37 protein-coding genes and 2 pseudogenes (1 of these 39 running past the window's edge) are annotated in these 43,087 nt (G+C 66.9%); 17 read left to right on the top strand and 22 right to left on the bottom strand.

Annotated elements, in window-relative coordinates:
* The 7 genes and pseudogenes from NNI01S_RS33415 to NNI01S_RS12250 all read right to left on the bottom strand — a co-directional run.
* Positions 1-1,677 (bottom strand): annotated as a pseudogene (locus tag NNI01S_RS33415) (type I polyketide synthase); the annotation flags it as partial.
* Between the two features lie 1,618 nt (positions 1,678-3,295).
* On the bottom strand, positions 3,296-4,135 hold the full coding sequence (locus NNI01S_RS34450) for a hypothetical protein (protein ID WP_157114722.1): 840 nt from the start codon (positions 4,133-4,135) through the stop codon (positions 3,296-3,298).
* A gap of 160 nt (positions 4,136-4,295) precedes the next feature.
* The gene (hemB, locus tag NNI01S_RS12270) at positions 4,296-5,273 is read right to left on the bottom strand and encodes a porphobilinogen synthase (protein ID WP_063020199.1); all 978 of its coding nucleotides are present in this window, start codon (positions 5,271-5,273) and stop codon (positions 4,296-4,298) included.
* A complete protein-coding gene (locus NNI01S_RS12265; RefSeq protein WP_063020198.1) occupies positions 5,270-6,061 on the bottom strand; it encodes an aspartate/glutamate racemase family protein in 792 nt (263 codons plus the stop codon). The genes hemB and NNI01S_RS12265 overlap by 4 nt, the downstream gene beginning before the upstream one ends.
* A gap of 1 nt (position 6,062) precedes the next feature.
* Entirely contained in the window at positions 6,063-7,208 is a 1,146-nt protein-coding gene (locus tag NNI01S_RS12260) for an FAD-dependent oxidoreductase (protein ID WP_063020197.1), read from the bottom strand.
* Complete coding sequence (locus tag NNI01S_RS12255) at positions 7,205-7,924, bottom strand: maleate cis-trans isomerase family protein (RefSeq protein WP_063020196.1); 720 nt, start codon at positions 7,922-7,924, stop codon at positions 7,205-7,207. Before NNI01S_RS12255 ends, NNI01S_RS12260 begins: the two co-directional genes overlap by 4 nt.
* Complete coding sequence (locus NNI01S_RS12250) at positions 7,921-8,220, bottom strand: glutamyl-tRNA reductase (RefSeq protein WP_157114720.1); 300 nt, start codon at positions 8,218-8,220, stop codon at positions 7,921-7,923. Before NNI01S_RS12250 ends, NNI01S_RS12255 begins: the two co-directional genes overlap by 4 nt.
* A gap of 616 nt (positions 8,221-8,836) precedes the next feature.
* Between NNI01S_RS12250 and NNI01S_RS12245 the strand changes: the two genes are divergently transcribed.
* Complete coding sequence (locus NNI01S_RS12245; RefSeq protein ID WP_084488743.1) at positions 8,837-11,779, top strand: helix-turn-helix transcriptional regulator; 2,943 nt, start codon at positions 8,837-8,839, stop codon at positions 11,777-11,779.
* Between the two features lie 91 nt (positions 11,780-11,870).
* Here NNI01S_RS12245 and NNI01S_RS12240 read toward each other — a convergent pair whose 3' ends face one another.
* Entirely contained in the window at positions 11,871-12,836 is a 966-nt protein-coding gene (locus tag NNI01S_RS12240) for a helix-turn-helix transcriptional regulator (RefSeq protein ID WP_063020193.1), read from the bottom strand.
* Between the two features lie 63 nt (positions 12,837-12,899).
* Between NNI01S_RS12240 and NNI01S_RS12235 the strand changes: the two genes are divergently transcribed.
* From NNI01S_RS12235 to NNI01S_RS12225, 3 genes are all read left to right on the top strand, one after another.
* Positions 12,900-13,685 (top strand): SDR family oxidoreductase, encoded by a 786-nt coding sequence (locus NNI01S_RS12235; RefSeq protein WP_218019185.1) that lies wholly within the window; start codon positions 12,900-12,902, stop codon positions 13,683-13,685.
* Positions 13,686-13,906: 221 nt separating this feature from the next.
* Positions 13,907-14,104: a hypothetical protein gene (locus tag NNI01S_RS12230; protein WP_063020192.1), complete on the top strand. Its 198-nt coding sequence runs from the start codon at positions 13,907-13,909 to the stop codon at positions 14,102-14,104.
* Complete coding sequence (locus NNI01S_RS12225) at positions 14,104-15,321, top strand: MFS transporter (RefSeq protein WP_063020191.1); 1,218 nt, start codon at positions 14,104-14,106, stop codon at positions 15,319-15,321. The genes NNI01S_RS12230 and NNI01S_RS12225 overlap by 1 nt, the downstream gene beginning before the upstream one ends.
* 72 nt (positions 15,322-15,393) lie before the next feature.
* Here the strand turns inward: NNI01S_RS12225 and NNI01S_RS12220 are convergent, their stop codons facing one another.
* The gene (locus NNI01S_RS12220; protein ID WP_157114719.1) at positions 15,394-15,831 is read right to left on the bottom strand and encodes a hypothetical protein; all 438 of its coding nucleotides are present in this window, start codon (positions 15,829-15,831) and stop codon (positions 15,394-15,396) included.
* Between the two features lie 343 nt (positions 15,832-16,174).
* Here NNI01S_RS12220 and NNI01S_RS12215 point away from each other — a divergent pair, with 343 nt between their 5' ends.
* Positions 16,175-18,931: a TIR domain-containing protein gene (locus tag NNI01S_RS12215; protein ID WP_063020189.1), complete on the top strand. Its 2,757-nt coding sequence runs from the start codon at positions 16,175-16,177 to the stop codon at positions 18,929-18,931.
* 312 nt (positions 18,932-19,243) lie between these two features.
* On the opposite strand, the gene NNI01S_RS12210 is transcribed toward NNI01S_RS12215, so the two are convergent.
* Complete coding sequence (locus tag NNI01S_RS12210; protein WP_063020188.1) at positions 19,244-19,543, bottom strand: hypothetical protein; 300 nt, start codon at positions 19,541-19,543, stop codon at positions 19,244-19,246.
* Positions 19,544-19,737: 194 nt separating this feature from the next.
* On the opposite strand from NNI01S_RS12210, the gene NNI01S_RS33410 reads away from it, so the two are divergent.
* Both NNI01S_RS33410 and NNI01S_RS12200 read left to right on the top strand, forming a co-directional pair.
* Positions 19,738-20,220 carry an RDD family protein gene (locus NNI01S_RS33410; RefSeq protein ID WP_169812959.1) on the top strand — a complete coding sequence of 161 codons (483 nt, stop codon included), beginning with the start codon at positions 19,738-19,740 and terminating at the stop codon, positions 20,218-20,220.
* Positions 20,221-20,818: 598 nt separating this feature from the next.
* Positions 20,819-21,106, top strand: a complete 288-nt coding sequence (locus tag NNI01S_RS12200; protein ID WP_169812958.1) for a DUF2283 domain-containing protein — start codon at positions 20,819-20,821, stop codon at positions 21,104-21,106.
* 27 nt (positions 21,107-21,133) lie between these two features.
* Here NNI01S_RS12200 and NNI01S_RS12195 read toward each other — a convergent pair whose 3' ends face one another.
* Complete coding sequence (locus NNI01S_RS12195; RefSeq protein WP_063020185.1) at positions 21,134-22,012, bottom strand: hypothetical protein; 879 nt, start codon at positions 22,010-22,012, stop codon at positions 21,134-21,136.
* Positions 22,013-22,074: 62 nt separating this feature from the next.
* Positions 22,075-23,346, bottom strand: coding sequence for a pentapeptide repeat-containing protein (locus NNI01S_RS12190; RefSeq protein WP_169812957.1), 1,272 nt, complete (start codon positions 23,344-23,346; stop codon positions 22,075-22,077).
* A 571-nt stretch (positions 23,347-23,917) separates the two neighbouring features.
* On the opposite strand from NNI01S_RS12190, the gene NNI01S_RS12180 reads away from it, so the two are divergent.
* The 3 genes from NNI01S_RS12180 to NNI01S_RS12170 all read left to right on the top strand — a co-directional run bounded on the left by NNI01S_RS12180 (position 23,918) and on the right by NNI01S_RS12170 (position 28,310).
* A complete protein-coding gene (locus tag NNI01S_RS12180) occupies positions 23,918-25,435 on the top strand; it encodes an FAD-binding oxidoreductase (protein ID WP_063020182.1) in 1,518 nt (505 codons plus the stop codon).
* 322 nt (positions 25,436-25,757) lie between these two features.
* A complete protein-coding gene (locus NNI01S_RS12175; protein ID WP_063020181.1) occupies positions 25,758-27,233 on the top strand; it encodes an amidase in 1,476 nt (491 codons plus the stop codon).
* Between the two features lie 57 nt (positions 27,234-27,290).
* Entirely contained in the window at positions 27,291-28,310 is a 1,020-nt protein-coding gene (locus tag NNI01S_RS12170) for a Rossmann-fold NAD(P)-binding domain-containing protein (RefSeq protein ID WP_063020180.1), read from the top strand.
* Between the two features lie 242 nt (positions 28,311-28,552).
* On the opposite strand, the gene NNI01S_RS33405 is transcribed toward NNI01S_RS12170, so the two are convergent.
* Positions 28,553-28,759, bottom strand: coding sequence for a DUF397 domain-containing protein (locus tag NNI01S_RS33405; RefSeq protein ID WP_084488739.1), 207 nt, complete (start codon positions 28,757-28,759; stop codon positions 28,553-28,555).
* On the bottom strand, positions 28,749-29,675 hold the full coding sequence (locus NNI01S_RS12165) for a helix-turn-helix domain-containing protein (RefSeq protein WP_084488738.1): 927 nt from the start codon (positions 29,673-29,675) through the stop codon (positions 28,749-28,751). The genes NNI01S_RS33405 and NNI01S_RS12165 overlap by 11 nt, the downstream gene beginning before the upstream one ends.
* 250 nt (positions 29,676-29,925) lie before the next feature.
* Here NNI01S_RS12165 and NNI01S_RS34445 point away from each other — a divergent pair, with 250 nt between their 5' ends.
* The gene (locus tag NNI01S_RS34445) at positions 29,926-30,123 is read left to right on the top strand and encodes a hypothetical protein (protein ID WP_157114718.1); all 198 of its coding nucleotides are present in this window, start codon (positions 29,926-29,928) and stop codon (positions 30,121-30,123) included.
* Positions 30,124-30,154: 31 nt separating this feature from the next.
* The gene (locus NNI01S_RS12160; protein ID WP_063020179.1) at positions 30,155-30,439 is read left to right on the top strand and encodes a hypothetical protein; all 285 of its coding nucleotides are present in this window, start codon (positions 30,155-30,157) and stop codon (positions 30,437-30,439) included.
* A 202-nt stretch (positions 30,440-30,641) separates the two neighbouring features.
* Here NNI01S_RS12160 and NNI01S_RS12155 read toward each other — a convergent pair whose 3' ends face one another.
* Both NNI01S_RS12155 and NNI01S_RS12150 read right to left on the bottom strand, forming a co-directional pair.
* Complete coding sequence (locus tag NNI01S_RS12155) at positions 30,642-30,950, bottom strand: hypothetical protein (protein ID WP_063020178.1); 309 nt, start codon at positions 30,948-30,950, stop codon at positions 30,642-30,644.
* Positions 30,951-31,037: 87 nt separating this feature from the next.
* Positions 31,038-32,417, bottom strand: coding sequence for a flavin monoamine oxidase family protein (locus NNI01S_RS12150; RefSeq protein ID WP_063020177.1), 1,380 nt, complete (start codon positions 32,415-32,417; stop codon positions 31,038-31,040).
* A gap of 64 nt (positions 32,418-32,481) precedes the next feature.
* On the opposite strand from NNI01S_RS12150, the gene NNI01S_RS12145 reads away from it, so the two are divergent.
* The 3 genes from NNI01S_RS12145 to NNI01S_RS33400 all read left to right on the top strand — a co-directional run bounded on the left by NNI01S_RS12145 (position 32,482) and on the right by NNI01S_RS33400 (position 35,236).
* Positions 32,482-33,084, top strand: coding sequence for a TetR/AcrR family transcriptional regulator (locus NNI01S_RS12145; RefSeq protein WP_063020176.1), 603 nt, complete (start codon positions 32,482-32,484; stop codon positions 33,082-33,084).
* 185 nt (positions 33,085-33,269) lie between these two features.
* Positions 33,270-33,926, top strand: a complete 657-nt coding sequence (locus tag NNI01S_RS12140) for a TetR/AcrR family transcriptional regulator (RefSeq protein WP_063020175.1) — start codon at positions 33,270-33,272, stop codon at positions 33,924-33,926.
* A gap of 107 nt (positions 33,927-34,033) precedes the next feature.
* Positions 34,034-35,236, top strand: a complete 1,203-nt coding sequence (locus tag NNI01S_RS33400; protein ID WP_063020174.1) for a glycoside hydrolase family 19 protein — start codon at positions 34,034-34,036, stop codon at positions 35,234-35,236.
* 46 nt (positions 35,237-35,282) lie between these two features.
* Here NNI01S_RS33400 and NNI01S_RS34440 read toward each other — a convergent pair whose 3' ends face one another.
* Entirely contained in the window at positions 35,283-35,432 is a 150-nt protein-coding gene (locus NNI01S_RS34440; protein ID WP_157114717.1) for a hypothetical protein, read from the bottom strand.
* Between the two features lie 197 nt (positions 35,433-35,629).
* Positions 35,630-35,803 carry a hypothetical protein gene (locus NNI01S_RS34435; protein WP_157114716.1) on the bottom strand — a complete coding sequence of 58 codons (174 nt, stop codon included), beginning with the start codon at positions 35,801-35,803 and terminating at the stop codon, positions 35,630-35,632.
* A 110-nt stretch (positions 35,804-35,913) separates the two neighbouring features.
* Between NNI01S_RS34435 and NNI01S_RS36505 the strand changes: the two are divergent.
* Positions 35,914-36,027: pseudogene (locus tag NNI01S_RS36505) on the top strand (cytochrome P450); the annotation flags it as partial.
* 16 nt (positions 36,028-36,043) lie between these two features.
* On the opposite strand, the gene NNI01S_RS34430 reads toward NNI01S_RS36505, so the two are convergent.
* Positions 36,044-36,217, bottom strand: a complete 174-nt coding sequence (locus NNI01S_RS34430; protein WP_157114715.1) for a hypothetical protein — start codon at positions 36,215-36,217, stop codon at positions 36,044-36,046.
* 536 nt (positions 36,218-36,753) lie between these two features.
* On the bottom strand, positions 36,754-39,465 hold the full coding sequence (locus tag NNI01S_RS12130) for an AAA family ATPase (RefSeq protein WP_063020206.1): 2,712 nt from the start codon (positions 39,463-39,465) through the stop codon (positions 36,754-36,756).
* 364 nt (positions 39,466-39,829) lie between these two features.
* Between NNI01S_RS12130 and NNI01S_RS12125 the strand changes: the two genes are divergently transcribed.
* Positions 39,830-41,458: an ABC-F family ATP-binding cassette domain-containing protein gene (locus tag NNI01S_RS12125; protein ID WP_063020205.1), complete on the top strand. Its 1,629-nt coding sequence runs from the start codon at positions 39,830-39,832 to the stop codon at positions 41,456-41,458.
* Positions 41,459-41,533: 75 nt separating this feature from the next.
* On the opposite strand, the gene NNI01S_RS12120 is transcribed toward NNI01S_RS12125, so the two are convergent.
* Positions 41,534-42,655 carry a hypothetical protein gene (locus tag NNI01S_RS12120; protein WP_157114714.1) on the bottom strand — a complete coding sequence of 374 codons (1,122 nt, stop codon included), beginning with the start codon at positions 42,653-42,655 and terminating at the stop codon, positions 41,534-41,536.
* Between the two features lie 173 nt (positions 42,656-42,828).
* Positions 42,829-43,087, bottom strand: partial view of a GyrI-like domain-containing protein gene (locus tag NNI01S_RS12115; protein ID WP_063020172.1) — the 3' portion only. It continues 227 nt past the right edge of the window; the window shows 259 of its 486 coding nt (coding positions 228-486); the start codon falls outside the window, past its right edge; the stop codon is at positions 42,829-42,831.

Genomic DNA, 43,087 nt, shown 5'->3' with positions numbered 1-43,087 from the left:
GTCTTCCCGGACAGGGCAACACCATCGAGCGCACCGCTCGCGGTGCCGGCCGCCAGCTCCGCCAACCCGGCAAGCAACTGGTCTTTGTCTCGGCCGACCACCGCGGCGCGGCGGTTCCACTGCGCCCTGGTCTCGATCAGCGCGGAGGCCACGCTCCACGGGTCGGCGTCCGGATGCCCGAGCAGCCACTCGTGCAACCGCGCCGCTTGGGCGCGCAGCGCCTCCTCGGTCTTCGCGGATACGAGCAACGGGACGGCGCCGGCCGCGCAGGCGGGACCGGTGTCGCTGTCCTCGGTCTCGTCGCCGGAGGCCGTCGCGGGCGCTTCCTCCAGGATCACATGCGCGTTGGTCCCACTGATCCCGAACGACGACACACCCGCGCGGCGCACCCGCTCACCCGCGGGCCACACTTCCGCCTGCGTCAGCAGCCGCACCGATCCCGCCGACCAATCCACATGCGGCGACGGCGCGTCCACGTGCAGCGTCTTCGGCAAGGTCTCGTGCCGCAGCGCCTGCACCATCTTGATCACGCCGCCGACACCCGCCGCAGCCTGCGAATGACCGATGTTCGACTTCAGCGATCCGATGCGCAGCGGCTCGTCGCGCAGCTGTCCGTACGCGGCGATCAACGCCTGCGCCTCGATCGGATCACCCAGCGAGGTGCCCGTGCCGTGGGCCTCCACCACGTCCACATCCGCGGGCGACAACCCCGCCGCGGCCAGCGCCGCCGCGATCACCCGCTCCTGCGACGGACCGTTCGGCGCGGTCAAACCATTGCTCGCACCGTCCTGATTCACCGCCGAACCACGAATTAACCGCCAGCACCTCGTGCCCCGCGCGCCGCGCGTCCGACAAACGCTCCAACACCAGCACACCCACGCCCTCGCCCCAGCCCACGCCGTCGGCCGACGCGGAGAACGCCTTACAGCGCCCGTCCGGTGACAACCCGCGCTGGCGGGAGAATTCGATGAACAGGAACGGCGTCGACATCACCGTGACGCCACCGGCCAGCACGAGGGATGTCTCGCCGCGGCGCAGCGCCTGACAGGCCAGGTGGATGGCCACCAGCGACGACGAACACGCAGTATCCACCGATACGGCGGGGCCTTCCAGGCCCAGCGTGTAGGCCACCCGGCCGGAGACCACGCTGCCCGTCGAGCCGATCCCCGCGTAGCCCTCCGCAACGGGTCCGGCCGCTCTGGCGGTGTGCTCGTAGTCCTCGTACATCACGCCCGCGAACACGCCGGTATCGCTGCCCCGCAGCGAGGTCGGCGCGATACCGGCGTTCTCCAGGGCTTCCCACGACGCCTCGAGCAGCAGCCGCTGCTGCGGATCCATGGCCGCCGCCTCCCGGGGGCCGATGCCGAAGAATCCGGCGTCGAAGTCCCCCGCGTCCCGCAAAAAGCCGCCGGAGCGGGTGTACACCTTTCCGAAGCGGTCGGGGTCCGGATCGAACAGCCTCTCCGGGTCCCAGCCCCGGTCGGCCGGGAACTCACCCACGGCGTCCGCTTCCCCCGCGACCAGCTCCCACAACTGCTCCGGCGATGCGGCCCCGCCTGGATACCGGCAGCTCATGCCGACGATCGCGATCGGCTCGTCGATCTTCTCCCGCAGCTGGGTCAGATCGTCGCGCGTCGTCATGAGTTCGACGGTGACCTTCTTCAGGTACTCCAACATGCGGTCGGACGAGTCGCCAGCGCCGTTGTCCACGTTTCACATCCCGGGTTTCGCAGGGTCGACAAAGAAACCCGGCGCCGCGAGCAACGGCGCGGGTTCGCAAGAACTGCCGAGTGTTCGGTCAGGTATCGGTGACGAAGCAGCCGGTCGAGACGCCCGCGAACGGCAGACGAGGCCGACGCGCGCCGCAACCGCGCATTTCCGCGGAGGAATGTTTCTCCACGGTTATCAAGATGGACATATCGACGTTGCCCTCAGTGACGGAAAATCCGACACAGCGGAACATCCTGTGTACCACGGATCTTTATCCGAGGCGAGCATCCTACTTCCCAGAGCTGAGAAGACGAATCCATAGCACATTTGCATTCTTTCTTCGGCAGGCAAAGCGCCAGGACAACCGTCCAGTCGCGTGCTGAGCGTTAGCCTGCCAGCCGTTCCGCTTTCCCGCAAGTGATCCGCGAACGGCTCGTTCCCGCAAAGATCCGGCGCGCGTTCCACGGGCCACCGAGGTCCGAATCAGGTCGCCCGCGGCCCCGAAGCGGCGACGCGAATCCCCGCACCGGACCGATTGCGGCTATGGCATGCGCGAACGCCGAGCGTGCACGCCGCTTCGCCGGATGGATGCGGACGACGGTCGAGAACCAGGGCCCCGCTGCGGGTCAGGGGCCGCAGCCGCGGCCCGCCCGAGCGAAGCGCATCGGCCGACTCCCGACCATGTCGCGGAGCGACACGAGAGAAGCGTTTGCTGAAGACCGGGGCCGACCGGCGCCGACAAGTGGCCGATTTGCATGCTGAAATTTATTCTCACCGAATACGAAAGGCACGGCGCAATCATTTGCGTCCTCCATTCCAGAGGATATGCGATGAGTACCGACTATAGAGCGCACCGCCGATCTACCTATTTCAGCGCCGGGAATACCGCACCCTCGCGCACCGGATCCGCAATGGATTCGCTCCCACGGTTCCATATCGCGGAGATTCCACTGCAGTGCATAACGATCAGTTTTGTTCACGCCATTGAACAAAAGTCCGTCGGACGTTATAGAAATATTCGCCGAGACGGACAGCGATGACAGGAGAATTCGACCACGGATCGATCACATACCGGACTACGGAAAAGCCCGTCAGTTCTCGAGCAGGGGCGTGCGCCCCTCGGCGGCTGCGCCCGCCCCTGGGCGGCACACCGAGGCTCGGGACGAACTCCGGTCCAGCCGGTCACGCCGGACCAGCTGCGGCGCGGGCTGTTCGAACCACTGCGCTGCGCCTGGCAGCGGCTACGCGGCCCGGCGGAACCAACGACGACCGGATCGGCGGCGGCGGCAAAGCGTCCCTCCGGACTCCGTCGTCCTTCTCGGTTCGTCACAACAGTCCGCACGACATTCGATCCGGTCCCGGCGGTCGGCTCGGAAAAGCGCGGGAACCCCGATGCCCAGCGAGCAGGCGGATGCGAGGAGCTGCTCGGTGGGCATACCGCCGCGCGCCGGGGACGTACGCGCCGAACATCGGCCCCCGGCGAGCTGACAGCGCCCCGTCACGGACGGACCAGCAGCTGTTCGCCGGATAGCTCGGGTCATCCCGAACATGAAGAAGAACCGGACCGAGACTGCTGGTACTTCGCTCACGTTGCCAGGAAGGTTCTGATCGCTGCGTCGCTGGAGAGATGATTCGCACTGACGGTGACGTCGATCGCGGGATAGTTTCTGCTGACGGCCTCGGCGATGGTGGAGAGTCGCTCGGCGACTACCGCGGGGTCGCGTAACAACTCTTGCTGGAGGCCGTCGAAGCCGGGGAAGCCATCGGCTACGAGGGTTACATCGGGATCGCTGATGATGTCGTCGTAGGTCTGGAATTCCACGCTGACGATCTTGGATGTGTCCACCCGCCCCGGCGTGGTGAATACGCGGTCGCTGACACCTTCGATGTAATTGGCTGCCGAATGCCCCTCTTGTAGCATCGGATCGACCCGGATACGGTTGGCGTCGACACCCAGTACCATTCCCGCGGGGTGGAACCGCATCGTTCCGTCGCGAACATCGGTCCAGCTCGTGATCGTTCCGTACACGCCCGCGACGTCAGTGCCGTCGGTCAGATACACAACGTCTCCAGCGGTGCTGTGTGACGCCGTGCGGATATAGCCTTCCTCGGCTGCGGCTTCTCTTCCGCGAAAAGCTTTCGGAAATACTTGATCGACCTGCCACAGGCGTGCACCGTTATAGAAACGATCCGGCGGCGCGGACCCGGACTCGACCAGCGGACGCGGGAACGATGGGTCGCCGGTATCGAAGTCGCGACGGAAGCCTCTGTCGGCGTCGAGAAGTACCTGGGCCGCACTCCTTGCTTCGCGAGCGACGGGCCTGAGGCCGTGTTCGGCATCAGCCCTCGCCATCCTCCTGATCTCGTTGCTCAAGTGTTGGGCGAATCGCGCGTATGCCCGTGCGATCAGATCGGATCTGGTCATCAAGACAGCGCCCTCGGCCTGACCGCCGTAGCTTCCTCATTCCTCCCAGCAGCAGTTGCCGACGTCCGTGTGGCCATGTGTTCTCCCGGCGCCCGACTCGGTGAACACCGCGCGTGGCGCTGTCCCTTCGACCCGGGCCACCGCCTCGGCTCCTCGGTATCTATCCGTGTAGTCTCTGCGCGACCTCGGTGGCCCAATAGGTAATGGCGATCCCTGCCCCGGCACGTCGGATCGCGGTGAGGCTCTCTTCGATGGCCCGCTCACGGTGTAGCATTCCCCGCATGGCAGCGGCCTCGATCGCGGCATATTCGCCCGAAACCTGGTAGGCGGCAACGGGCACATCCACCGCGTCGGCCACCCGGCGTACAACGTCGAGGTAGAGTCCGGCGGGTTTGACCATCACCAGGTCGGCGCCCTCCTCGACGTCGAGCAGCACCTCGCGCAGCGCCTCGCGAAGGTTGGCCGGGTCCTGTTGATGGGTGGACCTACTGCCCACCAACGAGGATTCGACGGCCGTCCGGAAGGGGCCGTAGAAGGCGGAGTCGTATTTGGCGGCATAGGCGAGAATGGCTACGCGCTCATGTCCGGCGAGGTCGAGTCCGGCGCGAATGGCGGCGACTTGGCCGTCCATCATGCCGCTGGGGGCCACCAAGTGAGCTCCGGCTTCGGCTTGTGCCAGCGCGATGCGGGTGTACGCGCGCAACGTAGCGTCGTTGTCCACATCGCCGTCGGCCCCGAGCAGACCGACATGACCATGATCGGTGTATTCGTCGAGATTGATATCGCCTATCACCACGGCCGCGTCACCGACCTCAGCCGCGACATCGGCAATCGCCAGTTGGGCGATGCCGCCCTCGTCCCAGGCGCCACGGCCATCCGGATGTTTCGTCTCGGGAATGCCGAAGATCATGACTCCGCCCACGCCCGCCTGTACCGCGGTCGCTGCCGCCTTCCGGAGGCTGTCGCGGGTGTGCTGCAGTTGGCCGGGCATCGCGGGAATGGGCCGGGGCTCCGTGATGCCCTCGCGCACGAACAGGGGCTGGACAAGATCTGACGGATGCAACCTGTTCTCGGCCACCAACTTACGAAGCGCGGCGGTGCGGCGCAGCCGCCGTGGCCGAACCACTGGGAAGCTCATGACGTAGCCTCCAGTGTCCGCTCGACGTGCTCCACGACGACCCCGGATGGCTGCCGGTACCAGTATCCGGTCGAGGCCTTGGCGATTATGCCGAGGTCACGTAAGCCGGCCAGGTGCTCAGCGGTCTTCACCGCCAGGCCGCCGGGATCGATCACCGGCAGCCCACACAGCTGCCGGATCTGCAAGTGGACGAGCAGCTCGTTGGGGATGCCCTCCGCGGGCACCAGCCACTGCGCACCTGCCTTCGCTGCCTGCTCCGCGGCTGCGGTATACGCCCGCACGAACGGATCGAAGTCCCCAGCCAGCGCGCGAGAGATCACGACCGCACCGTCATCGATCACCTGGTAGGAGGCCAAAGTCGCACCGGCGGAGGCGATATTGTCGGTAATGGGCTCGGCCAGATGAGGAATGAAGCCGATCACGCCGAGCCGGTGCCGCTCTTGCCGGGCAGCATGCCAGGTCGCGTCTCCGTAACCGACCACGGGGATGGTTGCCCGGATGCGCGCGACGGCAAGCCCAGGGTCCTGGCCCGCGCCGCTGATCCACGCGGCGCAGCCATCCCGTTCGGCGGAGACGGCCGTGCGCGCGAAGTAGTCGCCGAACAACAGCCCGAGCGATCCGAAACCGACCAAATCCTCGGGCAACTCAGTCGCATACGTCAGTGGTGGCAGAGTGCGGATTTCGACCGTGGTACCCGGACCGGAGACCTCGGCCAGATGGCTGGCGTAGAGTTTGTCGAGCAGCGGCGAGCGCCCCTCGACGGCGTGTTTCTGGAATCGAATTCGCATGTCAATTACCCGTATTCGCAGGAATGGTGTCGAGCATGGAGGCTTTGGCCAGGTAGGCCCTCGTCGCTTCGCCGTCGGCGGCGATGGCCCGCAGAGTGGCGACGGCGGCAGGCAATCGGGCGGCCTCACCGTCTTGCACGCCCACGACCCTCGCTTCGCTGGTCGGGACGACGTGGTCGATCACGACGGCGCGGCGACGCCGCGCCCAGCTATCCAAGGCAGTCGGCGCCGCGGGTCCAGTGAGCACATCGGCCAGTGTTCTGCCGAGATCGACCGCGTCGTGGATACCGGCGTTCATGTTGAGACCGCCCGCGGTAGAGGTCACGTGCGCGGCGTCGCCCGCGAACAGCACCCGGCCGTGGCGGAACGCGCCGAGTACCCCCGTAGCCAGGTGGTAGCGATGCAGGCCGATGACGTTCAGGTCGCGGAGTTCCAGCCCGGCCACACGCTGCGGCATCGACTCGCCGGGTGCCAGCCTGAGGATGATCCGCCAGTGATCGGGCAATCGCAACAGACTGCACGACTGGACCGGGTCACGGATATAGGTCACCGGCGCAAGACCCGGAAGCAGTTCACCGAGTGGGGAGCGGGTGAAGATTCGCAGTGCCTGCGTCGGGTAGACCGACCGCCGTACCGACAGACCGAGCGAGGCCCTGACTGCGCTGTGTGCGCCGTCTGCCGCGACGAGGTACTGAGCCCGCTCCCGTCCGTTCGAGGTCCGAACCCCTACGGTCGCGCCCGTGTCGGTCACGGATTCGATCCGAGCGCCGAAGCGGACAACCGCCTCCGGGTAAGGATCGAGAGCATCGAGCAATAGCCGGGTGAGCACCGGCTGCTCCACGTGCAACCGGAAAGGATGCCCGGTCAGACCATCCAGCGCGGCCATCGGCATTTCGGCGAGGACGGTTCCGGACAGATCGCGCCATTGCAGGCGATCCACGATCAAGCCGTACGCCACCAACTGCGCGGCCACCTCCAGGTCATCGAGAACGTCGAGCGTGGCTGGGTGGATCGTGGCGGCCCGCGAACCGGATCCCAGTGCGGCCGCACACTCCAAGACCAGCACCGACACCCCGGCCCTGGCGAGGGTGAGCGCCGCGGCAAGCCCGACCGGCCCGGCCCCCGCCACGATGACATCGGTGGTCATGGCGCGGCCTGCTCGGCCCAGGCCCTCTGCTTGACGCCGTCCGATATGGCGCATCGGCGCGTGCTGGTCAGCGCCCACCAGGCGCCGCAAAGGTTCGAGGCCACAACGACCCGCGCGTTACCGGCCGTCAGCCGGGCTATCGCGCGCAGTGTCGGCATGCCGGTACCGGTGAGCAGCAGCACCGCGTCCTGAGCCACCCCGGCTTGCTCGATCTGCGTGACGAGCCGGTCCGTGGTCATCTCGTAGGGGGCGAAGCGCTGGCCCGCCTTGACCGGGACGAGCTGGGCGATCCGCACGCCCGCCGCCGTCCAGAATTCTTCGGCGCGGGCGGTCAGCCACGGCTGGTACGGCGAGACCAGCGTGACCGCCTCGGCGCCGAGCTGCTCCAACGCCCGCCTGGTGGCTTCGGTCACGGAGGCGACGGGCAGACCGAACTCCGCGCTCAACTCGGCGCAGCGGCGCCGGTCCTCCGCCGGGCCCAGCAAATAGCGTGAACCACTGCACGCCAGGACAAGGGCGTCGAGCGGAAGACTGCCGAACGAGCGGATCATGTCGGGCACTGCACCGTTGTAGGCGTCCAAGCGCTCGGCCAGCGACAGACCGGGCTGTATGGGGAAGCGGGTGACATAGAGGTCCGCCCGCCCAGCCAGCAGACGTGCGAACTCTGGCTCCGCAGCCGGGTTGGCCGGTGGCACCACGACACCCACCCTGGTCATGGTTTGCCTCCAGGTGTGTCGAGTGCGAAGAGCACGTGGACCGCGTCGATGAGAGCGGCGTCGCGGGACAACCGAGCTCCGAGATCCCCGAACAGACCCTCTACCACCCGCTGGATGGCCCGATCGACCTCGTTGCGGGCGCCGGCGCGGAGTCCGGGCACCCGGTTTTCCAAGCGTCGCATCTCTGCCTCACGTACGGCCGCCGCCCAGTTCCACAGCGATGCCAGTGTCTCCGATACGCCGGAGACCGCTGCCTGATCGGAGTCAGCGCGCGCCTCCGGCTCGAACGGTCTCATCCAGACGCTCCGTGCCGCGGCGGTGGAAGACAACAACGCCGTGCTCATCGGTGGCCCGGCCACACGGTGCCCGTCGCGGCTTTTCGCACGTTCTTGCCGAGCCCCTCGCAAACCGCGCGGTCCGCCACGGCTGCTGACTCGTCGTGGAGCCGGTGGGCCGGCCACGTGCCCGGCCCGACTGTCACGGGGAGTCGTCGCTTGCGCCAGGGTTGGTTCGCTACGAGTTGCCGAGGCCAACGGGAAACTTCAATATGCATCCGGCGCTCCTACACAGTATCGGCGCTGGGCAGCAGGCTGCTGCCCAGACGTTCCCAGGCGACCAGCCGATCCAGGTGCGGGACACCGTGGATGCCGAAACTTGTCGAGCCTCAGTCGATTCAGGGATTCGGCTGCATCGCCACAACAAGAATCGGGCACCGCCGGCAATCGGACGTAGTAGGGAAACCCCTATTTGCGACGGGGGAAGCCGGAACGCTGGATAGTTGCACTTCGGCCCGCCCCGACGTTCCATCCCTGCGAATATTCGTAGTGCGACAGCGGAACTCGGTCCGATTACGATGCACCGGCATAGCTCGGAAGATCCGGCGAACCGAGCTGTCGACCGCCCGGAGGTGAGATGTCGGTGGGATTGCCGGGACCAGGCGTCCGACCAATGGTGGGTCGTACGGCAGAGATCCGCACCCTGCACGCGGCACTCCGCGGCGTGCGAGAGGGAGGAACTTCGGTGATCTCGGTGACCGGCGAACCCGGCATCGGCAAGACCCGCCTGCTCCGCGAAGCGTCGGTGCAAGCGGCAGCCCTCGGTCTCCAGGTCCTCGAGGGACAAGGCACCGACCTCGAACGCGAGATTCCGTACGCCATGGTGATCGATGCCCTCGATCAGCCCTTCGGCGCGTTGCGCCGCACGGAGTTGCGATTGCTCTGTGCCGAAGAGCTTGCTGAACTGGGATGGCTGCTTCCGTCGCTGAGCGCGTTGGCCTCCCCCCTGTCGACGCCGTTGCAAATCGAGCGGCACCGCTGCCACCGCGCCGTGCGGCGGGTCCTGCACCAACTGGCGGCATGGCGACCAGTGCTGCTCGTGCTGGACGACGTGCACTGCGCCGATCACGCCTCGCTGGAGGTGATCGCGCATCTCCTCCGCCATCCGGTACCCCGATTGGCGTTGCTGCTGGCGAATCGTTCACGGCAGCTGCCGGACACGCACGCCTCGGTCCTGGCTCACGCTGCCTGCAACGGCACACTGACCGCGCTCGAGCTCGGTCCGCTGTCCCTGGACGAGACCGCCGAACTGCTCCCCTGCCACGCGCTCGATCGCATCGAGCTGGCGCAATTGCATCGCTCTTGCGGCGGCAACCCGTTCTATCTCCAAGAATTGGCGCGCGCCCACTCAGGATTCAGCGGATCCGTTGGCGGCACCATGGATACTCTCGACTCCTCGGGCGTACCCTCCGCGATCCAGGCCGCGCTGGAGCAAGAAGTTCAACCCCTCTCACTGAGCGCGCGATCGCTGCTGCAATCCGCCGCCGTGATAGGAAGAATCTTCGACATCGAGCTGGCTATCGAGATCGCCGAATCGACCGAGGCCGACGCTCGCTGTGCCACAGATGAATTGGTTCGTTCGGGGCTGATCCACCAGACAGGAGCGCCCGGGCGGCTCGCGTTCCGTCATCCCATCGTGCACCTAGCCATCTACCAGCGCAGCGGATACGCCTGGCGGAGACGAGCGCATCAGCGGGCCGCAGCGGCGCTGGACCGCCGGGGCGCGGCAGTGTCCGTACGCGCTCATCACCTCGAACACTGCGGAGAAGTGGGAGACGAGCAGGCCATCGATCTGCTGACCGAAGCAGGAATGGCGGCCGCGCCGCGCGCACCACACACTGCCGTGCGCTGGTTCCGCGCAGCATTGCGTCTGCTGCCCGACGATGCACCTGCGCGGCGGCGGCTTTCACTGTCCGTGGCGCTCGCCGATGCGCTCAGCGCGACCGGTCATCTCGGCGAATGCAGCGCGGTGCTGCGGCAGGCGCTGGACCTCATCCCATCGAACGAAGCCGAGGATCGCGTCCCGATCATGGCGCGGATCGCCGTGACCGAGCAGCGGCTCGGCAATGCCGCGGAGGGACTGCGACTACTCACCACGGCGGCATCACTCAGCGCGCCGGGCAGTCCCGAGGCCGCCGGTCTTCGGTTGCAGTTGGCCGAGAGCCACCTGATGATGCGCGACTGGCATGAGGCAGCCCGGCTCACGGCGGAGGTGCAGCAGTCGACCACGGCGCGCGAAGACCGGCGGCTGTATCTCATGGCGACTGCGGCGAGCGCGTTCATGGGCGCGTTGCATGGCGGGCAGTCGCTGGGCGACAGCCGCCGCTCTCTGGACGAGGCGGCTTCGGCGTTGGATGCGCTCACCGACACCGAGATCGTGCCCGCGCTGCTGGACGGGCTCACCCACGTGGCGTACGCCGAGATATTGACGGAGCGGTGGGGCAACGCGGTGGCGCATTCGGATCGGGGCATCCGGCTGTGCCACGAAACCGGACACGGCAGGCACCTGGTCGAACTCCAGAATCTGCGGGCGCTCGGCCTTCTGCTGCAGGGCCACCTCGATATCGGCCTTTCCGCCGCGGCGACTGCCGCGAAGACCGCACTGCTGCTGGATAATGCGCCATTGATGGCCTTGACCGAGGCGACCCGCTGCTGGCTGCTGACGCTCATGGGCCGCACCACGGAAGCCTTGCAGTCCGGCGCGCTCAGTATGCGCTTCAACGTCCAGATGCCGACGACCTTCTACGCCTGGCACGCGCCGCTGGTCTATGGCTCAGCACTGATCGAGGCCGGCCGCTATCGCCGTGGACGGCAGGAAATCATCAAGATCGCCGGTGAAGTCCCGGGCGAGGTCTACCCGACTCTCATCACTCATTTCTATCGTTTTCTTGTCGATGCCGAACTTGCTCTCGGACGGGTCGACGCCGCGGAGAAGACGACTCGACGCGTCGAAACGATCGTCGCCACCATGCCGACGATGCATATGCGGCTCGGCGACGCACGGTACTGCCGCGCGCACGTTCAGCTGACCCGCAAGGAGGTACGGGCGGCCGCCGATAACGCAGAGCAGGCAGCAGCCGAGTACAGCGCCAGCGGGACTCCGCTCGATGCGGCTCGAGCCAGGTTGCTGTTCGGACACGTGCTCGCCGATCTCCACGACGTTGCCGCGGCGAAAACGGAATTCGACGCTGCACTGGCGGTATTCGAGCTGTGCGGCGCCGAACGGCTCGCCGAGCGAGCGCGCCTGGCTCTGCACCGGGTGGGCGAGCGGAAGACGCCTGGACCGCGAAGCCGTTCCCGCGCGACCACGGTGCGGCTCGGCGATTTGACCGAACGGCAATCCGAGATCGTCGACCGTGTGGTACTCGGCCGGACGAACCGCCAGATCTCACAGGAACTCTACGTGAGCGAGAAGACCGTAGAGGCGCATCTGACCCGGTTATATACCAAGCTCGGCGTCTCCTCGCGGACCGAACTCGCCGCTCTGGCGGCCAGCGATCGCATTCAGCCTCGGAGGTGACCTGCGGCGCCGACCATGTGGTCGGATACGGCAGAGCTGGAGTCCGGTCGCGCCGCAGACCCCATTGCTGGGAAATCCCCTAAGCGGTCGCTCAAGTCTCGCGCGTGGCTCTTGCGTAGCGCGTGGCGATTACGTCGACGGCCGCCGCGAGTTCCGGCGCCTGTCCGGGGTCGAGGTGGAAGTCGAGGTCCATTGCGGCGAGGTACGCGGCGAGCAGTTGGGGGCTTTGCGCTCCGGCGTCCAGCGCGCTGGTGTGTGCATCGATCGGTTCGACGGTCCAGATGCCGATCGGGATGCGGGCTGCGACGGTGGCGGCGGGAGCGTGAACTGTGACTCTTGCGGTGTAGTTCCACAGCGCTGCCATCCGCCCACGGGTCACGAAGGTCGCCAGATCCGGTCCGGGAAGGTCTCTGATCGTGAAGCCGGGCCCGGTCGGTGTCTTCGGGTCGATGCGATCGACACGATAGCTACGCCAGTCCTGGCGATCGAGGTCGTAGCCGACGAGATACCAGCGTCCGCCGCTGTGCACCATCCGATGGGGTTCGACTCGGCGACAACCGGTTGTCGCGTGCCGATCGGTGTAGTCGAATCGGAGTATCTCGGTGCGCTCGATCGCCGTGGCGACAGCACGGAAGACGCTGGTGTCCAGCAAATTGCCATCGTCGGGGACGGGTTCGGTTGCCGCATGCACCGTGTGCAACCGGTGCCGCAGCCGAGGTGGGAGCAGTTGTTCCAGTTTGGCCGCCGCCCGGGCGGCGGCGTCGCCGATACCCACCACGCCCGCGCGCGCCGCGGTGCGTAGAGCCACCGCGGCGGCGACGGCCTCGTCGTCATCGAATCGCAGGAGTGGCAGCGTGGTACCGGCGCGGAGTCGATATCCACCGGCCACGCCGGGCGCAGCGTCGATCTCATAGTCCAGCCGACGCAGCCGGGCGATATCGACTCGGATCGTGCGGGTGTTCACGCCCAGACGAGTAGCCAACTCCGCCCCGGTCCAGCAACGCTGGGTTTGCAGCAAACCGAGCAGCCGCAGAAGCCGGACACTGGTATCGACCATGCCGATCAGCCTCTCATCTATCGCGGAGCGATTCGTGCCGCGATAGGTGCCACTGTTGCCGACATGACCACTTCGATGAGTCCCGCTGCCACTTCCTCCCGGCCGCTGGCCGGTCGCGGCGCCCTGATCACCGGCGGATCGCGCGGTATCGGTCGCGCCATCACCGCCAAATTGGCTGCCTCGGGGGCCACTGTGGTGTTCACCTATCACACGCGGTCCGAAGCTGCCGAGACATTGGTCGCCGAGATCGCCGAACGCGGCGGACGCGCGTCGGCGGTGCGGCTGGATCTCGGCGATCCCGATCAGGTCACCGCAGCGTTCGCCGCCGCGGACACCGTGTTCCAGCAGGCCGGTGTCGGGCTCGACATCCTGGTGGCGAACGCCGGTGTGTTCGCCAGTGCGCCACTGGCCGATGCGGGCATCGAGGAATGGGACCGTGTCATGGCGGTGAACGCCCGCGGCACGTTCCTCACTCTGCAGCAGGCCGCGCCGCGACTGCGCGACGGTGGACGGGTCGTCACCCTCTCCACGGTCGGCACCTATTGGCCAAGTCCCGGGGAGGCGATCTACGCGGCGAGCAAGGCGGCAATCGAGCAGCTCACACGTGTCGCCTCACGCGAATTCGGACACCGAGGCATCACGGCCAACACCATCTCTCTCGGCCCGACCGACACCGAGCTGCTCCGCTGCGGCGCTCAACCGGGCGCTGTGGACGGAGCCGCAGCGATGACCGCGCTCGGACGCATCGGCCGACCCGCCGACGCGGCAGATCTCGTGGCCTTGCTGGTCCATCCGGACAACCGATGGGTCACCGGCCAGAACATCCGTGCGGACGGCGGACTGACTTGACAGCTCGTCCGAAAGTCGCGATCCGCTGGAGGGGCAGGGCAAGCGACTGATGCTGTCGCGACCGCGGGGCGCCGTCATTGGAAATCTCGGGAGGACAGGCGCGCCGCGACCCCTTCCCCGGGTGGGCGCGCAACCGGCTGCCTGAATGGACGCGTCCGGCCATCGGCCGAAGCGATGACCTGACACCGGTGGTCGTCATCGACCACTGAAAGGACTGAGTGATGGTGAAGGATCTTTCCGTTGTCCTGGTCGGAGCCGGGCCGATCGGCTCGGCCGCCGCCGCGGAACTGTTTGACCGAGAATCGATCCTGCTGATCCGCGAACGCGGCGCGACCGCGGGTACGGTGGCGGGCGAGTGGGATCACGTCAAGGCGCTCTCCCGCCGGGCCGAACTCATCGCCCCGGCCATGCCGTCGTGATGAAGGATGTTTCCGCCCCACCGCAGCCGGCGATCACCTCGGCCGGACTGCGCCGAGTGCTGGTGGTGCTGTGCGTCACCGAGATCACCAGCTGGGGAATCCTGTTCTACGCCTTCCCCGTGCTGCTCGGGCACATCACCACCGACACCGGCTGGTCGGCCACCACGCTGACCGCCGCGTTTTCCGCCGGGCAACTTGTCGCCGCGCTCACTGGGATACCGATTGGGCGCTGGATCGACCGCCACGGTCCCCGTGGAGTGATGAGCGCGGGGTCGCTACTGGCGGTCCCGGCGCTGATCCTGGTCGCGACCGCGCCGCACCCGGTGTGGTTCTTCGCAGGCTGGCTGCTGATCGGGATCACCATGGCAGCGCTGCTGTATCCCCCCGCCTTCGCCGCGCTGACCCGCTGGCACGGCCCCAACCGGGTTCGCGCTCTCACGGTGCTCACGTTGGCGGCGGGCATGGCTTCGACGGTGTTCGCCCCGTTGACCGCCGTGATCTCCGAACACTTGGATTGGCGTGCAACGTATTTGGTTCTCATGGTGATTCTGGCCGTGGTGACCGTGCCAGGGCACTGGTTCGGGCTGCGCCTGCCGTGGCCACCCCACCCCGTCCCGGAACGTGGGCACGCGCACCTCACCGATCCCCGGCCGATCGTGCGCAGCCGCCCCTTCCTGACGCTGACCCTCGCGTTGAGTGCCGCGGGATTCACATCCTTCGCGGTGGTGGTCACCCTGGTTCCGCTGCTGACCGAACGCGGTCTCGACAACGGATTGGCGGCGGTCGCGCTCGGGCTCGGCGGCGCCGGTCAGGTCACCAGCCGTATCGGCTACTCCGCGTTCGCCGCGCGCACCAGCATCCGCACCCGCACCGTGGTGATACTGCTGGCCATCGCCGCGACCACCGCCCTGCTGGGAGTCTTCACCACCGTGTGGACGTTGATCGCGGCTGCGATCGCCGCCGGCATGTCGCGCGGGGTGTTCACCCTGTTGCAGGCCACCGCCGTCAGCGATCGCTGGGGAACCGGGCACTACGGGCACCTCACCGGCTTGCTCGCGGCGCCGCTGATGATCACCATGGCCGCGGCGCCGTTCGCCGCCACCGCTCTGGCATCCGTCTTCGGCGGCTACGCCACCACCTTCCTGTTCCTGGCCGCCCTCGCCGCCACAGCCGCCGTCGTGTCGACGGCGAGCATCCCGAACCCCGGACCGGAGTGAACCTGTTCATCTTGCCAGGCCGCCGCCGCGTCGATCCGGTCGTTTGCCCCGAGGGCCGAATCGTCCGACATCTCACACCCGGACGAAGCGCCACAGCTGGGTACCCTCCCCCGTGTTGTCGACGAGCGCGAGCGCGTAATCCGGCCCCGCCGGGGCGACCGCGAGCTGGTGCACGAAGTCAGGCACGAGAACGGTCGATTCCTCATCAGCGTCGCCGTCGAAACTCCATCCCAAGGCACCATAGGTTTCCCCACCACCGCACACGACGGGGTCACCCTTTTGTCCCGTTCCCCCCAGGATCAGCATCGTATTCGTCTCATAGTCGGTCAAATTGACATCCGAATCGAACACATCGACGATCCAGAGCTGACCGCTGCCTTCCCCAGGACTCACCAGCCCGACGGCCACGCCGCGGCCGCCCGTGTCGGCGCCCGTGAGCCCCATCGCGGCGCCGCCGGCTTGCGGATTGAGAATCTGATACAGGCCTGTCCCGTTGGTGAACTTCGTCATGGACTCCTCCTCACTGTGTGGACGTACCGCCACTCAGCTTCGCCCCCGATGATCCGATATCCCTCATCACGCACCTTCGGGGCGGGAAAAAGTCACGCGCTGGGCCTCGGTCTCGTGGCGCAGCTACCGCTGATGCGATCACCTGAGCGCACGGCCGGCGTAGCTCGCGGAAAGCACTCCTGTTCGCTCAATGCATCGTATGAGCTGCGAGGCAAGACCTAATTCACCCGCAACGGGTGAATCCGAACCTCGCCAGTGCGCAGCGCGGTGCCATCTCCACCCTGCTCGGGAACTTTCAGCGGTCTTCGGCACCGGCAGGAGTCGGGTGCGCCATGCTGGTGCGGTGGCCGATCCGCGGAGCAGACGACACGACTACAACGCGTTCATCTCCTACAGCCACGACCGGGACCGGATGGTCGCGACCGCGGTACAGCAGGGTCTGCACCGGTTGGCCCGGCGCTGGTACAGATTGCGTGCGTTGCGCGTATTCCGAGACGACACGAATTTGGCCGCGAACGCAGACCTCTGGGCCACCCTCGAACTCGCGATCCGGCAGTCGGAATTCTTCATTCTGTTGGCTTCACCCGAGGCCGCCACGTCCAAAGGCGTCGGGCGGGAGGTGGAGTTCTGGAAGGAGATCGGCGGGCCGGAGAATTTCCTGATAGTGGTAGCCGCCGGTGAGATCCATTGGGACGAGCGGCTCGGCGACTTCGATCGATCGCGCACCACGGCGCTACCCCTTCAGCTCGACGGATGGTTCCGCGGTGAGCCGCTGTGGGTCGACCTGCGTGACCTCGGTCCGCGGCGGCTCACTCTGCGCGACAGGGCTTTTCGGTCCGCCATATGCAAACTGGCCGCACCGGTGCACGGGAGAAGCCCGGATGACCTCGACAGTGCGGATCGCAGGGGGTTGAGGCTGCGCCGAGCGGCCCTCGTCACAGTGATTCTTTCGACCGTGGCGACGATGGTGGCCGTGATCTTCGCGGGACAGCAGCTGCGGGAAGCCCGAAACCAAAGCGATATCGCGCTTTCGCGCCAGCTCGCAGTGGATGCCGCGGGGGTTCGACCGACACGACAGAACCTCGCCAGGCAGTTGAACGTCCTGGCCTACCGGTACGCGCCGACCTCCCAAGCGTGGTCCGGGCTGCTGGCCGCGGTCGCCGACCCACGGGAGACCTACCTCGGTTTCACCGATTCCGTGGCGGCGATCGACCCCGGCCGGATGCTGCTGGCCACCGCTGGTGAGTCCCAGACCGTCACGCTGTGGGATCTGACCGCTGCGGACAGGTCCACCGCGCTGAGCAGGATCGCCCTTCGGTTCACCTATTCGGCGGCTTTCAGCCCTGACGGCCGGCTGCTGGCGACCGGCAGTCTCGACGGCACGGTTCGCCTATGGGACATCTCGAATGCCGCCGCCCCCATCGCTGTCGGGCAGTTCGTCGGCCCGCCTGTCGCATCACTTCGATTCAGTCCAGACGGCCGCACATTGGCAGTCGGCGGCCAGATCCGGCGCGACGACTGGCGGGTGGACCTATGGTCGATCGCCGATCCCGCGCATCCGAGCCGGGCGGGCAGCATCACCGAAGCCGTATCCGGCGTGCTCTCCATCGCGTTCGGTCCGGATGGGCGCATGCTGGCCGTCGAAGCTGCCGGCGGCGCGATCCGTCTGTGGAACGTGGCCGACCCCGTCGCACCGGCGCCGGGCGTCGTTCTGTCCGGCGGTCCGGAAGGGGTGTGCGCCGCCGAATTCGGACCGGATGGACGGTCCCTGGTGGCCGGCGGTAACGATGGCCGGGTCGCGGTATGGAATTTCGCGGGCCCCGCCGTGCCCGTGATCGTGAAGAAGCACGAGAGTCCTGTATGCACAACGGTCTTCAGTCGCGATGGCCGCCGCCTGGTTACGGCGAGCCGCGACAGCGCCAGACTGTGGAACACCGCGGACCTGGCAAAGACCTATGTCGAGAAGGTTCTCGACGACGGCGTCGACATGGTGTCCGGGGCAGTGTTCACCGCCGACGGCCGCGATGTCGTGACCACATCCTTCGGCGGGCGAGTCCGTGCCTGGCGTCTTCACGGTCCCGCGCTCACCGATCTGACGGATCGGGCCGCCGCGATCGCGGTGCGTCCCGACGGCCGTCTTCTCGCAGTGGGCGGCAGCCAACAGGTGGTGCTCTGGGATCTCGTCGACGTCGACCGACCTGTGGTGACCACCGCCCTGCCTGTCGCTACCGGCGTGGCATTGGCATTCAGTCCGGACGGCCGCACATTGGCCACCGGCGGCTACGACACGTCCGTGATCCTCTGGGATGTAAGCAATCCGGCTGCCCCGCTGCAACTCGGCACCGTGCAGATACACAACAGCATGATCGGGCTCAGTGCATCGCTGTCGTTCGACCCGACAGGTACCGAACTGGCGGTTGGCGTACCCGACGGACTGGAGATCTTCGACGTCGGCGACCGAACCCGTCCTGTGCCGTTGGGCGCGATCGACAGCGAGTTCCGAATCAATCGGGTGGAGGCCGTCGAACGAGGTTTGATCCTCATCGCCGGTGGCGACGGCAGCATGTCGATCGTGGACGCCACCGACCCGCGCTCGCCCCGGATCGTCGCCACGTACCCGGACAAGAACAACCGGGTATCCGCGACGACGCTCAGCCGGGACGGGCGAGTGCTCGTGTTCGGCGACGAGGACGGGCGTATACGTGTATTCGACCTGACACATCCGGAGAAGGCGCGGCTGACCGCGTCCATCGGCGGCCGAGCGGGTCTGCCCACGTACGCCATGGCCCTGTCCTCGGACGCGACCGCCTTGGCCGTTGGCGACAATCGTTCGGTTCGCCTGTTCGATCTGCGTGACCGCTCCGTACCGCAGGAACTGGTCACCTGGTCACTACCCGCCGACCTGTCCGATCACCTCCGCGTGCTTCGGTTCGATGAGCGCGGACGGGTGCACGCCCAATACGACGCTCAACCGCCTCTATCGTGGGACACCAGGCCAGAGGAACTCATCCCCCGCATCTGCGCCCAGGTCACCGGGCCGCTCTGGGAAGGAGACTGGGGACTGTACCTGCACGGCCATCCCTATCGGCCGCCCTGCTGAACACACGCGAACAGCGCCTGGCGGGCTGAACCTGCGTCTTCGGCTCGGCTCAAGTCGACGAAAGCCGCGGCCGAGGTCGCGCGGTGATCCGGACCTGGGATCAGGCCAGGAGGGTGGAATGCTACGGGGAGAGGGATCCGGGCCTTCGGTGTCGAGCCAGCCGGAGGCGAACCGGGTGATCGGGGCGGTCATGCGTTCGATATGGGCCGTATCGGCGGCGGGAAATAATGGATGTCGAGGATGATGCGTTTGCCGTGAATCGAATAGCGGGGAGCGAGTCCCGCGCGCAGCAGGCTCTGACTCGATAGTGGTTCAGGCCTCGTCGGGATATCCCCATTCCAGATCGATGTCCGCCTCAGGCGCAATACCCCGAATGGCATCTGTGACGTCGCGTTCGAAGATCTTGCTCCACTCGCCGAACCCGCGGACGATGATCGGGCCGTTCTCGCTGGATGCCTTCACCCAGGGCGGGTTGTGAAAGACGCTCACCATCATCCACGAGTCGATCCCGTGCTCCTTCAACACCCTCTCCACCGCCACCTCGATGTTGTCGGCTTCCGCTGGAGAGGAGAGCTTTTCGACATACAGCGAGAGGTGAATGTTCACGGACATGAGCGATACCCTCCTACGATCCCTATCGATCTCGACTGTATCCGCCGCCGATCCGGGCGCCCAAGATGGCGGCCGGCTGCCACCGGGCGAGCAGAACTCGGTCTTCTTGTCGACGCTACGGTTTTCCACCGTTCCGCACGCGCGCAACCTTCACATCACTGGGGAGAGCTGCTGACTGCGGCAGAATACGTCGCGTGAACGCAACACGCCCCGGTTCGCGCCGAAGCCGATCACCCGCCCAGTCGCCGGAGCCTCAGTGGGGTGGCGTTCCCGAGGAGGCGGGAGAGAACCGCCTGGCCCTGGCCGCGGTGGTCGACGCTCTCCTCGTGCTAATGGTGGGTTTCGCGTTGTCGCAACGTGTCTTTCATGCCTTCCACGGTGTGGGGGAGTTTCTGGGCACGTTCATTCCGTGTGTGCTCGCGGTGTCGTTCGCCAACCACGTCCTCGGCACACTGCTGTTGCGGGGAAGTGTCGCGAAACTGCTCTTCGGAATGCGGGTAGTGCGATGGAAGGATGGCCGGCGCCCGCGTCTGTGGCAGACGATCGCGCGATGGCTGTTCGGATTCGCAGTGATCGGACTGCAATACCTGCTCGAAGGCGCGAGCGTAGGCCAGGCCTGCGGATTGCGCACGGTGCGCCGACGCGACCAGCGCCACCCGGTCGAACAAGTCCCGTGAGGTAGCCGCCGCGGAGGCGACAGCGGATTTCGTTGTGGCAGGCCAGGCGTTCACGCCAGTGCTCGCGAGCACTCGATCTCGGCACGCGTCCGGTCTCTGATCGGCACCTGGTGCTCGAGGAGGCGCTGCGTCCAGATCGACAACTCGGCCTCCTGATGACCGCTCTCTCGAAAGTCGAGAAAGTTGTCGGCGTCCTCGACCTAGGGCAGCAGCGCGGACAGTTGTTCTCACAGGCGTTTTCGTATGTCTCGCCGACCTCTGGCCAGCGCCAACTGAGGGCAGTCTCCACTCCGAAGCGCGTCACTGTGACCATCCTGGACCATCAGAACTTTCACAAACCGTTCGATCTACTCGTGGCTCTCAAGCCAACAGGAAGGCGGACTCGGGGTGGGCATTCCAATTCCGGAGGAGGGTTGACCTAGGCGGCGGGAGGCGCCTCGCAGCTGTATGGATCGATGTGACACGAAGCCCTCGGCGCGCCAAGATGGACGAGAAGAGTATCGCCCGATGAGATTCGTTGCAACGAACTACGTTCGAGAAGTAGCCTCGTTCCCGACACCAGTAGCTGTACGAATTGGATGAAATTGGGGATATGCTGATGACGACGCTGCCGAACAACACCTATATAGAGGAACTTACCTGGGACAGGCAGGCCAACGCTGCATATCTCGCCATTCGGTCCGAACACCCCGGGCCGCGATATGCAGCACGCACCGTGCGCGCGCAAACCAAGGACGGCACGCTATTGGCTACGCTTGACTTCGATGCAGACGGTGCACTCCTCGGGGTGGAGTTACTCGATGCCGGGACGCAGTTGACCGCAGCGATGAAGGCGGCCGCCACTGACATCACGGGGGGCCGCCAAGGTACTGAGCCTGCCGAGTAGGAGTTACTTTCTCCCCGAATCTCAGTCCTACGGCGCGGGATTGATTGTGTCGCCGTCCCAGCTCAGATCTGAATTCTCGGCGACCTCGAAGGCCTCGAAACGATCATCGGCCACAACCGCATCGATCAGAGCCCGTGAGCCGGCGACGATCGTGGAATCGAAGTCGATCTCGCTGGCCACGACCCATGCGTGGTCGGCGGGCCAGAGCAGCTGGGGCGTCACTCCGGGGAAGTCGGTCGTCCATCCCAGGCCCGCCGCATGCACCCAGCCGGGGTCGGCGAGTTCGGAGAGACTGGTATCGAACAGCATGAAGTCGCGTCCCGGCCATCGCAGGAAAGGCCCTGCCTCGACCGCCCGTCTGACCTGCGGCGCGACAGAGGCAGCCAGCTCGGCCTCGATTCGAGCTCGCTCGCGCTCGACATCCTGCGGATCGCCGTCGGTGGACGCGACGAACACCGCACCCGAGGATGTGTTCAGCTCGCCGAATCCATTCCACACTCCAGCCGTCACCTCTTCCGGTGCCTCGGTGGCTGCGCGAAGGTGGACGGTGAGCGAGGCCAGCAGGCTGGGGTCGAACCACCCCTCGACGGTCTGGCCGACTTGCCACCCGTCGTCGAACGACATCGCCGCTTTGTCCTCACCGTCGGTGAGGTTGCGCCACTGCACCAGCGGATGCATCACTCTGCCGTTGCGCACGGCGACCTCCGCCCACGGCCACATCGCCTCCTCCACGATCTCGGGATTGCCCCACTCGTCGGTCACCGCGACGTCGCGGCGGGTCGCCTCGACCGGGTGCAGGATCCGCGCATAGGCCTCGAAGCCGGTACCCGCGACGCCAGCGACCCCGTGTTCGCCGACGCGCGCGAGCAGCCACCCACCACGCTCCAAATCCGTTGTGAACTCCACTCGATCAGCTTAGTGAGCCGCGCCTGTCGGGCAGCATGTCTCCTGCGTCAGCTGCGTCGGGCTTACGAGGGTGGCGGCACTGCGACGGTCGGTGGCCAATCCTGGGGCACTACATTGGCGGGCTTCTGGCTGAGGTCCTGATCCCAGTCGAATACTGGTGCCGGTGGCCCCCATTTTTTTGGAGCAACGAACGAAGCGATCCCGCTACCGAAGCTCACCTTCATGAATCGAGTGTCGCCGGTGAAGGTCGCATCGTGGAACGAGACGTCGCCGGTGAAGGTCGCACCTTTGAACGAAACGTCGCAGGTGAAGGTCGCACTGTTGAACCAGGCGCTGTGCGCGAAGGTCACATGGTGGAACCAGATCTTGCCGGTGAAAGTCGCCTCTCCGAACTCGGCGGTGCGGGTGAAGGTCGCCTCTCCGAACTGGACGTCGCCGGTGAAAGTCGCATCGTGGAACCAGGCACCGCTACTGAAGGTCGCATTCTGGAACCATGCACCGCCGGTGAAGATCGCACCGCCGAACTGGGCTTTGCGAGTGAATGTCGCGTCTCCGAACTCAGCGACGCCGGCGAAGGTCGCACGGCTGAACTCGGCAGAGCCCTTGAACGTCGCATTGCTGAAATCGACACCTTCCAGGTACGCATTGCGGAAGTCGAAATCGTTTGCTGACCAGTTGTATTCGGCGGGTGGGCGGAGGTGGTTGGCAATGACACGGAGGATGGTCGCTCGGACTTCCCGGTCGTTCTGCCGATATTCGATGTGCTCTTCCGTCTCGCCACGCACTCGGCCATGTTCGATTCGGGGGGCTTTGACGACGAATTTGGTGCGCCCGCTGGCGCCGTGCTCGGTGTCGTAGGGCAGGCGGAGGTATCCGCACAGCACGTCGATGCATTGCTGGCGGCGCAGACCTTCGGATTCGTCGGCGACGCCGGCCATGGCATAGACCCCGGCGATGCGGACCGCGACATCGGTAGCACCGAGTTGGGCAGCCGCGGCACCGAAGCGTTCGATGAACCGACTTTGCTCGAGGTCGCGTTGGCGGCGGTAGGCGATGACCAGCGCGACGACGCCACCTACCCCGGCGACGACGGTCAAGGCGATGCGGGTGACGTCGATCTCGGCCGCGGTCTTGTTGGTGTCGACTGGTGTAATCCACCGTAGGAATGCATAGGCGGCGACGGCCACGCCCAGGCCCGCAGCGAGTGCGGAAAAGACCGCCGGCAGCAACTGGATCCGTCCCGTGCGACGCCTGAGCGACGAGCGGAAGTCTTCGATCAAACACGTGCGCAACGCGGTCGTTCTTGAACCTACCTGCGCAGCAACAGCGCTCACCCGCCCAAACATTGCTCAATTCTGCTCGATGTGACCTCGCCTCAACCACAACGTCGGCTACTACGCGTCTGTGAAACGCAGGGACAACGGTTCCATCCCACGCGAGCAGCGATGCGCGGATTCGACGGTGAAGATCCTGTGGCCGAGTCGGGAGTTCTCGGCATCGGCCACCTCGGCCGGTCCCCGCTGCGCGGTGGCCGAGGACCGGTGCTCCGGCGGCTGCGCGGCAACCTGCGGAGGTGTACTCGCGGTATCCGCGGGGACGATCCGTGGACGGATTCGGCCGGCGCGGGTGCGCGATAGTTCGGCACCGGGTCGGCCGGGCGGCATCCGGTAACCGGTGGGGCCGGTCTGACGGCCGTTGGAGCAGAATTCCGAGACAGTCCGGTAGGGGTTCGGCACTGAATTACGCCCTCGAGCGGTCGTGATCGTCCTCGATTGGCGTGTCGGGACATACCGCCGCGTCACCCCGTTACCGTTCCGGAATCGACCACAGAGGACTGCCCGGCGGCTGGGGGGTAAGAGTTCCTTAGCAGCTGGGTGCGCGGAGCCCGATCGAGAGGACCTGGACTTGAGTGATCTTTCTCGCCGTGACCTGCTCAGGACGTGGACGGTCGCCGGCGTCGGAGCAGTCGTCGTATCGGGCCTTACAGCCGCCGACACTCCGGATATCGCCGACGCGAGCGCCCCGGGAAATGTGACCGCGGGCCATCCGAGCAACAGCCCGGGATGCCGCCCGGCGACGCTGACCGGTCACATCGTTCGCCCCGGTGACGAGTCGTACACGGACGCACGACTCGGCTGGGACCAGCTCTTTTCCCACTATCCGCTGGTCATCGTCTTCGCAGAGGAGACCCAAGACGTGGTGAACGCCCTCACCTGGGCGCGGCAGCACAACGTCGCGTTGCGAGTGCGCAGCGGTCGCCACGCTCTCGAAGGCTGGTCGAACGTCGACAACGGCATCGTGATCGACGTAAGCCGGCTGAAGTCGGTCCGGATCGACCCTGGCGCTCGTAGCGCGACGGTTGGCGCCGGGCTGAACCAGCTGGAAGCGGTGACGACGCTCGCGAAGCAGAACTTTGCGGTCACAACCGGAAGTGAGGGCAGCGTGAGCTTGTGTGGTGCGACGCTCGGCGGTGGCCTCGGGCCGCTCAACCGCTGGCTCGGCATGGCCTGCGACAGTCTGATGGCGGCCGAGGTCGTCGTCTCGTCGGGTCACGACTGCGCCGAGGTGATCAACGCGGACCTGCAGCACCACTCGGACCTGCTCTGGGCGCTTCGCGGCGCGGGAAACGGCAACTTCGGGATCGTCACACAACTCACCTATGAGGTGTATCCGCTCGAGCATCTCGCCTACCTACAGGCGACATGGGATGGCCTTGGGGACCTTTACGGGGTCTTCGAGGCATGGCAGCGTACGGTACCGTCCGCCGACAGCCGTCTGGGATCCGAGCTGGAGATCCACAAGTCCCAGATCCAGCTGTCCGCCTGGCTTGCGGAGGGGGCGGCGGCACAGGCCAGAGAGATGCTGGCTCCGATCCTGTCTGTCGGCACGCCCGAGGTCACGGTGCAGGTGGGCAACTGGGGCGATTTCTTTGCCGGAGCCCAGGTCCCGCTCACGCAAGAGCCCGCGAACTGGAAATTCTTCTCGCAGTTCGTCAAGAAGCCGTTCCCGAAGAACGCGATCGACATCATCAACTCCTTCATGCGAAACGCTCCCACAGAGGAAAGCAACTACTTCGTCGATGCCTTCGGTGGGGCGATCGAGAGGGAGCCGCGCGGCGGCACGGCGTTCGCGCATCGCGACGCGCTGTTCTACGGTGAGATCGGCGCAGCTTGGGGGACCCGTTCAACCGAACCAGGCGTCAGCGACCCGCTGACCCCGCAGGCCCAGGCCTGGCTCGCCGAGTTCAGCCAGGCGCTGCGACCCTACGCGGACGGCGCCTATGTCAACGTGCCGAACGTGGGAATGCAAGAGTGGGAGACCGCCTATTGGGGGCGGGAGCACTTCGAGCGTCTGCGCAGAATCAAGGCGAAGTACGACCCGCACAACGTCTTCCAGTACGAGCAGAGCATCCCGCCGGCGTGACCCTGATCGATGGTCGGTCATGAGTGACCGCGGTCCTGGACCGACACGAGCGCGGGAAAGATTACGCTCACTCAGGTCGCTTCGGGGGGTCGCATGCCGTCCGGATTCTTCACGTCGGTCTGCAGCCGTGCGGCTTCCCGGCGGTGATGCCGGGGCACCGACCGCGACTGGCGGCCGCCACGGATAGCTCGACGACCTCGGCGTGCTGCGCAGTGGTGGCCCAACCACTGTGCTCGTGACGTCGTCAAGGCTACCGTCGTTCATATCTGCTGCGCAGACCGGCGTTGATACCCACTCCCGGGCGGGCGTTAGCGTCGGATTCATGGAGTGGACTTATCGATCGGCCGAAGAGCTCTCGGCTGCGTTGCGCGCTGGTGAAATGAGCTCGGTGGAACTGACCGAGGACGCGATCGCTCGTATCGAGCGGGACGATAAGGCGATCAACGCGATCTGCGTGCCGGACTTCGACCGCGCGCGGGCCGCCGCACGCCGAGCCGACGAGGCGCGCGCCCGCGGCGAGGATCGGCCGCTACTGGGTATTCCGTTGACTGTCAAAGAGTCCTACAACATCGCCGGGCTACCCACGACGTGGGGTATGCCGCAGTTCGAAGACTATGTGCCGACCGAGGACGCGGTAGCGGTGGCGCGGGTGAAGGCGGCGGGCGCGGTGGTGCTCGGCAAGACCAATGTGCCGTTGATGCTGAAGGATTGGCAGAGCTTCAACGAGATCTACGGCACCACCAACAACCCGTGGGATCTCGGTCGCACACCGGGCGGATCCTCCGGTGGATCGGCGGCGGCCCTGGCCGCCGGGTTCGGTGCGCTGTCTCTCGGCTCCGACCTCGCCGGTTCGTTGCGCACGCCCGCGCATTTCTGTGGCATCTACGCACACAAGCCGTCTTTCGGGCTGGCGGCGACGCGCGGAATGGTTCCACCGCCCGCGCCGGCATTGCCGAGTGAAGGCGACCTCGCCGTCGTCGGTCCGATGGCCCGAACCGCTCGCGACCTCACGTTGCTGCTGGACGTGATGGCCGGCCCGGATCCTCTGACGCTCGGCGTCGCGTTCGACCTCGCGCTGCCGGCCGCGCGTCATCAGGAACTCCGCGACTTCCGGGTCCTGGTCCTCGACGAGCATCCGCTCCTTCCCACCGGTTCCGCCGTACAGGCTGCGGTGAACCGTGTCGCCGATGCGCTCGCCGCCGAGGGCGCTCGCGTCGAACGGCACAGTTCACTGCTGCCCGACCTGACCGAAGCCGCCACGCTCTACACGCAGTTGATGGTTTCGAGCATCGCCGCGAGTTTTCCCGCGGAGAGGTACGAACAGCTGCGGACCGCCGCGGCCGGACTCGACGCCGATGACCGGACTCGCGAGGCGGAATGGTTGCGTGGCGCGGTGTTCAGTCACCGCGACTGGATCGAGGCGAACAGCCGTCGCGAGCAGCACCGCCACGGCTGGCGGCAGCTGTTCGCCGAGTTCGACGCCGTGGTGTGCCCGATCACGCCGACTCCCGCGTTCCCACACGACCACAACCCCGATGCGCGGGGACAGCGGATCGACATCGACGGCGTCGAGTACCCATACGGCGACCAGATGGTCTGGCCCGGTGTGGCGACCATGCCCGGCCTTCCCGCCACCGCCATACCCGCGGGTCGATCACCCGAGGGTCTGCCGGTCGGGGTGCAGCTGATCGGCCCGATGTTCGAGGACCACACGCCGCTGCGGCTGGCCGAACTGCTCGAGCAGCGGATCGGCGGCTTCGAGGCGCCCGGATCCAGCCGCAATTCATCGACGGTCTGATGGCCGCGGGCATGAATCGGCCGTGCCATTGCCGGAATCCCGCTCTACGCTGAGCACATGGTCACCATCGTCGGCGGAGGGATCGCCGGGACCGTCCTCGCCGGAGCCCTGGGGCGCGTGGGGATTCCGGCCCGGGTGTACGAAGCCCAGCCATCACTCGGCGCCGGGGCGTTCCTGGTGCTGGACGACCGTGCGCAGGCCGCGCTGACCACCCTCGGCGTGCCCGCCGACCGGTTGGACGAGGTCGCCCATCCGGTAGACGCCCTACGGGTCGAATACCAGCCGGGCGAAGCGCGTTTCGGACCGAGCCGCGGTCATCGGCTGTACCTGCGTGCCGAACTCATGTCGGTGCTGACGGAATTCGCCACCGCCACATCGTCGGTGTTCCACTACGGCACTCCGGTGACCGACATCGACCACGGTGTGCTGTTCAGCGGCGCAACTGCACTACCCGCTGACGACATCGTCATCGCGGCAGACGGCATCGACTCCCTCGCCCGCCGCCGAATCGAACCGGCGCGGACACCCGAGTACGCCGGGCAGCTCGTGTTCTACGGCCGCACCGAGCGTGCTCGAGCGCTGCGCACCAAGAGCACGGTGCTGCATTTCGACGGCCGGATCGGTGCGGACGGCCGCCCGGCGGGTGCGTTCGGTCACTTCTGGGACGAAGGACTGTCCGTCTGGTTCGCCAGGGTCACCCGTCCGCCGCTTCCCGCGCAGGAAACCGGATACCATCCGGTAGTGGACTGGAGCGACGTCATTCGCACTGTCGCGCCGGGCATTTCCGACGTGGTGGATGTTTTGCTCGCGGAGACCGAGACCGTGCACGTCTCGAATGCGCGCAACGTCCCTTTCGCCACCGCCGCCGCCGCACAGCTTCCGGTGATCCTGTGCGGGGACGCCGATCACGCCATCACACCCGCCGAAGGAGTCGGCGCCCGCGACGCGATCGAGGACGCGGCAGCCATCTTTCACGCACTCTCCACCGGCTCCTCGCCCGCGGACGCGATGGCGGCCCGGCGGCGGCAGATCGCCGCGGACCGCGTACGGGTTGTTCCGCCCTACCGCCGCAATTGAGGACTAATGGCTGTGTGCCCAGTCATTCTCGGTTCTCGCAGTGCATCTGAAGTGATGCGGTGCGGATTTCGAAGACGCCGTCGATTTCTCGGAGATACCTCAGCCCGACAGGTTGGCATGATTGTCGTCCTGGCCGCAGAACACGCGCCACGAATCTGTACCGCAATCGAGGTCGGTAGGGCGTAATCGCGCCTACCGACCTCGCGACGAGATCGGTGCCACAGGCGAGACTTGCGCTCAGCTCAGAACCGGTCGAAGTCTCTACTCCGCGCGCCCGCCAGGAATACATCCCACTCCGAGGGCGTGAACACCAGCACTCCACCACCGACGTTCTTCGAGTCACGAACCCCCACATGCCCGCCATCCAGATGCGCTACCTCGACGCAGTCGTTCCCGGCGGCACTACGAGTGCTTTTGAACCAGCGCGCTCCGGATAGGTCAACGGACACGGTCGAACTCCTTCGCTACCTGCCGCAGTAGGCGTTTGCTATTCGGCACGTCCAAAGCTACTCGCTGGATCACCTCGAATCCAGCTCTGTACCGCCGCACGGTGCTGGTGCGTTCCAGGTAGATGTTGCCTGTGTAGCTCTCGACGTAGACCACTGGCGGCTCCAAAGGTCGCCCCTCGCCGTCACCGGCGAAATCCAGGATCGTGAAAGGACCGGTCGAGACGCCGAGTGGGAAGCCAACCCCGAAGGGCAGCACTTGCACCCGTACGTTCGGTGGCAGGTCGGCCAGGTGACGCAGCTGTGTCGACATCACGCGGGGACCTCCGACGACTCGCCTGGTGACCGCCTCGTCCACCACGAGTACAGCTGCCAGTGGCGAGAAGTCACGACTGATCAACGCTTGCCTGTTACGCCGCACCCGGACGCGACGCTCGATCTCCTCTGCGGTGTCCATCGGAAAGTAGACGCGATCCAACGCCCTCGCGTAGTCGGGGACCTGAAACAATCCAGGCACCATATCGGGGCGATACACAGTGATATGAGAGGCCGCCGCCTCCATCTGCACGTAGGCGTTGAACGTCGGATTCACCTGATCGGGAAACTCGTCCAACCACGACGGCGTCCTCCCCTGCGCCGCCAGCGATTTCAACACCGGCAGCATGTCCACCCGCTGATACAACTTGCACAACCGCCGCAGGTCTTCCTCCCTGACGACAACGTTCGGCGCGCCGGTCTCCAGCCGGTGCAGCGTCCCCGCCCCGCGCCCGATCGCCCGCGATGCCACTTCGATGGACAGTCCCGCCTCCTGCCTCATCCCGCGCAGGCAGCGGCCGAGACTGCGGTGTGGAACGCCCCCGGTCCCGCGAATGTCGGCCCTGAGCTGCCGATCATCGGGGTCCACATCCCTCTCCCCCATACTGTTTGCTCCCTTCTGTGGAATATCCGCACGCGCTGGCTGGAATATTTCTGAAAGTAATTCTGGAAGGCCACAATTCGACCGCCGGAAAGACATTGTGCAGGGTCGCTGGAAGGCGTCCAGGGTATTTGCCATTTTCTGTCGCGAATCCGCTCGGAAATGTCCACGCGGCCCGCATCCGGTGCTCCACTGGCCGCATGATCGGCGCGGCGTAAGTCCTTTTCGCCGCCACTCGACCAGCGGAGGACAGATGACCAAGGCATTACCGCAACGCGTTCCGTTCCCACGGGCCCGTGCTCCCTACAAGGCTGTGCCGCTGCCCGTGCTCGAGCGCTACGCCGTCGCGCTGCGCCAGTGGGCCGACGCTCCCGAACGTCCCGGAGGCGGGGTGTCGACCCCTCCCCCGCCTCCGGTGACCCTCACCGAAGCCCTGTCATGGACCGAGTGATTCGTCGCCGGGCCGCCCGCGCGCGGAGGTCGTGACCGTGCGCCGATTCCGCGTCACAGTGCACTGCTGCGGCCCCCGCTGGCTCATCCACGTGCCTGCCGTGGACCGCTGGACGGTGACCGGGAACAAGTCGGCGATCCGGTCCACCGCCCGGCAGATGATCGCGGCGATGACCGGACACGACAACGACTCGTTCGCACTCGACCTCGTCGCGGGCAGAGCGTTGCGGGACGCGGAGGAGTTCGCGGCGGGATGCCGGGCGCTGACGCGGTGGCAGCTGCCCGGGGAACAGGCGGAGCGCACAGTTTCGGAGTGACTCGGGTCCCGAGGACGGAGGTCGCCAGATCTGAGCAGACCGTGGCGACCTTCCCCTCGAAGAGATGGAGGCCGTTGTCGACGCCGCGCCCGCAACTGGAACATCGGGGCGTCCTCCGTCGTCCGACGACTATGGTCACGTTTGCGGAGTCGTCGAGTTCATCGGTCGACCTCGAAACAGGCCCGGTGCGCGAGCACCTGACCTAGCTCGGCGTACCGAAGACCGCTGCGTACCAGTAACTTTCGGTATTCCGAAACCATTCCCCGATTCGCTCCGTGTCGAACACCCGCAACTGCGACATGTCGACGTGGTATCGATGGAACAGGGTTACGAGTTCGTATACGGATTCGTCATCGGCCGTGGCGTCGACTTTTATGTAGAGCGTTCGCAGCTCACCTTCGTATGCCCGCACGGCGGGAATCTTGTCGAGCCATTCGAAAAAGGCCGCTTCATCGAACGGTGACCCATATCTTGAACCGGTTGCCTCCAGCACGATCTCAGTGTCGCTCATCGTCGTTTGCCCCTGGATGAATGTTGTCAGCGGCCACCGACGACGAGGCCGACGATTCGCGGTATGGCGCGATCGCATCGCGGCCGGTCATGCGGGATCGGCGGTTGAGGCGGTGGGGGCCAGGGCGAGGCCGATCTCCTGGGCGACGCGGTGACCGGATTCGGCGGCGCCGTCGATGTAGCCTGCCCAGCGGGTGGCGGTTTCGGTGCCCGCCCAGTGCAGCGGGCCGATCGCGGGGCGCAGGGCGTGCCCGAATCGGGTGAGGGTGCCCGGCGTGGTGAACGCGCCGTAACAGCCGCGGCTGTATTCCTCTTCGGCCCAGTCCTTCTCGATGTAGTCGATCGGTGTACGCGCGCGCGGACCGAAGTATCCCACGAGGTCGTCGATCACCCGAGCACGGCGATCGGCGATATCCAGTCGTGCGCCGGCATCGGCGTGACGACCCTCGAGGAAACCTACGAGTACACCGGGTGATCCGGCGGGCGGGGTGTTGTCGAACACCGTCCCCAGCGGCCGTCGGTCGCTGTTGGCCTGACCACTCCACCCGCCTGCTCGCCAGAACGGTTCGTCGTAGACCACGTTGATCTTGATGACCCGGCCCATCGGCATCCGCTGGACGAGCTGGTCGCGGTCGCCCGGCAGGCCGGGGATGAAGCGGATGCGCGCGGCCAGTGGCGGCGGTACCGCGATCACCGCACGACGCGCCCGCACGACGGTCCCGCCGCTCCGGATGCGGACACCGGCATCGTCCCAGTCGACCTCCGTTACGGGACTGTTGAGAACCACCCGATCGCCGAGCTGTCCGGCCAGAGCGTGCGCGATCGCCTGGGTGCCACCGACCACCCGATCCTGCTGGGCTCCGCCCCTCACACCGATCATGGAATCCAGGCCGCCACCCGCACCGAGGTAGAAGCTCGCCCACAGCGCGGACATGTCCTCGGGTCCGGTGGAGAACACCGCCTCGGTGACCACCCGGAAGAACGCCCGCCCTTGCCGGGTGTGGGTGGCGCGGCGCAGCCAGGTGTCGAATGTTTGCGCGTCCAGCGCTTCGGCTCGATCCGCTCGCCACGGCTCGGTCCGGGACACCCGACGTCCGATGCGGTCCAGCCGCAGCTGCGCCTGGGCGATGTCGGCCAAGGCCAGCGGGTTCATCCTGGGAATTCGGCCGGTGTACTCCGAACGAGACCCGCCGAGTTCGGCGATGTGGCGGCCGGCGGTGTGTGTCGGATGAGTCTTCAAACCCAGCTCGTCGATCAACGCCATCGCTTCATGCTGTGTCGGACCGACCCACTGCCCGCCGACCTCGATGGCCTCACCACCGGGCAACTCGGCATTGAGCAGACGCCCGCCCACCCGGTCACGCGCTTCGAGTACCAGGACCTCATGCCCGGTGCGCACCAGGTCGCGGGCGGCAACAAGGCCGGCTGTGCCCGCGCCGACGATGACGGCATCCACGGATCTGTCCATCTGCATCCTCCAGGATCATACGTCGTGAATCTGACATACACTGTGTATGTGATAAACGTACGGTATGGAGTCGCTGCGTGACAAGCACATCGAGAACACCCGCCGGACGCTGCTCGACACCGCGGCCCGGTTGTTCGCCGAGCGGGAATACGCCGACCTTTCCGCCGAGGAGCTGGTGCGCGCCGCCGGGTTGACCCGAGGCGCGCTGTACCACCATTTCGACGGCAAGAAAGGACTGTTCGAAGCCGTCGTCGACGAGTTGGAAGACCGTGCGGCGCAACGCATCAGGGCTGCCATCGATTCCACGACGGACCCCTTCGAACGCGTCGACCGCAGCCTCGGGGCTTTCCTCGACATATGCGCGGAGCCCGACTATCACCACATCGTGCTGCTCCAGGGCCCGATCGCGCTGGGCTGGCGCCGCTGGCGAGAAGTGGACCAGCGCCATCTCAGCAGCCTGGTACTCGAGGGCGCCCGCAACCTGCTCGACGCCGGTCTGATCCAGCCTCATCCACCGGAACTGCTCGCCAGCGCTTTCTACGGCGCCCTGACCGAGATGTCACTGATCATCGCCGAATCCGGCAACACCGAGAAAGGCCGCGCCGAGGCTGCCGCCCTGGCACGAGCACTCCTGAGCGGGCTCGCCGTCAACCGGCCACGAGAATGACGAAGCACGAGTCTGCAGCAGCCATCACGTCCGGTGGCCGGGCCGCCGGACGTGGCGAGGACCTACTGCGCGGAGAGCATGGGCGGCCCGATAGGCGAAACAGCGAGACCCTCACGAGAGCAATCGTGTCTGATGGAGTCCTCAGATACGATTACCGTGACATTTGCGAATGGAAGAGGGTATCGATGTCCACCGACCCCGTGGTGCGCAACCGCATCGACCGCCGCCGGGAACGCACCCGCAAGGCATTGCTCGGCGCAGCACGGAAGTTCCTGTCGGAAGGACGTTCGGCGGTGAGCATCCAGGAGATCACCGATGCCGCCGACGTGGGGTTCGGCTCGTTCTACAACCACTTCACCTCCAAGGAAGAGCTGTTCGACGAAGCCGTCCGCTCCGTGTTGCAGGTCTACAGCGAAATGCGCGACGAGATCGTCAAGCTCTACGACGATCCGGCCGAGGTGTTCACCGTGAGTTTCCGGATGACGGGCCGTCTCCAGCGGCAGGCGCCGGAAATAGTCCGGGTACTGCTGCATTCCGGAATGCCGGTGCTGCTCCGCGATGAGGGCCTCGCCCCGCGCGCTCGCCGCGACATCATCGCCGCGCAGGAGGCGGGCCGGTTCGAGCCGATGGACCCGGACATGGCCGTCATGGCCGCAGGCGGCGCACTGCTGGGCCTGCTGCAATTACTGGACGCCCGACCCGAGGCCGATGCGGACGCGCTGACCGACGAAATGACCTTCCATGTACTGCGCATGTTCGGCATGAACAAGCGTTCGGCGCAGAAGCTTGTCGCCCACTCCCTGCCCCCACAGCCCCAGCTGGACCTACTCGCTGATTCATAGTTCCGGTGACGCCGTCCGCCGACGCAGGGTTGCGCCGGCCGGTCACCCTGTCACGACTGGGGAGAACTACAGCGGGCGTGGGGGCCGGTCATGTGAGAATCGCGGACATGGGCTCCCAGTTCGACCCGTTGGAGGCGGATCCTTGGGGGCGGGCGCGATACGGCCTGCTTGCGTTACCGGCGAAGGTGCCGGGGCAGGCGTCGGTTCCGGATTCGACCACGACGGCTTCCGCCGCGATCACCGATGTCCGCAAACAGATCGCGGGCTTGAAGGCCCCGCCGCAAGCCTCCGCCACGATGCGTGGAGTCATCGAGTTCGCCCGAGCCGCAATGGATCTCATGGTCGATCAGCTCGGCACCGGACACACCAGGGATCTTCCGGACCTGATCGCTCTACTCGACGAGGCCGACCTGTACGACGTGGCGAACGAAGCCGTCGTGACCACGCATTACAACGAGAAGTCCGGAAAGCTGGCGCGCCTGGCCACCGACCTGAAAGCTCAGGAAAAGAACGTCTCCGGCACCGTGGGCGATGCCGCCGAAGACAACATGGAGTTGGTCCGAACGATCGGTGATGAAGCGGCACGTCTCGCACCGGTCCTGCAAGCTGCCGCGGTGCTCGTCTCGGCGCGATCGGAGAAGTTGACGCCGGCCGAGGAAAAGTCGCTGCTGACCGAAGTCGTCGCCACGCTCGTGCGGGTGGAGACGAAGTTCGCCGCGGTGGCCGGGCACAATACCGACCGGGCGGGGACGATGGGCCCGCTGACCCTGGAACAACTGAAGCGCATATTCCCCGGTACATCTCCCGCGACATTGCGCAAATATCTGCCCTACCTCAATCAGGCGATGCGTGACTACGGGATCGACACCCCGAAACGCGAAGCCGCGTTCCTCGCCCAGCTCGGGGTGGAAACCGACGACCTGAAAACGCTCACCGAATACGGTGACGCGGCGTACTTCAACCGCAACTACGGGCCCGGATCCAGTGTCGGTCCGAGTATCGGCAACAAACACCCCGGCGACGGCGCCCGCTTTCACGGCCGCGGTGGCATGCAGCTGACCGGCCGCAACAACTACCGGGAGGCGGGCGAGGACCTCGGTGTCGACCTCGTCGGCAATCCCGGACTGGCCGCCGATCCGAAGTACGCCTTCGCCACGGCGGGCTGGTTCTGGGACACCGAGAATCTGAACGAGCAGGCCGACGAATCGGACTTCGACGCTATCACCAGAACGATCAACGGCGGTTCGAACGGCAGTGCGGAGCGCAACGAGAACTACGAGCGGGCCCGGAAGGTTCTCGACGCCGAATGAGCGGAGTAATTCGGCCCGTAGACCTGTACCGCGCTGCAGCGAGGGTTCAGGTGCTCGCCGACCTCGCCGCGAGGTCGCGAGACGCGGCGTCGAGGACTCGGCCGAACGCGTAGGTGCACACCGGCCGCACCACCCATCGGGTGACGGCGGCGCCGATCAGCGGCAACCGGAGCTGTGCCGTGGTGGTCCAGACCACGTGAGTACCGTCCGCCGTCTCGCGGAAGACGACCGACCCTTTTTCAGGCCTCGAGGGCGGGATGCTGCGGTCGCATCGAAACCGCGCGTGCGGCACGCGACGTATCGGCAAGGCCGTCGGCCGCACCGAACTCCCCTCACCACTCCCCTCACCCGCGGACACGGACGTGCACGAGACAGGGACGGGCCCACCAGCGTTCACGCCTGCTCGTCGTTCGGGATCAGGCTCGCGGTCAGCACTCCGAATTGCCGACCACCGTTCAGGTCGGGCTCGGTGACGACGAGCGCGAACGCGCCGACGATCTCGAGCACCCGGAAAGCCTGCCGACCGCCGGGAACCAGCCGCACTCTGTCACCGACACGCACTTCCATACCGGACAGACTATTCTCCCCTCCGGTCCGGAGAATAGTGATCGACCGCGCCGATCCGGCGCGATCAGGGCCGCGACAACGCGAAGTGACGGACACCACCCGATCCGGCGCGGTTCGACCCGGACCGGTGGACGCCGGACTACCGCAAGACCGTGACGCGGTCCGGGATCTATCAGCCGTTCGGCCTCGGCAACCGGAACTGCATCGGCGAACCGTTCGCCTGATACGAAGCGGCGAACGTCAGCCGGTGAATTCCCCTATCGCCGGTCCGGCGCCGTGCAGCACCGCGGCCTCGGCCCACAACCACAGCGACACCGGTCCCGCCCAGACTGCCGCCGCTGTGGCGGCGCCCACCCGCCGATCCGTGTATGCATCGGCGAGTTGGTGTGCGCCTTTTCCCGGTTGTGCGGTCATCACGCGACCTTCAGTGGACCCTTGGAGAACTTGCGCCAGATGGAAACGGACCGTAGTCACGGGAGTGCTCCTCGGAATTCGGCGATGCGGGATGTGTGCGGTTCCGGTGCCGCGCTCTCGGTTCCGGACGCTCATCGAGCATCGCCGCCACGGGCCTTCCAGCGAATCCGTCACGCGACGCTGCGTTGACGTAATCCGTCGCCGGGCGTCAGGGACAACGCCGAATGGCACCCGTCGGCCACTGCGACGGTGAGTTCGGCTCGATCCCTGATCCGTCCTCGGGGTCCGCCGCCGTCGCAGATGGTCGGCGGCGACGACAGCCCGGGCGATCGGAGGTGACGCTTCCTGCGGGACGTTGTGGCGAGGCCCATTCGTGCCACCGGCCCAGTTCGGCCTCCGGCGGGGGGCGGTTGATGGTTGGCGGCGATCCGCGTGACCAGATATCCGCTCATTGCGGCGATGACGCCGACGGTCCGCCGCCGTCCCGGGATGGGACGGCTGACCCGCACCCCGGTCCGCAAGCAATGGAGGCGGCATCACACGGTCATGTCCTCGTCGGCCGGTAGCAGCGCCGCCAGATCGGTGCGCGAGCTGACGCCGAGTTTGGGGAAGATGCGATGCAGGTGGGTGCTGACCGTCCGATGCGACAGGTACAGTCGCTGCCCGATTTCCCGGTTGGTCAGTCCCTGTGCCGCCAGCCGGGCAATGCTCAGCTCGTGCGGAGTGAGCCGATCGCGGGCGTCGGGGTCGTGGTTCGGGCTGGATTCACCGGCACTGCGCAACTCCAACCGGGCTCGTTCGCTCCAGGCGGTGAATCCCAGGGCGTCGAAGATTTCCCTGGCCGTGCGCAGGTGGGCGCGAGATTCGACGACCCGCCGCTGTCGCCGCAGCCATTCACCGTAGGACAGGTGCAACCGGCCGCGCTCGGCGGGCCAGGCGGTCAGGTCGCCGCCGAGCGCACCGGTGAAGTGTGTTTCGGCGGCGTCCGCCGACAGGAGTGCGTGCGCGTATCGCCATCCGATGTGCAGGGCGGGCGAGGGTGTGCAAGCCACGGCCTGCTCCAGGCCGCCCAGCAGCTCCCGCAGCGCGTCGGCCTGCCCGGCACGGATCGCCGCGTCGGCGAGTTCGGCCAGGGAATAGGCGCGCAGCGTCGGCGAGTGCGCCGGGTCGCGCGGATCGTGCGTGCGGCGCAGATCGGCGAACGCGTCGTCGTAGCGCCCCTCGCCCAGAGCCGCGAGCCCGCGGGCGAGTTGAACTGTCGCCAGCACGGGTCGCGCGCCGGAGGCGAGCCCGATCCGTTCGGCTTCGCCCACCAGGACCGCCGCTCGTGTGTAATCACCTCGCAACGCGGCGATTTCGGCTTGCACGGCGGTGGCCAGCCCGTACATGAAGGGCTGACCGGTTTCGCGGGCGAAGGCCGCGGCTTCGGCCGCGACCGGCGCCGCGGCGGCGAGATCGCCGAGCCGGGCCAGACTCCACGCCTGGACGGTGAGCGCGCGCGGCAGCAGTCCGAGCTGCCCCTCGACCCGGAATCCCGGCGCGGCCGCGGCGGAGAAGTGCGCGGCGAGGTCGAAAGCGCCCACTTGCAGAGCCGCGCTGCCCAGGAATCGGTCGACCTCGGGGTCGCGGCCGGCACCGGAGGCCAGGGCGCGCAGGTGATCGAGGACCCGTTCGCCACGTTCGAAAGGGGCGACATACGCGGAGACCGCGACCAGGCGCGGATCGTCGTCGGGAATGGGAAGGTCGTCGGCGACGGCGAGCAGCGCGCGGCGGGTGCCGGGCCCGGGTTCGGACCAGAAGCAGCGCATCGCCGCACCCCACAGGATGCGCATCGCCGCGTCGGGGTGCCCGTCGGCGGCGACAGACGCCGCCAGCGCGGCCAACTCGGCGATGCGCGAGGGGTTCTCGCGCACCCCGTCGTCGAATCCACTGAGCAACCAGGCCGCCGTGGCGCGGCGCCGGGGTGTGCTGGGAAGTGCGCGCGCGGCCAGGACGAGCCGTTCGGCGAGCTCACGGCGGCCGGAATCGACGGCGAGTTCCGCCGCCCGCAGCAGCCGGTCCGCGCGCCGCCCGGCGCTCTCGCTGAAGTCGGCGGCTCGCTCCCAGGTCGCGATCGCGTCACCGTGGTGGCGCGCCCGTTCCGCGACGGCCTCCAGTTCGCGCGCCACCTGTTCGTCGGGGCCCGTAGTGGCCGCGGCCAGCTGCCAGGCGCGCCGATCGGGATCGGTGAGGACATCGGCGAGCGCCCCGTGGGCGCGGGCACGTTCACCTGCCGTCGCCGTCGCGGCCAGGGCCGATCGCATCAGGGGATGCCGGAAGGTGACCGTGCCGGGCCCGAGGACGAGCAGCCGGGCCTCCACCGCGGGTGTGAAGATCTCGGGTTCGGCCGGCGTTCCCAGCAGAATGCTTGTAGCGGAGAGTGTTTCGGCCATCGAGTCGCTGTCGGCGAGTGCCGCTACGAGCAGCGCGGTGCGAGTGGGGGCGGGCAGCGTCGTACTGCGCGCGGCGAAGGCGCGTTCGAGCCGTTCGGTCAGTGGCAGCGCCGCGGGAGGCTCATCGAGCGCGCCCACCGCGGTCGGCAGCTCGGTCAGCGCCAGGGGGTTGCCCTGGGCCTCGGCCAGCACCCGGTGCCGGACCGGGGCGGGCAGGTCGGGCGCGGCCAGGTCCAGCAGCGCGGCGGCGTCGTCGCCGGACAGCGGTTCCAGCTGCATGAGGCTCAGTCCCGCGTCGGCGAGCGGCGTGCCGATCCCTTCGCGCAGGCTGGCGATCAGCGCGATCGGCTCGCTGTCGATTCGGCGGGCGATGAACGCCAGCACCTGCGCGCTGGCGAGGTCGAGTGCATGTACGTCCTCCGCGACGATCAGTAGCGGCCGCAGGTTCGCCGTGTCGGCGAGCAGCGTCAGCGCTGCGAGGCCGACCAGGTAGGCAGTGGGTTCCTCGACGCTGTCCGAGGTGCCGAACGCGGATGCGAGTGCGTCGCGCTGCCGTTGCGGCAACCCGTCCAGTTCCGTCCGCAACGGGTACAGCAGCCGATGCAGCCCGGCGTAGGCGTAGTGCTGTTCGGCCTCCACGCCCGCGGTCCGCAGGACTCGCGCCCCCGCGATCGCGGCCGCCGCGACCGCCTCGTTCACCAGCGCGGATTTTCCGATCCCGGCCGCACCTCGAAGAAGAATCCCACTGCGACCCTCGGGTCCGTCGACGAGCGCGCGCAGGTCCTTCAGCTCGGCTTCCCGCCCGACCAGCGACATGGTGCGCACTCCTTTTCCCGCTCGGTCCCGGTTGCGGGGTCCCGCTGCGACCCTACCGAAGCGGGTCACCGGGTTCCGCTGTCCGCGCCCGCACCGACATCACCGCCGAACCGGCCCCGGATCGGGCGGGAATGCACTACGCCGCTCGGCGGCGCGGACGCGGCTGTTATGGTCGACGCACAGTGATCGAAGCGAGGAAGTTCGAACATGGCAGGTGAACTCGACATCTCGGGATAACTCCCGGATTTGACGGCCACCGGTAGGCGCTATCAGGGCGTCGCCGTCGTGGCCATGTCGTCGTTTCACCATTCTTCCTCGCGTGGCGCCGGTTTCGCGCGCCCGCCTGACCTTCGAGGTAACCGCCATGTCCGATGCGTACATCGTGTGTTCGAACCTGTCGTTCTCCTGGCCGGATGACACCCCGGTCTTCGACGAACTGTCCTTCAGCGTGCCCGGCGGCCGGACCGGGCTGGTAGCCCCCAACGGCGCCGGAAAAAGCACCTTGCTACGCCTGATCGCCGGTGATCTCCGGCCGGTTGCGGGCAGTGTGTCGGTCGACGGGATACTCGGCTACCTCCCGCAGAATCTGCCGCTCACCGGCGATCTGACCGTCGCCGAGGTGCTCGGCATCGCACCGGTGCTCGCGGCGCTGAACGCCATCGAGGCCGGTGACACCAGCGAGGAGCATTTCGCCACGATCGGCTCCGACTGGGACATCGAGGAGCGCACCCGCGCACAGCTGGAACGACTCGGCCTCGGCCACGTGTCCTCCACCAGACATCTGCACACGCTCAGCGGCGGGCAGATCGTGTCCCTGGGTCTCGCGGCGCAGCTGTTGCGCAGACCGGAGGTGCTGATACTCGACGAACCGACCAACAATCTCGACCTCGACGCACGCCACCGGCTCTACGACCTGCTGGCGGACTGGAACGGCTGCCTGCTCCTGGTCAGCCACGATCGAGCTCTGCTCGAGCGCATGGACCGCATCGCCGAACTCGACTGCGGCGAAATGCGGTTCTACGGCGGCAATTTCACCGACTACGAAGCCGCTGTACGTGCCGCACGCGAGGTCGCCGAGAAGAATGTCCGCAACGCCGAGCAGGAGCTCGAGCGCGAGAAGCGAGAGTTGCAGCGGGCGCGCGAACGCGCAGCACGCCGCGCGAGCAACGCCGCGCGCAACCTGAGCAACGCGGGCCTGCCGAAGATCTTCGCGGGAACGATGAAACGCAACGCCCAGCAATCGGCCGGGAAAGCGAACGAGACGCACAGCGCCCGCGTGGGTGCGGCGAAGAGCAAACTGGATCTGGCCGAACGCTCGGTGCGCGACGAACAGAGAATAGTGCTGGAACTGCCCGGCACCGATGTTCCGGCCGGGCGCACGGTCTTCGCCGGCGAGGGCATGCGGTTCGGCTACGAGCAGCAGCCGATCTTCACCGGCGTCGACCTGGTGCTCCGCGGACCCGAGCGGATCGCGGTGACCGGCCCGAACGGCGTGGGGAAATCGACGCTGCTGCGAATCGTCCACGGTGATCTCTCCGCGGAGCACGGTGCGATCACCCGTGCCGAGGGTCGGGTCGCCTACCTCTCACAACGACTGGATCTGCTCGACCCCGAGCGCACAGTCGCGGAGAACCTGGCCGCGTTCGCGAAGACCATGCCCGAGGCCCAGCGAATGAATCTGTTGGCGCGCTACTTGTTTCGCGGCTCGCGGGTCCATCTGCCGGTAGGCGCGCTCTCCGGCGGCGAGCGCCTGCGCGCCACGCTCGCATGTATCTTGTTCGCCGAACCGGCGCCGCAACTGTTGCTGCTCGACGAACCGACCAACAACCTCGACCTGGTCAGCGTGGGCCAGCTCGAGAGTGCGCTGAACGCCTACCGGGGCGCCTTCGTGGTCGTCAGCCACGATGAACGCTTCCTCACCGAGATCGGCGTGCAGCGCTGGCTGCGACTGTCCGGAGACGGGCTGCGCGAAGTCACCGGACCCGTCATCTGAACCGGTGAGATACGCAGCCGTTCCGCAGCAGGCAGACGGCTGCGTATCTCCCCAGTCCGAACGGCCGCAGGTGATTCAGGGGCGCACCGCCTCGCTCGGGGCGCCCTCGGCTGTCGCCACGGTGGCCGCGGCGGCCCGCTCCGCTTCCTCGACGGTGCACCGGCCGAGGCCGCATGCCGTCGCCACCCCGTATGCGACCCGGCCCGCGGCCGCTTCGAACAAAGCCAGGCTGCGGATACTGTCTTCCGTTCCCTTCGGCGACACGACCCCGGCGATGACCCGCCACTCCGGGTCCAGCCTGCGCAGGGGCCGGTAGAACGCCGGGTCCAGCGGGGCCGGATGAGCCCCGTAGGCGCAGGGGATGTGCGCGGGTGGCAGCGGCACAGCGCGGGCGCGCAGGTCGCGGGAGACGCCGTTCAACAGCTTCACCGCCGGCGCGAGACTGCGTGGGGCGATGAGCTCTTTGTGCTGGTAGTCGCCGTAACAGAGGTGCAAGGTGGTCTGCGCGCCGAGGTCGTGCGCCCGCACGAGGAAGTCGGCCAACTGCCTTGCGACCAGACGGCCGACCGGCACCTGCGCACCGAATCGCGCCGCCTTCACCAGTGCCAGCTGAGCGATCGGCGACTCCACCTGCCAGGTGATCAGGTCGCCGTGATCGGTGACGAGCTGGGCCATCTCGGCCAGCGCCGCCTCTACGAAGACCGGCAGGGCGCGCAGGGCGGGAGTCACCGCCGGGAGATGGCGCAGCGCGCGGCCGAGGGGAAGTCCCTCAGCCACCGCGGCGCCGCCGAACACGAACAGCGCCAGGTCGAGCGGGTTCGGTTGACTGATCTGCAAGCGTGTGCCCACGAGTTCCGGGTGCCGATCCCGCAGCGCGCGAAAAGCGGTGACGGCCGCGCCGATGCGGTCGACGCGGTCCATCGTCACGTGGCGAGGTTCGAGGACGGCGCCCCGGCGCAGACCGTAGACGCGCATGTCGGCGTAGTCGGCGAAGTCACCATCGCGCACCACTTCGAAAACGTCGTCGTGTACGCCTCGCTCGCGCAGGTACTCCACGACCCAGGTGGGATCCAGGTCCCGCGGTACGCCGGTGAGCCGGTGGCCTCGGCTGCGCTGGACGAACCATTCCAGCACGTCACTGTCATCTGCCGTCAATGCCGCGGGCAAGCTGCCCACGAAGTGCACCAGTCGCGTCATCGCCTGTCCCACAGCTAGTTTCCCCGAACGGACCAGGCGTCGACCCTGCACGCGCCCCGATCCGGCCGCTGCCAAGCAGAATAGGCCGATCGATAGCCAGAAATTCGCCACTACTGGGAACGTTGCTGCGCCCCCTCCGACCACCCGCCGAGACGCGACCGTGTCGACGTCGGTTACGGCATCACCGGCCAGTTCAGCTCGGTGCGCAGCTGCGCGGGATCCATGTCCGGCGTGGGCCGGGTGCGGTAGACCTCCCACCACAGCGGCCCCGGCGTGAGTCGCTGTTCGACGATCCACGATCGCAGGTTCTCCCAGGCGGCGGCCAAGCCCTCGAATCCACCGGAGTACACGATCCTGGCCACGCGGCCTGCGGGCAGGCACCCGGCCATGACATCGCGTTCCGGACGCACCGGCCGATCGACCGGGAACCCG

This window comes from Nocardia niwae NBRC 108934 = DSM 45340, assembly GCF_001613465.1.
Taxonomy (GTDB): Bacteria; Actinomycetota; Actinomycetes; order Mycobacteriales; family Mycobacteriaceae; genus Nocardia; species Nocardia niwae.
Note: the sequence above shows the minus strand (reverse complement) of the source record. Positions and strands in the feature narration are given on the sequence as shown.

Coding starts and splice junctions, on each gene's coding strand:
- NNI01S_RS12130 (WP_063020206.1), bottom strand. CDS start 39,465: ATGTCGCTGGTCGGGCGGGAAGCCGAGCTGAAGGACCTGCGCGCGCTC.
- NNI01S_RS12170 (WP_063020180.1), top strand. CDS start 27,291: ATGGTCACCATCGTCGGCGGAGGGATCGCCGGGACCGTCCTCGCCGGA.
- NNI01S_RS12200 (WP_169812958.1), top strand. CDS start 20,819: ATGACGACGCTGCCGAACAACACCTATATAGAGGAACTTACCTGGGAC.
- NNI01S_RS12245 (WP_084488743.1), top strand. CDS start 8,837: ATGTCGGTGGGATTGCCGGGACCAGGCGTCCGACCAATGGTGGGTCGT.
- NNI01S_RS12250 (WP_157114720.1), bottom strand. CDS start 8,220: ATGAGACCGTTCGAGCCGGAGGCGCGCGCTGACTCCGATCAGGCAGCG.
- NNI01S_RS12145 (WP_063020176.1), top strand. CDS start 32,482: ATGGAGTCGCTGCGTGACAAGCACATCGAGAACACCCGCCGGACGCTG.
- NNI01S_RS12155 (WP_063020178.1), bottom strand. CDS start 30,950: ATGAGCGACACTGAGATCGTGCTGGAGGCAACCGGTTCAAGATATGGG.
- NNI01S_RS12255 (WP_063020196.1), bottom strand. CDS start 7,924: ATGACCAGGGTGGGTGTCGTGGTGCCACCGGCCAACCCGGCTGCGGAG.
- NNI01S_RS34430 (WP_157114715.1), bottom strand. CDS start 36,217: ATGACCGCACAACCGGGAAAAGGCGCACACCAACTCGCCGATGCATAC.
- NNI01S_RS12150 (WP_063020177.1), bottom strand. CDS start 32,417: ATGGACAGATCCGTGGATGCCGTCATCGTCGGCGCGGGCACAGCCGGC.
- NNI01S_RS33400 (WP_063020174.1), top strand. CDS start 34,034: ATGGGCTCCCAGTTCGACCCGTTGGAGGCGGATCCTTGGGGGCGGGCG.
- NNI01S_RS34450 (WP_157114722.1), bottom strand. CDS start 4,135: ATGACCAGATCCGATCTGATCGCACGGGCATACGCGCGATTCGCCCAA.
- NNI01S_RS12220 (WP_157114719.1), bottom strand. CDS start 15,831: ATGACGAAGTTCACCAACGGGACAGGCCTGTATCAGATTCTCAATCCG.
- NNI01S_RS12230 (WP_063020192.1), top strand. CDS start 13,907: ATGGTGAAGGATCTTTCCGTTGTCCTGGTCGGAGCCGGGCCGATCGGC.
- NNI01S_RS12125 (WP_063020205.1), top strand. CDS start 39,830: ATGTCCGATGCGTACATCGTGTGTTCGAACCTGTCGTTCTCCTGGCCG.
- NNI01S_RS34435 (WP_157114716.1), bottom strand. CDS start 35,803: ATGGAAGTGCGTGTCGGTGACAGAGTGCGGCTGGTTCCCGGCGGTCGG.
- NNI01S_RS12210 (WP_063020188.1), bottom strand. CDS start 19,543: ATGTCCGTGAACATTCACCTCTCGCTGTATGTCGAAAAGCTCTCCTCT.
- NNI01S_RS12165 (WP_084488738.1), bottom strand. CDS start 29,675: ATGGGGGAGAGGGATGTGGACCCCGATGATCGGCAGCTCAGGGCCGAC.
- NNI01S_RS34445 (WP_157114718.1), top strand. CDS start 29,926: ATGACCAAGGCATTACCGCAACGCGTTCCGTTCCCACGGGCCCGTGCT.
- NNI01S_RS12175 (WP_063020181.1), top strand. CDS start 25,758: ATGGAGTGGACTTATCGATCGGCCGAAGAGCTCTCGGCTGCGTTGCGC.
- NNI01S_RS12265 (WP_063020198.1), bottom strand. CDS start 6,061: ATGCGAATTCGATTCCAGAAACACGCCGTCGAGGGGCGCTCGCCGCTG.
- NNI01S_RS12225 (WP_063020191.1), top strand. CDS start 14,104: ATGAAGGATGTTTCCGCCCCACCGCAGCCGGCGATCACCTCGGCCGGA.
- NNI01S_RS12260 (WP_063020197.1), bottom strand. CDS start 7,208: ATGACCACCGATGTCATCGTGGCGGGGGCCGGGCCGGTCGGGCTTGCC.
- NNI01S_RS12120 (WP_157114714.1), bottom strand. CDS start 42,655: ATGACGCGACTGGTGCACTTCGTGGGCAGCTTGCCCGCGGCATTGACG.
- NNI01S_RS12240 (WP_063020193.1), bottom strand. CDS start 12,836: ATGGTCGATACCAGTGTCCGGCTTCTGCGGCTGCTCGGTTTGCTGCAA.
- NNI01S_RS12235 (WP_218019185.1), top strand. CDS start 12,900: ATGACCACTTCGATGAGTCCCGCTGCCACTTCCTCCCGGCCGCTGGCC.
- hemB (WP_063020199.1), bottom strand. CDS start 5,273: ATGAGCTTCCCAGTGGTTCGGCCACGGCGGCTGCGCCGCACCGCCGCG.
- NNI01S_RS12140 (WP_063020175.1), top strand. CDS start 33,270: ATGTCCACCGACCCCGTGGTGCGCAACCGCATCGACCGCCGCCGGGAA.